50 protein-coding genes (1 of these 50 only partly in view) are annotated in these 55994 nt (G+C 72.9%); 17 read left to right on the top strand and 33 right to left on the bottom strand.

Features of this window, described 5'->3' with window-relative positions:
- The 13 genes from fxsT (ACIO3P_RS33465) to ACIO3P_RS33405 form a co-directional block, all read right to left on the bottom strand.
- Positions 1–2563, bottom strand: partial view of an FxSxx-COOH system tetratricopeptide repeat protein gene (gene fxsT / locus ACIO3P_RS33465; protein WP_401851200.1) — the 5' portion only. The gene continues 956 nt to the left of window position 1, outside the view; 2563 of the gene's 3519 nt are visible here — the first part of the coding sequence; the start codon lies at positions 2561–2563; its stop codon lies off the left edge, out of view.
- Positions 2560–3855, bottom strand: coding sequence for a CHAT domain-containing protein (locus ACIO3P_RS33460; protein WP_401851203.1), 1296 nt, complete (start codon positions 3853–3855; stop codon positions 2560–2562). The genes fxsT (ACIO3P_RS33465) and ACIO3P_RS33460 overlap by 4 nt, the downstream gene beginning before the upstream one ends.
- Positions 3845–5893, bottom strand: coding sequence for a hypothetical protein (locus ACIO3P_RS33455; RefSeq protein WP_401851205.1), 2049 nt, complete (start codon positions 5891–5893; stop codon positions 3845–3847). Before ACIO3P_RS33455 ends, ACIO3P_RS33460 begins: the two co-directional genes overlap by 11 nt.
- A gap of 7 nt (positions 5894–5900) precedes the next feature.
- Positions 5901–6938, bottom strand: a complete 1038-nt coding sequence (locus ACIO3P_RS33450; protein WP_329829369.1) for an AAA family ATPase — start codon at positions 6936–6938, stop codon at positions 5901–5903.
- On the bottom strand, positions 6935–7369 hold the full coding sequence (locus tag ACIO3P_RS33445) for a CU044_2847 family protein (protein ID WP_401851208.1): 435 nt from the start codon (positions 7367–7369) through the stop codon (positions 6935–6937). The genes ACIO3P_RS33450 and ACIO3P_RS33445 overlap by 4 nt, the downstream gene beginning before the upstream one ends.
- 146 nt (positions 7370–7515) lie before the next feature.
- Positions 7516–10554 carry an FxSxx-COOH system tetratricopeptide repeat protein gene (gene fxsT / locus ACIO3P_RS33440; protein WP_401791407.1) on the bottom strand — a complete coding sequence of 1013 codons (3039 nt, stop codon included), beginning with the start codon at positions 10552–10554 and terminating at the stop codon, positions 7516–7518.
- 78 nt (positions 10555–10632) lie between these two features.
- Complete coding sequence (locus ACIO3P_RS33435; protein ID WP_401851211.1) at positions 10633–12045, bottom strand: aKG-HExxH-type peptide beta-hydroxylase; 1413 nt, start codon at positions 12043–12045, stop codon at positions 10633–10635.
- Positions 12042–13313, bottom strand: a complete 1272-nt coding sequence (locus ACIO3P_RS33430; protein WP_401851748.1) for an FxsB family cyclophane-forming radical SAM/SPASM peptide maturase — start codon at positions 13311–13313, stop codon at positions 12042–12044. The genes ACIO3P_RS33435 and ACIO3P_RS33430 overlap by 4 nt, the downstream gene beginning before the upstream one ends.
- 45 nt (positions 13314–13358) lie before the next feature.
- Positions 13359–13703, bottom strand: a complete 345-nt coding sequence (fxsA, locus tag ACIO3P_RS33425) for an FxSxx-COOH cyclophane-containing RiPP peptide (RefSeq protein ID WP_401851213.1) — start codon at positions 13701–13703, stop codon at positions 13359–13361.
- A gap of 35 nt (positions 13704–13738) precedes the next feature.
- Positions 13739–17221, bottom strand: a complete 3483-nt coding sequence (locus tag ACIO3P_RS33420; protein WP_401851216.1) for an SAV_2336 N-terminal domain-related protein — start codon at positions 17219–17221, stop codon at positions 13739–13741.
- A gap of 7 nt (positions 17222–17228) precedes the next feature.
- Entirely contained in the window at positions 17229–18284 is a 1056-nt protein-coding gene (locus tag ACIO3P_RS33415; protein ID WP_329829364.1) for a MoxR family ATPase, read from the bottom strand.
- Positions 18285–18411: 127 nt separating this feature from the next.
- The gene (locus ACIO3P_RS33410; RefSeq protein WP_401851219.1) at positions 18412–20529 is read right to left on the bottom strand and encodes a trypsin-like peptidase domain-containing protein; all 2118 of its coding nucleotides are present in this window, start codon (positions 20527–20529) and stop codon (positions 18412–18414) included.
- Complete coding sequence (locus tag ACIO3P_RS33405) at positions 20526–21059, bottom strand: CU044_2847 family protein (RefSeq protein ID WP_329829362.1); 534 nt, start codon at positions 21057–21059, stop codon at positions 20526–20528. Before ACIO3P_RS33405 ends, ACIO3P_RS33410 begins: the two co-directional genes overlap by 4 nt.
- A 164-nt stretch (positions 21060–21223) precedes the next feature.
- On the opposite strand from ACIO3P_RS33405, the gene ACIO3P_RS33400 reads away from it, so the two are divergent.
- Positions 21224–21406 (top strand): DUF6104 family protein, encoded by a 183-nt coding sequence (locus tag ACIO3P_RS33400; protein ID WP_003961784.1) that lies wholly within the window; start codon positions 21224–21226, stop codon positions 21404–21406.
- Between the two features lie 31 nt (positions 21407–21437).
- Here the strand turns inward: ACIO3P_RS33400 and ACIO3P_RS33395 are convergent, their stop codons facing one another.
- Positions 21438–22247 carry a hypothetical protein gene (locus ACIO3P_RS33395; protein ID WP_329829361.1) on the bottom strand — a complete coding sequence of 270 codons (810 nt, stop codon included), beginning with the start codon at positions 22245–22247 and terminating at the stop codon, positions 21438–21440.
- Positions 22248–22396: 149 nt separating this feature from the next.
- On the opposite strand from ACIO3P_RS33395, the gene ACIO3P_RS33390 reads away from it, so the two are divergent.
- On the top strand, positions 22397–23308 hold the full coding sequence (locus ACIO3P_RS33390) for a DUF4097 family beta strand repeat-containing protein (protein ID WP_329829360.1): 912 nt from the start codon (positions 22397–22399) through the stop codon (positions 23306–23308).
- A gap of 1 nt (position 23309) precedes the next feature.
- On the top strand, positions 23310–24296 hold the full coding sequence (locus tag ACIO3P_RS33385) for a helix-turn-helix transcriptional regulator (RefSeq protein ID WP_401851222.1): 987 nt from the start codon (positions 23310–23312) through the stop codon (positions 24294–24296).
- Positions 24297–24348: 52 nt separating this feature from the next.
- Here ACIO3P_RS33385 and ACIO3P_RS33380 read toward each other — a convergent pair whose 3' ends face one another.
- From ACIO3P_RS33380 to ACIO3P_RS33355, 6 genes are all read right to left on the bottom strand, one after another.
- Entirely contained in the window at positions 24349–24942 is a 594-nt protein-coding gene (locus ACIO3P_RS33380; protein WP_401851224.1) for a Clp protease N-terminal domain-containing protein, read from the bottom strand.
- Positions 24942–25151: a helix-turn-helix domain-containing protein gene (locus tag ACIO3P_RS33375; protein WP_329829357.1), complete on the bottom strand. Its 210-nt coding sequence runs from the start codon at positions 25149–25151 to the stop codon at positions 24942–24944. Before ACIO3P_RS33375 ends, ACIO3P_RS33380 begins: the two co-directional genes overlap by 1 nt.
- Before the next feature lie 105 nt (positions 25152–25256).
- A complete protein-coding gene (locus ACIO3P_RS33370; RefSeq protein ID WP_329829356.1) occupies positions 25257–26210 on the bottom strand; it encodes a zinc-binding dehydrogenase in 954 nt (317 codons plus the stop codon).
- A 104-nt stretch (positions 26211–26314) separates the two neighbouring features.
- Positions 26315–27901, bottom strand: a complete 1587-nt coding sequence (locus ACIO3P_RS33365; protein ID WP_329829355.1) for an alkaline phosphatase D family protein — start codon at positions 27899–27901, stop codon at positions 26315–26317.
- Positions 27898–28476: a phosphoesterase gene (locus tag ACIO3P_RS33360; RefSeq protein WP_329829354.1), complete on the bottom strand. Its 579-nt coding sequence runs from the start codon at positions 28474–28476 to the stop codon at positions 27898–27900. The genes ACIO3P_RS33365 and ACIO3P_RS33360 overlap by 4 nt, the downstream gene beginning before the upstream one ends.
- A gap of 204 nt (positions 28477–28680) precedes the next feature.
- Positions 28681–29898, bottom strand: a complete 1218-nt coding sequence (locus ACIO3P_RS33355) for an NADP-dependent malic enzyme (RefSeq protein ID WP_401851750.1) — start codon at positions 29896–29898, stop codon at positions 28681–28683.
- Positions 29899–30374: 476 nt separating this feature from the next.
- On the opposite strand from ACIO3P_RS33355, the gene ACIO3P_RS33350 reads away from it, so the two are divergent.
- The 3 genes from ACIO3P_RS33350 to ACIO3P_RS33340 are packed head-to-tail and all read left to right on the top strand — an operon-like array spanning position 30375 to position 33088.
- Positions 30375–31331, top strand: coding sequence for an ABC transporter substrate-binding protein (locus tag ACIO3P_RS33350; protein WP_329829353.1), 957 nt, complete (start codon positions 30375–30377; stop codon positions 31329–31331).
- A gap of 36 nt (positions 31332–31367) precedes the next feature.
- Complete coding sequence (locus ACIO3P_RS33345) at positions 31368–32330, top strand: amino acid ABC transporter permease (protein ID WP_329829352.1); 963 nt, start codon at positions 31368–31370, stop codon at positions 32328–32330.
- Between the two features lie 5 nt (positions 32331–32335).
- Positions 32336–33088 (top strand): amino acid ABC transporter ATP-binding protein, encoded by a 753-nt coding sequence (locus ACIO3P_RS33340; protein ID WP_329829696.1) that lies wholly within the window; start codon positions 32336–32338, stop codon positions 33086–33088.
- Between the two features lie 259 nt (positions 33089–33347).
- On the opposite strand, the gene ACIO3P_RS33335 is transcribed toward ACIO3P_RS33340, so the two are convergent.
- Positions 33348–34130: a class I SAM-dependent methyltransferase gene (locus ACIO3P_RS33335; protein WP_401851229.1), complete on the bottom strand. Its 783-nt coding sequence runs from the start codon at positions 34128–34130 to the stop codon at positions 33348–33350.
- A 97-nt stretch (positions 34131–34227) separates the two neighbouring features.
- Between ACIO3P_RS33335 and ACIO3P_RS33330 the strand changes: the two genes are divergently transcribed.
- Positions 34228–34857, top strand: a complete 630-nt coding sequence (locus ACIO3P_RS33330) for a CGNR zinc finger domain-containing protein (RefSeq protein ID WP_329829350.1) — start codon at positions 34228–34230, stop codon at positions 34855–34857.
- Here ACIO3P_RS33330 and sodX read toward each other — a convergent pair.
- Positions 34761–35213 (bottom strand): nickel-type superoxide dismutase maturation protease, encoded by a 453-nt coding sequence (gene sodX, locus ACIO3P_RS33325; protein ID WP_329829349.1) that lies wholly within the window; start codon positions 35211–35213, stop codon positions 34761–34763. The two genes, ACIO3P_RS33330 and sodX, sit on opposite strands and share 97 nt — an antisense overlap.
- Positions 35214–35362: 149 nt before the next feature.
- Between sodX and sodN the strand changes: the two genes are divergently transcribed.
- Positions 35363–35758, top strand: a complete 396-nt coding sequence (gene sodN, locus ACIO3P_RS33320; protein WP_329829348.1) for a superoxide dismutase, Ni — start codon at positions 35363–35365, stop codon at positions 35756–35758.
- A gap of 182 nt (positions 35759–35940) precedes the next feature.
- Here the strand turns inward: sodN and ACIO3P_RS33315 are convergent, their stop codons facing one another.
- Entirely contained in the window at positions 35941–37131 is a 1191-nt protein-coding gene (locus tag ACIO3P_RS33315) for an MFS transporter (RefSeq protein ID WP_401851232.1), read from the bottom strand.
- 79 nt (positions 37132–37210) lie between these two features.
- Between ACIO3P_RS33315 and ACIO3P_RS33310 the strand changes: the two genes are divergently transcribed.
- Positions 37211–37600 carry a MerR family transcriptional regulator gene (locus tag ACIO3P_RS33310; RefSeq protein WP_329829341.1) on the top strand — a complete coding sequence of 130 codons (390 nt, stop codon included), beginning with the start codon at positions 37211–37213 and terminating at the stop codon, positions 37598–37600.
- Positions 37601–37715: 115 nt separating this feature from the next.
- On the opposite strand, the gene ACIO3P_RS33305 is transcribed toward ACIO3P_RS33310, so the two are convergent.
- Together ACIO3P_RS33305 and ACIO3P_RS33300 are read right to left on the bottom strand one after the other, a co-directional pair.
- Positions 37716–38114, bottom strand: coding sequence for a RidA family protein (locus ACIO3P_RS33305; RefSeq protein WP_329829340.1), 399 nt, complete (start codon positions 38112–38114; stop codon positions 37716–37718).
- 134 nt (positions 38115–38248) lie between these two features.
- A complete protein-coding gene (locus ACIO3P_RS33300) occupies positions 38249–39247 on the bottom strand; it encodes a LysR substrate-binding domain-containing protein (protein ID WP_329829339.1) in 999 nt (332 codons plus the stop codon).
- A 284-nt stretch (positions 39248–39531) separates the two neighbouring features.
- Here ACIO3P_RS33300 and snpA point away from each other — a divergent pair, with 284 nt between their 5' ends.
- The gene (snpA, locus tag ACIO3P_RS33295; protein WP_401851235.1) at positions 39532–40194 is read left to right on the top strand and encodes a snapalysin; all 663 of its coding nucleotides are present in this window, start codon (positions 39532–39534) and stop codon (positions 40192–40194) included.
- 159 nt (positions 40195–40353) lie between these two features.
- On the opposite strand, the gene ACIO3P_RS33290 is transcribed toward snpA, so the two are convergent.
- The 4 genes from ACIO3P_RS33290 to ACIO3P_RS33275 form a co-directional block, all read right to left on the bottom strand.
- Positions 40354–40803 (bottom strand): DUF6304 family protein, encoded by a 450-nt coding sequence (locus ACIO3P_RS33290; protein WP_401851236.1) that lies wholly within the window; start codon positions 40801–40803, stop codon positions 40354–40356.
- Between the two features lie 235 nt (positions 40804–41038).
- Complete coding sequence (locus tag ACIO3P_RS33285; protein ID WP_329829695.1) at positions 41039–41590, bottom strand: GNAT family N-acetyltransferase; 552 nt, start codon at positions 41588–41590, stop codon at positions 41039–41041.
- Positions 41591–41807: 217 nt separating this feature from the next.
- The gene (locus tag ACIO3P_RS33280; protein ID WP_401851753.1) at positions 41808–42857 is read right to left on the bottom strand and encodes a family 2 encapsulin nanocompartment cargo protein polyprenyl transferase; all 1050 of its coding nucleotides are present in this window, start codon (positions 42855–42857) and stop codon (positions 41808–41810) included.
- A 167-nt stretch (positions 42858–43024) separates the two neighbouring features.
- Positions 43025–44437, bottom strand: a complete 1413-nt coding sequence (locus ACIO3P_RS33275; protein WP_329829336.1) for a family 2B encapsulin nanocompartment shell protein — start codon at positions 44435–44437, stop codon at positions 43025–43027.
- Between the two features lie 199 nt (positions 44438–44636).
- Here ACIO3P_RS33275 and ACIO3P_RS33270 point away from each other — a divergent pair, with 199 nt between their 5' ends.
- Positions 44637–45569 (top strand): 1-aminocyclopropane-1-carboxylate deaminase/D-cysteine desulfhydrase, encoded by a 933-nt coding sequence (locus tag ACIO3P_RS33270; protein ID WP_401851239.1) that lies wholly within the window; start codon positions 44637–44639, stop codon positions 45567–45569.
- A 73-nt stretch (positions 45570–45642) separates the two neighbouring features.
- Here the strand turns inward: ACIO3P_RS33270 and ACIO3P_RS33265 are convergent, their stop codons facing one another.
- Positions 45643–47244, bottom strand: a complete 1602-nt coding sequence (locus ACIO3P_RS33265) for a Na+/H+ antiporter (protein WP_329829334.1) — start codon at positions 47242–47244, stop codon at positions 45643–45645.
- 168 nt (positions 47245–47412) lie between these two features.
- Here ACIO3P_RS33265 and ACIO3P_RS33260 point away from each other — a divergent pair, with 168 nt between their 5' ends.
- The 3 genes from ACIO3P_RS33260 (at position 47413) to ACIO3P_RS33250 (ending at position 49398) form a co-directional block, all read left to right on the top strand.
- Positions 47413–47673 (top strand): UBP-type zinc finger domain-containing protein, encoded by a 261-nt coding sequence (locus ACIO3P_RS33260; RefSeq protein ID WP_329829333.1) that lies wholly within the window; start codon positions 47413–47415, stop codon positions 47671–47673.
- 241 nt (positions 47674–47914) lie between these two features.
- Entirely contained in the window at positions 47915–48328 is a 414-nt protein-coding gene (locus ACIO3P_RS33255; RefSeq protein WP_329829332.1) for an anti-sigma regulatory factor, read from the top strand.
- Positions 48325–49398, top strand: a complete 1074-nt coding sequence (locus ACIO3P_RS33250; protein ID WP_401791450.1) for a SigB/SigF/SigG family RNA polymerase sigma factor — start codon at positions 48325–48327, stop codon at positions 49396–49398. The genes ACIO3P_RS33255 and ACIO3P_RS33250 overlap by 4 nt, the downstream gene beginning before the upstream one ends.
- 124 nt (positions 49399–49522) lie before the next feature.
- Here ACIO3P_RS33250 and ACIO3P_RS33245 read toward each other — a convergent pair whose 3' ends face one another.
- Positions 49523–49954, bottom strand: a complete 432-nt coding sequence (locus ACIO3P_RS33245) for a hypothetical protein (protein ID WP_329829331.1) — start codon at positions 49952–49954, stop codon at positions 49523–49525.
- Between the two features lie 167 nt (positions 49955–50121).
- Here ACIO3P_RS33245 and ACIO3P_RS33240 point away from each other — a divergent pair, with 167 nt between their 5' ends.
- Positions 50122–51090: a diacylglycerol kinase family protein gene (locus ACIO3P_RS33240; RefSeq protein ID WP_329829330.1), complete on the top strand. Its 969-nt coding sequence runs from the start codon at positions 50122–50124 to the stop codon at positions 51088–51090.
- A 316-nt stretch (positions 51091–51406) separates the two neighbouring features.
- Complete coding sequence (locus ACIO3P_RS33235) at positions 51407–51664, top strand: WhiB family transcriptional regulator (protein WP_004937597.1); 258 nt, start codon at positions 51407–51409, stop codon at positions 51662–51664.
- A gap of 176 nt (positions 51665–51840) precedes the next feature.
- Here ACIO3P_RS33235 and ACIO3P_RS33230 read toward each other — a convergent pair whose 3' ends face one another.
- Positions 51841–53346, bottom strand: coding sequence for a histidine kinase N-terminal domain-containing protein (locus tag ACIO3P_RS33230; protein ID WP_329829692.1), 1506 nt, complete (start codon positions 53344–53346; stop codon positions 51841–51843).
- 359 nt (positions 53347–53705) lie between these two features.
- Entirely contained in the window at positions 53706–54779 is a 1074-nt protein-coding gene (locus ACIO3P_RS33225; RefSeq protein WP_401851242.1) for an SIS domain-containing protein, read from the bottom strand.
- Between the two features lie 204 nt (positions 54780–54983).
- Between ACIO3P_RS33225 and nagB the strand changes: the two genes are divergently transcribed.
- Positions 54984–55766: a glucosamine-6-phosphate deaminase gene (gene nagB, locus ACIO3P_RS33220; protein ID WP_401851244.1), complete on the top strand. Its 783-nt coding sequence runs from the start codon at positions 54984–54986 to the stop codon at positions 55764–55766.
- The last annotated feature ends 228 nt before the right edge of the window (positions 55767–55994 follow it).

The following is a 55994-nucleotide window of genomic DNA, read 5'->3' as shown; positions in this document are numbered from 1 at the left end:
CCAGGAGTTCCTGGTAGGAGGCGAGGATCCAGCGGGAGATCACCCGTGCCTCCTCGTACCGGCCGAGGCCGCGCAGGTCGGCGGCGAGCCCGCCGGAGGCCCGCAGGTGCTCCAGGTCCTGGGCGCCGCGCGCCTCTCGCAGGTGGTCGACGGCCGCGCGGTCGATGGCTTCCGTACCGGCGTAGTCGCCGACCGCGCGCAGCAGGTTGGCGTAGTGGTGGCTGAGGTCCCAGATCCTGGGGTGGGCCTCGCCGAGCAGTTCCCGCCAGGCGTCCAGGGTGCGCCGGCCGAGGTCGATGCCCTCGCCGTACTCGCCCGAGAGGTAGAGGTAGCGCAGGCAGTCCAGGACGAGGGTGTGCATCGCGGGGTCGGTGCTCCTGAGCACGTCGGCCCACTTGAGGTGCGGGGTGATCTCCGCGTACCGGGGCCAGTGGGCGGTCCGCGCCGGGTTTCCGGGGTTCGCCGTGGTGAGGGTACGGCGCGCGACGTCGATCAGTTCCGTGTGCTCAGGACCTGACATGCCGAGGTGGACGACCTGGTGGACCATCCGGTGCAGGGAGAGGATGTCGTCCGCCCTGCCGTACGGTCCGGGACCGGCGGTGCGGACGACCGCGTACTGCCGGAGCCTGTCGATCACCCGGTCCCAGCGGGCGGGGTCCGAGACGAGGGCGGCGATCGGGTACGGCAGGCCCTCCGGTGACAGGTTCCGCACCAGGTGTACGGGGACGGCGCCGGGCGCGAAGAAGGTGCAGAGGCGGAGCAGGTCGACCGCTTCGGGGACGGTCTCGCGGAGATTGTTGAGGAGAATCGCCCAGCCGGTCCGGAAGGTGAGCGGGAAGTCCGCGGAGAGTTTGACGACGTCCTGGTCGACACCGTGTCTGAGCAGCTCGATGTACTCCTCGACGGACAGGTCGGAGTCGTTGAGCCAGCCGGCCGTCTGGTCGAGCAGCAGCGGCAGGTCCTCCAGCGCCTCCGCGAGCCGGCCCGCCTCCTCGGGGGACAGCCGGGGCGCGCGGCGGCGGACGAACGCCACCGATTCGGTGCGGTCGTAGACGGGGACCTCCAGCAGGGTGCTGTCGCGCTCGCCCCACTGGGAGTTGCGTGCCGTGATGAGCACATGGCCCGGGCCGGTGGGCACGAGGTCCCCGATCCGGTCGGGTTCGTCGGCGCCGTCCAGGATGACCAGCCAGCGGCCGTACGGCTCCCCGCGGCGCAGCGCGTCCCGTGCCGCGCGCAGCCGCTCGCCGTACTCCACACCGGTGGACAGGCCGAGCGCCGGGGCGAGTTCGGCGAGTCCCTGGCGGCAGGGGACCCGGTCACCGGCGGAGACCCACCACACCACGTCGTACTCCGCCCCGAAGCGGTACGCGTACTCGGCGGCGAGCTGCGTCTTGCCGACGCCCGACATGCCGTACAGCGCGACGGCCCCGGTCGGCTGGTGGAGCGCGTGGTACACGGCGTCGAGCAGCGTGTCCCGGCCGGTGAAGCGGGTGTTGCGGCGGGGCACACCGCCCCATACGGCGGGGCTCTCGCCCGGGTAGCGGGCGCCGGTGAGCGGGACGGCGTGCGCGGGGGCCGGGTCCGGCGCGTCCAGGGTCTCCGGCGCGTCCGGGGTCTCCGGGGCGAAGAGGCCGAGCAGCCGGCGCGTGGCCTCCGGCGCGTCCAGTGCCGTAAGGGGGACCGGGGCGAGGAGCTCCGCCGCCCGGGGCAGCGCTCCGATGTGGTCGGGCAGGGTGACGGAGACGGCGCGGAGGCGGCCGGGGTGGCGGGCGAGCAGGTCGCTGAGCACGGCGTTCCACTCCGCGCCGTCGCGCGGGCTGCGGCGGAAGAACGCGGGGCTCAGGACGAGCAGGACGGGGCCCCGGTCCGGGGCGAGATCCCGTAGGCAGCGGTCGAGCGGGGTCTCGTCCGGCGGCTCCCAGGGGTACGGGGCCGCGCGCACCCCGTGCCGCTCCAGCGTGTCCGCGATCCAGGCGGCCCACAGGCGGTCGCGGTCCGCCCGGATGACCGGTACGGGGCGGTCGGCGGCCGGGTGCGGAGGAGGGGTCGGCGCTCCGCGACGCGTGGCGCGGGGCGGGCCGCCGCCGAGGTGCCCCTGGCCGCCGTACTCGCCGGCGCCGTACGCCGGGTCACCGCGCACGTACCCCACGACGGGCGCCCCGGTCTCCGCGCCGGTGCCCGGTTCCCTGATCCGGCAGGGCAGTTCGGCCTTGCGTACGGGCATCCCCCACTGGTTGCTGATGGTCAGCCACAGCCCGGCGGGCCCGGTCAGGGCGCCCGCCGTGACGACGAAGCGCGCGGGCCCGTACGTACCGCCGAAGCGGTGCAGGACGACGCTCGGGTCGTCCAGCACCTCGCAGACGAAGTGCGGGGCGCCGTCGAGCCCGACGGTGAAGGTCAACTCCTCCTCCTGGCAGGGCCAGGCGCGCTCCGGGTCGTCGGTGCCGTCGGGGGCGAGGGGGCCCCGGAGGTCGACCGTGACGAGATAGGTGCGGCCCGCCTCGGCCTCGCGCGGGCGGCTGACGACGGGCTCGATCAGCAGGGGCTGTTCGTCGCCGTTCATGGCGCACCCCTCTCCGCCTCGTCCGTGGGCCGGTGCGTGAGGAGCAGCGTGGTGTGGGGGTGTCCGTAGTACTGGAACATGAAGCTGTGGAGCAGCCGCAGCACCCGCTTCTGGCCCTCGCGGTCGACCTCCCCGTCATCATGACGGGCCCGGGGGATGTCCGACAGGGGGCCGAAGTCGTCCACCGCGCGGGCCCGGAAGGCGCGCAGCGCCTGGCTGACGGGCTGTCGCGGCCTCGCCATCACCTCCTGGACGAGCCGGCTGACGAGGGCGCGGGCCGCCAGGTCGCCGACCTCGCCCGCGGTGACGATGATGCCCGCCGCGCCCTTGCGGAGGAACAGTTCGGCGAAGCCGCGCAGCGCCTCCTCCCCGCCGCCGTCGTTCTCCACGAAGCGCGCCGAGTGGCAGGCGTTGAGGCAGACCAGCGCCTGGTCCCTGCCGAGCACGGCCATGGCGCGCTCGTCCAGCTCCGCCCAGGTCACCTCGGCGAGCGAGAGCGCGCTGATCCGCTCGTCGTAGGTGCCGTGACAGGCCATGTAGACGAGTCCGGTGCGCTCGGCGGTCTGCCGGTCCAGCGCGTCGAGGAAGCCGCTCATCTTCAGGTGGGGCTGGTGGGAGTAGGGGCGGAAGGCGGTGATGTCGTGGTGCATGCCGCGGTGGTAGTAGCCGAGCACCCGGCCCTCGCAGTCGCCGGGGGCGTGCGGCAGATCGCGGTGGACCTCGTGGAGGGTCGTCCAGCGGGACATCACCACCAGCGCGCCCAGCAGCCCGCCCGCCAGCCCCCGGTCCGGCTCGGCGGGCAGCCACAGGGTCTCCCAGGGCAGCTCGTAGCCGGTGTCGTCCCAGATCAGTACGTGCAGATCGGCGCCGTGCTCGGCGCGCGCCCGGTTGATCCAGTCGGCGAGCCCGCGCTGGTTGCCCGACCAGCGGCGGATGGCCCGCAGGATCTCGGACGGCGCCTCCCCGGCCCGCGCGTTGCCGAGGCCGACGGCGGCGGGGCGGAGCTGGGTGGGCCCCGTGGTGTACGGGAGCGGGGCGACGCCCTCGCAGCGGGCGCTGAACCCGAACGCCTCCCGGCCGCTCGTGTGCCGTCCCCGTACGACTCTGACCACGGCCATCCCGGCCGGCAGCCGCGCTTCCGGGTCGACGGGGGCGGCGCCGAGTCCTTCGGGTTCGCCGGGTTGCGCGTGCGCGGGGACGGGCGTGGTCCGGGGGCGCGCGCCGGGCCGGGTGGTGCGTATCCCGGTGGCGCCGGAGAGCCAGCGGGCGAGCCGGTGCGGTTCACCACCCACCGTCGGTCACCGCCTCCGCCGCATGCCCGTCGGCCTCTGGCCCGTCGGCCGGAGGCCCGTCGGCCGGGCGCGCCTCGATGACGGTGCCGCCGAGGGCGTCCGCGAGGAGGAAGGGCAGATCGGCGTAGGGCCGGCCGCCCGGGTCGACGACCACGCAGTGCAGCCGCGTACGGTCCATGGCGCTGATCCGGGCGGCGACGCCGAGCGCGTCGTCAACTCCCCTGCGGGCGACGGGTTCCGGGCCGTGGCGGTCGCGGCGGCTCGCGTCGAGCGGCACATTGCCCCGCCCGTCGGTGACCACGACGAGCCAGGCTTCCACCAGCCCGGCCCGGTGGTGCTGGAAGGCCCGGCGCAGCGCCTGACCCGCCTGTTCCAGGCCGTGGGCCAGGGGGGTGGCACGGCCGGGCGGCCGGGCGAGCGCGGCGGTGATCCGGGGGTCGAGGACGCTGCGGGCGGTGAACGACTCGGCGCGCAGCTCGCTCGCCGCGCCCGCGCCGCCCACCTCGACCACCTGGGCGGACGCCCGGTGGATGTAGGCCCATTGGAGGAACGGTTCGAGCACGGTGCGCCAGTTCAGATCGGCCCGGCAGGTGTGGTCGAGGACGAGGGTGAGCAGCCGTTCCGGCTCGGGGGCGCGTACGTAGCCGCGCAGATCGGCGGGGGCGACGGACAGCCGCTCGGAACGGCCGCGTACCGCCTGGTACTTGGCCGCCTCCATCGCCGTACGGACGAAGGCGAGGTCCCGCAGGTCGTGCGAGCGCCGTACGCCGATGACCGGGCCGCGCGCGGCGCCGGGACCCGCGGTGCGCCGCCAGGGGGTGCGCAGGGAGGCGAACTCGGGCAGGGGCGCGGCCTCGTCCTCCGGGTACGGGGTACGGGGCGCCGCCGCGCCCGGGGCGGCGGCCGGGCCGATCCGTTCGGCGGGCTCGGGCGCGAGCACCGGCCGGTCCGGCGGCGCGGGGCGGGGCGCGTCGGGGCCGCTCTCGCCGCGGTGCGGGGCGCGGCGGTCACCGGGGTCCTGCGGGGGCGGCGGGGCGGGCCCGGGTCCGGTGGGCCCGGCGGGTTCGGGCGCGGGGGACGGCGGCGCCGAGGCCAGCCCGATCAGCCGCGCGGCCTCGTCGGCGCGGGCGGCGGTGACCTCGGTGGCACCGTCGAGCCGGGTGAGGGCGCGGGCGATCCGGGCGAGCGCGAGGGCGCGGCGGTGGCCGGTGTCGGGGCCGAGGAGTTCGAGGACGCGCGGGGCGAGCGCCTCGGAGAGGGTGAGGGGCGGGTGCCCGGCCGCGGCCGACTCCAGCGCCGCCCGCCAGGCGTCCGGGAGCGGGCCATCCGGAAGCGGGCCGGCGGAGAGCTGGCCGACGGGAAACGGCCCGGCGGCGGGGAGCGTACGGAGTCCGGCGACGGAGAGCCGGACCGGGAAGCGGTCGAGGACGTGCGGCGAGACCCGCTCGGTGTCCTCGGCGCGGCAGACGGCCAGCCAGCGGGCGCGCGGGCGCCACCGGTGACGCAGCCCGGAGTGCTCGACGGTGGCCACGTCGGCGCCGAGCAACTGCACCACGGCCCGCATCCCGGTCACCCCCAGCCGGGCGAGATCGGGCACGACGGCGAGCGAGGGGCCGGGGGCCGGTTCGGTGAGCGGGCCGGGGGCGAGGGAGAAGGCGATGCCGTCGGGGCCGCGCCGCAGCCGGGGCCGTATCCACAGGTCCTCGTCGCGGGTGGCGGCGCCGAGGACCGTACGGACGGTGCGGGCGGCGGGCGCGGCCGGGGGCGTCCCGGCGTCCGCCGGGGGCGGGCCCGCGGCGGCCAGGTCGAGGAGGTGGGCGAACAGCTCCGTGACGGGGGCGACGAGTTCGGGCGGCAGGTCGAAGAGGAGCACGCCGGGCAGCCCGGGTTCGACGGCGGCGCAGACGAGCGCGGTCAGCAGCCGGCGCTCCAAACCGGCCGGGTCCAGGCCGGCCAGGTCCACGCCGGCCAGGTCCAGGCCGGCCGGGTGCAGGGCAGCCGGGTCCGGAGGGAGTGGGGAGGGTTCGGGTGCGGTCATGGCCGGGTCAGCCGAAGAGGTCGTCGACACGGGCGTCGTCGTCGGGCCCCCACTCGAAACTGCCGGCGTGCGTCGATTCGGGCCGCCGGTGGCGCAGCGCGAACGGCAGGACCCGCCGGACGTGCCGGGGCTCGGTCCGTACCGCGCCCTCCAGCGCGGCGAGGGCGCGGGCGGCCTGCGCGGTGACGAGTTCGCCCCGGTGCCCCACGGCGGAGAGCCGCCCCGCGCACTCGGCGCAGAGCCTGCCGACCGCGTCGGGCACCTCGACGCCGGGCAGCGCGCCCCTGGCCGCCAGCAGGGTGGTGCGCAGCGCGGCGCTCTCCCGGTCGGCCTCGGCCAGCCAGGGGGAACCGCTCCTGGCGAGCTCCTCCTCGAAGGTCAGCACCGTCATGATCATCCGGTGGCGGGCCTCGGTGTCCAGTTCGGCGGCGGTCACCATCAGGCCGAAGCGGTCGAGGAGTTGGGGGCGCAGCCCGCCCTCCTCTGGGTTCATCGTGCCGACGAGCCCGAAGGAGAGGTGCCGGGCCGCGGCGATGCCCTCGCGCTGGACGGAGAGCACACCGGTGGAGACCACGTCCAGGATGATGTTGACCAGGTGGTCGTCGAGCAGGTTGACCTCGTCGACGTACAACAGCCCTTTGTCGTGGGCCTCTTCGAGCAGCCCCGACTGTTCCCTGGCCTCGCCGCGCATCAGCGCGTCGAGTTCCCAGCCGCCGAGGACCCGGTCGTCGGTCGCGTTGATCGGCAGGGTGACGGGCAGTTCCCCGCGCGCCATCAGCGCGAAGGCGCGGACGACGGTGGACTTGGCGGTGCCGCGCTGGCCGGTGACGAGGACACCGCCGATGCTCGGCGCGACGAAGTTCAGCTCCAGCGCCAGCTTGAGGTCGTCCTGACCGACGACACGGCTGTACGGGAGGATCGGGATCGGCGGTACGGGCTCCCCCGAAGACACGGGGCCGGACGCGGGGCCGGACGCGGGGCCGGGCTCGGCTTCGGCTGTGGGGTCGGGCGCCGGGTCGGGTGCGGGTGCGGGTGTCACGGTCACCGGGCGGCCCCCGCCGCGACGCCCTGTGCGTCATCCGGTGCGTCGTCCGGATCGCCGGTGTCCCCCGGCTGCCAGCGGAAGGTGACCTGGAGGTGCGCCTCGGCGCCCGCCTTGACCACGGCGGGCAGGCCCGCGCCCGCGTCCAGGGTGATCGAGACCTGTAACTCGATCTCGTCGGGCCGTAACCCCTCCCCCAGGTCGCCCAGTCTCCGCATGGCCTGCGAGGCGCAGCGCCGGGCCAGGTCCAGCCCGTCGCCGTAGCTGTCCGCTGCGACCCGCAGGACGCGCCGCGCGGCGCCGTCCCGGGTCTCCTCGCCCTCGTAGACGGAGTCGAACTCGCCTGCCGAGCCCGCCGGTTGCCCGGCCGGACCCACCACGACGGGAATCGGCCCGTCCTCCCCCGGTGCCACCGGTCCCACGATGACCGTCATTGCCCCGTTCCCCCCTTCACCACCAGGACGGCGCGCTCATGCGTCCGTCCGCCGGCGGTGTCTGACAGTGTCTCCGCACTTTCCCCGGTACGGCCCGGCTCAATCGCGGGGCCGTACCCGGGGACGGGTGCAGGCGGGGCGTGGGCTCAGGTCAGCGACGGCTCGAAGTCCCAGTAGGGGCGGTTACGGGAGCGGGCCGCGACCGTGTGGACATGCTGGGCGCCCAGGGTGGTCACCAGGTCGTCCAGCGCCTCCTGTTCGGCCTTCTCGGCGCGCTGGGTGTCCCGCAGCCCGCGCAGATCGGCGGCGTGCGCGATCCGGGCCGAGAGGGTCAACGGGTGGGTGCGGCCGAGGGTTTCGGTGGCGCGGGCGATGGTGTCGCTGCTGAGCTGCGCCGCGCCCTGCGCGTCGCCGGTGATGTTGCGCAGCGCGGAGGCGTTGATGGCGCACCCCAGGGTCCAGGGGTGGGCCTCGCCGACGGCCCGGCCCATGTCCGCGAGCGCGTTCTCGGTGACGTCGAGCGCCTGGTCGCGTTCGCCGACGTTGCGCAGGATCAGCGCGTGGTTGGAGCGGGTGCCCGAGACGTACGGGTGGCCCTCGCCCAGCATCGTCACATAGCCGTCGACGACCCCTTCGCTTATGTCCCTGGCGCGGTCGATGTCGCCGTGTTCGCGGGCGAAGCAGCTCTGGCCCGCCGCGGCCATCATGGTCAGCGGGTTGGTCTCGCCGAGGACGCGTTCGCAGCTCTCCAGGACCTGGGTGAACAGCGCCCCGGCCCGGCCCCGTTCGCCCGAGCGGTACAGGCACAGGGCGAGGTTGAAGTCGGCGCGCAGCGTCTGCGGGTTGTCCCGGCCGAGGACGGTCCGCTGGATGCGGGCGCTCTGCGCCTGGAGCGATTCGGCCTCGCCGTAGCGGCCGAGGAGCCGCAGGTCCGTCGCGTAGTTGATCTCCGAGGAGAGGGTCCAGTTGTGGCGGGGACGGAGCAGCAGCCTGCGGGCGTCCAGGGTGCGCCGGTTGAGCTCCAGGGACTCCTCGTACCGGCCGAGCAGCCGGAGCGAGACGGCCAGGTTGTTCTGGGCGTTGAGGGTGCGGGAGTCCTGTTCGCCGAGGAGTTCGCGGAAGGAGGTGAGGAGGCCGCGGGAGATCTCGTACGCCTCCTCGTACCGGCCGAGGCCGCGCAGGTCGGCGGCGAGTCCGCCGGCCGCCCGCAGATGCTCCAGGTCCTGTTCGCCGCGCTCCTCGCGGAGGTGTTCCACCGCGGCGCGCTCGATGGCCTCCGTACCGGCGTAGTCGCCGACGGAGCGCATCAGGTTGGAGTAGTGGTAGCTGAGGTCCCAGATCCTCGGGTGGGTCTCGCCGAGGAGCCGCTGCCAGGACTCCAGGGCGCGCCTGCCGAGGTTGATGCCCGCCCGGTACTCGCCCGAAAGGTACATGTAGCGCAGGCAGTTGAGGACGAGGGTGTGCATCGCGGGGTCGGTGCTCTTGAGTACGTCGGCCCACTTCAGGTGCGGGGTGATCTCCGCGTACCGGGGCCACAGACGGGTGTCGGTGGGCCGCCCGGGGTCCGCCTCGATGAGCGCGCGGCGGACCACCTCGATGAACTCCTCGTGGTCCTGCGAGGGCATGTCCTGGTGGACGATCTGGTGGACCATGCGGTGCATGTAGAGGGAGTCGCCCGCCGCGCCCGCGAGGCCGGCGTCGCTCACCGAGTCGTGGACCTCGCGCTCGCCGACCCCGGCGGCGCGGACGACCGCGTACTGCCGCAGCTTGTTGATGGCGCGCGCCCACCGCACCGGGTCGTCGACCAGCCCGCGCAGCTTCTCGGGGAGGGTGTCGGGGGGCAGGTCGCGCACCAGTCGTACGGGGATGGCGCCGGGCGCGAAGAAGGTGCAGAGGCGGAGCAGGTCGACCGATTCGGGGACGGTCTCGCGGAGTTTGTTGAGGAGTATCGACCAGCCGGTCTGGAAGGCGAGCGGGAAGTCGCTGGAGACCCTCACGACGTCCTGGTCGACACCGTCCCTGAGGAGGTCGATGTACTCCTCGACGGACATGTCGGAGTCGTTGAGCCAGCCGGCCGTCTGGTCGAGCAGCAGCGGCAGGTCCTCCAGCGCCTCGGCGAGCCGGACCGCCTCGTCGTAGGTGAGGCGCGGGGCGCGGCGGCGGACGAACGCCACCGACTCCGTACGGTCGTAGACGGGGACTTCCAGCAGGGTGCTGTTGTGCTCGCCCCACTCCGGGTTGCGTGCCGTGATGAGCACATGGCCGGGGCCGGTGGGGACGAGGTCCCAGATCTGGTCGGGTTCGTCGGCGCCGTCCAGGATGAGCAGCCAGCGGCTGTACGGGTCGCCGCGGCGCAGCGCGTCCCGGGCCGCGCGCAGCCGCTCGCCGTACTCCACACCGGTGGACAGGCCGAGCGCCGGGGCGAGTTCGGCGAGCCGCTGGCGGCAGGTGACGCGCTTGTCGGCGGAGACCCACCACACCACGTCGTACTCCGCGCCGAAGCGGTGCGCGTACTCGGCGGCGAGCTGGGTCTTGCCGACGCCCGACATGCCGTTCAGCGTGACGACCCCGGCGCCGCTGGCGGCCTCCTGGAGCGCGTGGTGGGCGGCGTTGAGCAGGGCCTCGCGGCCGGTGAAGCGGGTGTTGCGGCGGGGCACCCCGTCCCAGATGTCGGGCGACTCGCCGGGGTAGCGGGGGCCGCGCCGGGAGCCTTCGGGGTCGGTGTCGCGGTCGCGCGGAGTGTCGGTGGGCAGGCCGAGCCGGGTCAGCAGCCGCCGCTCGGCCTCGCGTTCGCCGACGGTGTTCAGGCCGACGGCGGCGAAGACGGTGGAGGCGCTGGGCAGCGACTCCGCGTCGTTGGTGACGGAGACACCGACGAACCGCTCGCGCTCGGCGGCGACGACCTCGCGCAGCGCGCCGTTCCACTCGTCGTGGCCGCGCGGGCCGAGCTGGAAGTACCACTCGCTGACGACCACGAGCACCGGTCCCGGGGCGAGCAGCAGGTCCCGCAGGCACTCCGTCAGGGTCATCTCGTCCGGCGGGTCCCACCGCTGGTAGGAGACGGCCAGTCCGCGCCGTTCGAGGCGGTCTCCGATCCAGGCCGCCCAGGGGCGGTTGTACCCGGCGAAACTGATCGTGACAGACCGGGGCCCGGTTGCTCCAACTGACCTACGCGCTCCGGGCATTCGACCGTCTCCCTGCATCGTCATACGCCCTTTTAACATACCCCGGACCGGCTCGGATCCATCCTGGCGCGCGCCGCTTCACGTTGCGTTCCTTTGGCGCCAGATCATCCGTGCCGTACGGACGTAGGAGGCGGCCCGCGCGCGGTGTCCCGGTGGGGGCGGGCTGTCGGCCAGCCGGTGGTACATCGAGATCATCTCGTTGACGAGGACGCGGCCCTCCCGGGTGAGCGCCCCCGAACCGGCCAGTACGGGCAGGACCGCGCCGACCTGTTCGCTGGTGCGCGCGTGTTCGGCCCACGCCTGGTCACGGACGGCGAGCCGGTCGGCGCCGAGGGCGAGGCGCTGCCAGTAGTCGGCGAGCGCGATGTGCGAGTACGCGCCCTGGAGCAGCCCGTCGAAGGGGCGGGGGTCGGAGCGCCAGGGTGCGAAGTGCCGGGGCGCGCCGTCCTCGTGGTGCAGCGGGGTGAGGGCGGCGAGCGCGGCGAGCTTGGTGTGCTGGAGTTCGTGCACCAGGGTCGAGGCGAAGAAGGCGGGGGTGGCGGGGCGGCTGGTGAGGACCGCGCCGAACGCCTCGCGCCGGGTGCCGCTGCACTGCGCGGAGCCGTCACCGGCGGGGGCGGAGCCGGGCGGCGGCGCGAGCGGCACGAGGCAGCGCAGCAGGGTGGCGGTCTCCTCGGCGCGGTGCGCGCCGCCGATCCGCAGCAGGGGTTCCACCTCGGCCCAGGACCGCGCCCACGCCGTACGGTGGCGCGCGTCGAGCCGGGTGACGGCGGACAGCCCGGAGCGTGCCACTCCGGTGTCCGCGGTGCGGTACGGGTCGATGTCGTCCAGCGGTACGGGCGCGGCACCGGGCCGTACGGGAGGCAGCGCGAGGACGGGCAGCCAGCGCGGGTCCCCGCTCCCGGTCCCGCCGTGGGCGCCGTGGGCGCCGTGGGCGTCCGTCCGTACGGTGACGGGCGCGGCGCCCTCCTGCCGGAGCGTCAACTCGCTGTTTTTTAGGGTCACTTCCACCGGTACGGGTTCGTCACGGCCGGTGCTCAGGGCGCCCAGTGTGGGCAGCACGAGCAGACCGCCGTGGGCGGTGAGCCTGCTACGGAAGGGCAGATGGGCGCGGATCGCCGCGGCGGCGGCCAGGGCGCTGAAGTGGGCCAGATCGGCGGCGAGTTCGGGGGTGGGCGCCGGTCCCGCCGCGATCAGGCCGTGCAGACAGCGCTGCGCCCAGGGGCCGGCCAGCGGGTAGAGCAGCACGGTGCGCACCGCCGTACGGTCGGTCCGCTCGGCGGCCTCCAGCAGCGCCCAGTCGTCACGCAGCCGGGCCAGCGCGGCGGGCGGGCAGAGCGAGGCGGGGGCGTCGGCCGCCGCGTCGAGCAGGGCCCGCAGCAGGACGAGACGGCGGGTGTGCTGGTCGCGGACGAGCAGCCCCAGCGCCTCGGCGCCGCCTTCGGTGCGGCCGAGTTCGCGCAGGGCCCCATCGGGGACGGCGGCGCTCACCGGAGCACCCCGGGCGCGGAAGCGGGCGCGGACACCGGGGAGGACACGGGAACGGCCGACGCGGCGGCCTCGCTGAGCCGGGCGGCGACATGGCGGATCAGCTTGTCCAGGTCGGCGCAGTAGACGGAGCGCTGGGTGAAGCCGTGTCCCGCGCGGTAGCGGTGGGCGTAGTGGCCACCGCCGCAGACCGTGAGCAGCGGGCAGGCCCGGCACGCGGCGGCCAGGGCGGCGGCGCCCGCCTGCCGGGCGACGATGCCGGGGTGACGCAGGGCGTCGTCGAAGGAGTGGTTCCGTATGTCGAGCCCGGTGGCGGCGGCCGTGTCGTAGGCGGACTTGAGGGAGTCGACCTGTTCGATCGCCCCGTCCGTCTCCACGACGACGGCGTTGACCGGGTCGAGTCCCAGCGATTCGGTGGCGCCCGGCAGCCCCAGCAGCAGCGCCAGGCACTCCTCGAAGAGCCGCACCCGGGTCTCCCGCCGGCCGGCCCGCCACCAGCGGTCGAAGACGGCGGTCAGCCAGTCGCCGTACGGGGTGGGGCGGCCGGGATCCCCGGGCGCCGGGTCACCGCCCCCGGGTCCGGCGGCGGGCAGTCCGGGCGGCGGGGCGCTCCAGTTGCCGTGCGGCAGCAGCAGATCGAGCGCGGGCGGGCCCAGCTCCAGCAGCGATTCGTACAGCTCGACGGGGTCGGTGCGCGGGTCGACGACGGTCAGGACGCCCGCGTACGCCTCCGGGCGGTGCGCGGCGAGCAGCCGGGCGCCGCGCGCCGCGGCGGCGAAGGAGGGGCGCCCCGCGTGGTCGGTGCGCAGGGCGTTGTGCGCGGGCAGCCCCCCGTCGAGGCTGACGCCGATCCGTACGGAGTGCCGGGCGAGGGTGGTGATCGCGCGCTCGGTGAGCAGGGTGCCGTTGGTCTGGACGGTGGCGTGGACCGTACGGGAGGGGCCGGCCCGGTCGCGTACGGCGCCGGCGAAGGCCCCGAGCCGGGCGGCGCCCACGAGCAGCGGCTCCCCGCCGTGCAGCACGAGGGCCACCTCGGGCAGCGCGTGGGCGCGGGCGTGTTCCGCGATCCGGTCAGCGGCGCGGTCCAGGGTCCCGGGGGACGCGGCGGCGGGGCGGGTGCGCCAGGTGCGGTCGGGCCCCGCGTAGAGGTAGCAGTAGCGGCAGGCGAGGTTGCAGCGGCCGTGGACCTTCACGATGAACTGCGCGAAGGGCACGGGCCCGGAGCCCTCTGCGGAGCGTGCGCCCCGCGCGGGCTCGGCGCCGCGCGGCATCACCCGTCGAGACACTCCGCACCCCCCATGCTCAGAACGCCCGTCTCAGAACGCGTTGTTGAACCCCCAGAGCATTTCACGCGGCTGCTCGGCCCTGCCCCGCAGATCCGCCATCACCTCGCTGAGCACCGGGTGGTCGAGGGTGCGCAGGGCCGCCAGGTCGAGGCCCAGCAGATCCGGCAGTTCACCGGCCGCCGTACCCGCCGTACCCGCCGTACCGGCCATGCCCGCGGCGCCCGCCCCGTCCGGCGCCGCGTCGGATCCGGCGCCGTGCGCCTCGCCCGCGTACCCGCCGCCTTCATACCCCGCGCCCTCGTACCCCGCGCCTTCATACCCCGCGTCCGCGTACCCCCCGTCCGCGAACTCGCCGCTGTGCGCCCCGTCGATCATCACGCCTCCCCGTCAGGTCATAGGGCGCGCACCGCTCAGCGTTCCAGCTCGGCCAGCCGGTCCGCGGTCGAACGGGCCGTCTCGCCGCCGCCGTCCGGCAGCTTGCGCCACTCCGTGCGGGCCGACCGGTACGCCTCACGCGCTGCCCGGGGCCGACCCGCCTCCTCATAGGTCTTACCCCGCCAGTGGCCGGCCGCAGCACGCAACGCGACGGCTTCCAGCCGCAGTCGCGGATTCTCCATCTCCTCCTCGGCGGTCCTGGCCGCGTCCGCCGCGTCCCGGAACGCCTCGGCCGCGTCGTCCAGCCGGGCCGGGCGGTGCAGCGTGCGGTAGGCGTCGAAGTGGGAACGGCCCAGCTCCAGCCAGCAGCGCGCGGCCGTCAGCGGGTCGCGGGCCTCCTGCGCTGCGAGCCCGAAGAGGTGTTCCGCCTCGCGCAGATCCACCCGGTCGTCGTTGATCCGGTGGCGCAGCATCAGCGCCTGGCCCAGCATCAGCAGCCGCTCCGCCTGGCGCGCGGTGCCGGTCGCCGTCTCCGTACGGCAGTCGCGCAGCACCCGTACCGCCGCGCCGGTGTACGGCGCCCCGTCCGGCAGCCCCGCGCGCCGCAGCAGGGTGGCGCCCCACTCGGCGAGCAGGTCCGCGTGGGCCCGGGAGTCCCGTGCGGTGGAGCGGGCGGCGCGGGCGAAGAAGTCCGCGGCGTCATCGAGTTCGTCGGCGTCCTTCGGCTCCGCGGAACGTTCGTAGCGCGCCACCCTGACCCGTCCCGCGCGGATCCTCAGCGAGGCGAGCAGCCGCTCGTCCCGTACGGTCGCCAGCGACTGGTCGACCAGGGTCGCGGCCTCCTCCAGTCCCTCGCCGGAGCGGAGCAGCGCGTCCACCAGGTCGAGCAGGATCCGGGCCTGGGTGCCGACGGTGTGGCCGCCCGGCGTGAGCGCCTTGCGCAGCGAGCGGGCCGCCTGGGCCGCGTACACCTGGGCCTGTTCGGGGTCGGCGGTCGCGCCGGAGAGCCGCAGCAGGGTCCTGCCGTGGGCCAGCGGGAGCCCCGTCGGCCGGTTCTCCTGGTCGGGCCAGACGTCCGCGAACGCCTCCAGCATGCCGATCGCCCCCTGGAGCAGCGCGCTGTCACCGCCGAGCCGCCACTGCGCCTCCAGGGCGCGCACCCGGTCCAGCGTGAGCCGCAGCGCCTCGCCCGGTTCGAGTCCGGGCGCCGCGCAGGCGACGGTGTACTCGCGGTCGGCGCGGCGCAGCAGCTCCAGGGCGCCGGGCCGGTCGCCGCGCCGCCGCCGGTCGTCGGCGGCGGCGTGCAACACCTTGGCCAGGACGGCCCGTTCGCGCACCGCCCGGGGGTGCGCTGCGGCCCGTTCGGCGGCGCGCTCCGCCTCGCCGAGCAGTTCGCCACCGCCCTGGACCTCCCAGAGCCGCAGCAGACAGCGGGCGAACTCGCCCCACAGCTCGGGGTCGGAGCCGCCGGGCACCTCGCGTTCGGTGGCGCCGCGCAGGAGCTGTACGGCGTCGATCAGGTACTGGACCATGCTGTCCGACTCGAACTGCGCGGTCAGTTCGCGGGCGCTCTCGACGGCCGCGTTGACCGGCTGCGCAGCGGCGTCAGGACCGGCGCCGTTGAGGCCGTACGCCGCGAACTGCTCGGGCAGCGGCATGAACTGCTCCAGCACGCGGGCGGCGACCTCCGCGAACGGGTGCGGGACGCGCGGCTCACCGCCGCCCTCGCCGAAGGCGCCGCCGAACTCCCCGCCGAACTCGGGGTCCTCGTCCGGGTCGCCGCCCGGGTGGCGCGGGCCGTGGCGTTCGTTGCCGAGCTGCGCGAGGGCCAGCGCGGGGAAGTTGGGGCCGCCGCGGCCGAAGCGCTGCTCTATGTACTCGGAGCAGTGCTTCAGTACGAGGACGGCCTCGTCCCGGCCCAGCGGGCCGAGCAGCGCCTCCTGGACGCCGGGGGCGAACTCGTACCAGGGCCCGTCGTCCGCGCCGTCGCCCTTGCTGCGCGAGAGGAGCCCGCTGAGCAGCACCTCCGCGAGTTCGGAGGGGCCCGAGTCGGGCAGCATCGTGCGCTGGACGAGCTGCATCACCGGCAGGCAGAGCGGGGCCGCCGCGAGATAGACGGCGAGCTGTCCGGCGACCGGGGAGGCGGCCGAGCGGAAGCGGCTGACGAGCTGGAGCGAGGACATCCGGTCGCCGGGGCGCGGCGCCGGCGCCGGCGGCTGGTCGGCGCGCACCCAGCCGACCGCGCCGGAGATCCGGCCGGCTCCGGTGCCGGAGAGCAGCCGCGCCCAGGCGCCGAGGGCGCCCGCGACGGGCGGCAGTACGGGGACGGCGAGGGCGCCGGGCCGGGCGGCGGGCGCCGTGGCCGCGTCGCCGCCGACCTTCAGCACGGCGGCGCCGGCCGGTCCCTCGCCCCGGGAGAGGACCCCGTAGGTGACGGGCAGCCTGGTGCGGTTCCACATGCGCTGGGGCAGCGGCTGGAGGACGGCGGTGGGCGCCTGGCGGCCGAGCTGGTGCAGCAGCCGGTGGGCGCGCCCGTTGTGCCAGAGGGGGCCGGCGCAGTCGCTGACGACGACGGTGACGCGGCGCCCGGTCGGGTCGCTGAGCCGGTCGGCGGAGCTGAGCGGCGCTGCGGCCGGGTCGGGGCTTCTGCTGACGGCGGGCGCGCCGTCGGGCCCCTGGTGCAGATAGCGGGTCTGTACATCGCGGAAGGCGCCCAACTGGCCGAAGATCTGCTGGAGTTCGGCGAAGAGCCGTTCCCAGACACGCATCGACGACGAGGCGTCCATCACGAGCTGCAGAATCGCGTCCCCGCGCGAGACCCCACGGAACACCGGAATGATCAGCCCGCCGGCGCGGGCACTCAGCTCTACGGTCGCCACCTCGTCAAGGGTACGGCGCAGCGGAGGCGCGGCGGGCCGGTACCGCTGAAGCGGACGGAGGGCGCGCTGGAGTTCGAGGGGCGCGGGGAGCGCGGGGGCGGCCGGTACGCCCAGGGTGAGCGCGGCGGCGGCGCCTGACGACCACGGCCCGGAGGAGCGCGCTCCTCCGTGGCGCGGTACGTCGTGACGCGCCCCGTCGTGACGCGGTACGGGGTAGAGGGCGATGCGGGGGTCCTCCGGCGGGAGGCCGGGCGGGCGTTCGGGCGCGTCGTCGCCGGCCTGGGCCGTTCCCTCCGCGCCTTCGGGTCCTGGCCGGGCGGGGAGGTCCGCGCCCGGCTCCTGTCCCGGCACCCCGGCGCGGGAGCCCTCGCCGGGGTCGGCGCCGGGCGGCTCGGCGCGGTCGCGGCGGGTCTGCTGGGCGAGCCAGAGGGCGTCGCAGAGCTGCTCGGCGTCGGGGTCGAGACCGGCGCCGCGCAGCCGCGCGACCAGCGCGGTGAGCGAGGTGAGTGAGGTGAGCCGGGCACCGTCGTACGGGGACGCCTCCCGGGCGCCGGGCTCCCCCGCCTGCGCGGCAGGGTCGTACCCGTCTCCCGGTCCCGGCTCGTTCGCCGGGCCGTGCCGCACGGTGACGTCGGGCATCAGCGCATCACCTCGGCCGGTCGAGTCGCTGGATGAGCAGGTCGGCGAGGCGGTCACGGCCCGCGGGCGCGGCCGTGTCGGTGAGGTAGATCGCGTTCAGGAGCTGGTCGGTGGCGATCAGTTCGCTGCGTGAGCGCTCCAGGAAGTGCGCGATGAGGTCGTCGCCCGCGCGCGCCGCCTCGTCACCGAGGTGGGCCCGTACGAAGGTGGCGAGACGCTGGTGGTCGGGCCGGCCCAGCTCCAGATGGATGCAGCGGCGCATCAGGGGCGCCGGGAAGTCGCGCTCCCCGTTGCTGGTCAGGACGACGAAGGGAAAGGCGCGGCACTGCACCCGGCCGCCCTTGATCCGTACCTTTCTGCCGTCGTCGGTGAGGACCTCGGCCTCCCCGTCGGGCAGCCGGTCGGCGATCCGCTCCAGCTCCGGGATGCCGAACTCGCCCTCCTCCAGCACGTTGAGGAGGTCGTTGGGCAGGTCGATGTCGCTCTTGTCCAGCTCGTCGATGAGCAGGACGCGCGGCTGCTCGGAGGGGAGCAGCGCCGTGCCGAGCGGGCCGAGCCTGATGTAGCTGCCGATGTCCGCCGACGGGTCCTGACCCGGTGTCACCCCGCTCCCGGCGGCGGCGCTGTGCGCGGCGAGCTGGACGTCCTGGAGGCGGGCGATCGCGTCGTAGTGGTACAGCCCGTCCAGCAGCGTGGACCGGCTGACGATGGGCCAGCGCAGCACCCGGCCGAGCCCCAGTTCGTGGGCGACGGAGTGGGCCAGGGTGGACTTGCCCGCGCCGGGGCTGCCGGTGACGAGGAGCGGACGGCGCAGATAGAGCGCCGCGTTGATCATCTCCAGCTCCTCGGCGCCGGGGCGGTGCAGCTCCGCCTCGTGCCGGTACCCGCCGAGCCGCCGGTCGGCGGAGCCGTCGCCGCCGCCGCTGCCGTCACCACCGGAACCGCCGTCGCCACCGGAACCGCCCGCGAAGTCCCGCCAGGGCGGCGGCGGGGGCAGTTGGGCGATGCCGTCGTGCGGTTCGCCGGCCCCTCGGTAGATGAGCCACTCGCTGGGTTCACTCATGGTGATGTCCTCGTCCTCACTCGTCCGCCGGGGGCGGCAGCCGCCGAAGGTGCTTCACCGTAGCGATCCGGGCCGTACCCCGTAAGGGTCTTCCAGGAGCCGGGCCCCGGGCGGTGTGCCACGTCGGTCATGGCGCCTCCAGCAACTGGCCGGACCCGGGCAGCGGATGGTGCGGATCGTCGTAGAACAGCGCCACGCCGTCCGACCAGAACATCTCCGCACGGCCCGCGTGCACGCCCTGCCGCAGCTCCATCAGCATCCGCGGAAGCTGTTCCGCGCCGTCCGCCTCGGCCACGGTGTGCGCGGCCCGCCGGTGGAACTCCGCGCAGACCGCCTCGGGCCGGCTCTCGCCCCGCCGCAGCAGCGCGACATGGAAGCCGCCGCGCACGACCCTGCCCAGACCGGCCGCGGTCTCGCCGTCCGGCCGGGCCGCGTAACGGCAGAGCACGGGCACCGTCTCGTAGGCCAGGGAGCGCAGCCGCTCCTCCTGGGGTACGGGTACCCGTAATCCGTCCTCGCAGTCGATGACCTCGGCCCGTATCGCGGCGTCCGCCGTACGGCTCCAGCGCGACCGGTACTCCCTGGCCTCCTCCTCGGAGAGCGGCGGCTCCCGGTCCGAGCAGCGCACCACCACCGGGCGCAGCGCGCCGAGCGGCGGCTCGTCCGGCGCCAGCCGCCACCCCTCGACCTCCAGTCCGAGCTGCTGCCGTACGACGGCGACCTGGAGGACGGCCGGGCTGTCCGGCTCGTCGCACCGGCGGAACGCCTCCGCCAGCGATCCGGTCAGCCGGGCGGGCAGCGCGTTGCCGGGCGTGCCGCGGCTGTCCTCGGCGACCGGCAGCACCTCCCCGCTGTGCCGGGCGACCCCGACGCGCCAGTCGTAGCTGTCGCGCTCCCAGCCGCGCGGCTCCAGCTCCAGCAGGACGAAGGAGCGCTCGCCCGCACGGGGCCGCTCCCCGTACGCCGGGGCCGCGCGCCGCTGGGCGCGGTCCGTACGGTGCCGGGCCGCGGACCACAGCAGCGCGATCTCGTTGCGGAAGTCGCGGGAGAGCCGGTCGTCGGCGATGAACTTCACCCAGTCCCAGAGCGCCTCCTCGGCCGCCGCGGTCGCCCCCGTGACATACGGGCGCTCGGCGGCGATGGCGCTCATGCAGTAGCGCAGGACGAGTTCGAGCGCGGCGCCGCCGCCGCGCGTCTCGTACAGCACGCCCAGCCCGTCCCGCCAGCTCCGCGGCGCCGGATAGCGCTCCACGCGGTGCACGCCCGGCAGCCGGACCAGCAGATCGAGCAGGCTGTGCGTGGAGACCGGCGGCGGCAGCTCGGCGAGCTTGCCGAGCAGCAGGATCCGCTGCTGCGGGCTGAGCGCGCGGTCGGCGCCCGCGCCCAGCGAGGTCTGTACCTCCGCCCACGTCCAGCCGGTGTCCGCGCGGGTCAACTGCCGGTCCGCGTGGTAGCGGTCGTGGGCGTGGAAGACCGCCTGGTAGTCGTCGTCGGCCTCGGCCTCGGCCATCGCGGCGGGCACGGGCAGCGAGCGCAGCCGCTCGACGCCGATGGACGTCCCGCCCATGCCGCCGACGAGCTGGGACTTCAGTACACCGACCACCTCGCCGCGCGCCAGGTCGACCGCGGGCCCGCCGGAGACGCCGGGCGGGAGTACGTCCCCGCCGAGCCGTACCTGCTCGTCCTCCGGGTCCGACCAGCCGCCGACCGTCCCCTGGACCGCCAACTGCCCGCTGAGCCGCTTGATCCGGCCGCCCACCTCCGTCCAGCCGGAGTAGAGCACCGCGCCGCCGCCGAAGAACGCGGCGGGGCGCTCCGTGACGTACACACAGGCGTGCTCGACGGGGCGGCGGAGCCGGACGAGCGCGAGATCGGGGGCGGGCCAGCCGCCACCGCGCGGTCCCGCCGGCCCGGGCTCGCCGGGGTGTCCGGGGGCCGGCTCGGGCAGCGCGGCGACCACCGTGCCGGCCACGGAGGTCTCGCCGCTGCGGGGACCGGTTTCGAAGATCACTGTCACGTCCCGCCCCTCCCCCCGCAACGCCACGTGCGCGCATGTGAGAACCCAGCTCGGGGCGATGAAGAAGCCGCTCCCCAGGAAGCTTCCGCCCGACCCCTCAGGGACATACCCGCGCTCCGGGCCATGGATGCGCACGGTCGCCGCCATGACGAGGTCGCGCAGCGCACTGCGGGTGGCCGCGTCCTCGGCCGGCCCGCCCGGCTCGACCCGCCCGAGCCCGTCGATCATGTGCCGCTCCCGGCCGGAGGCGTGGATCCGTCGGGGTGCGCCGGTGCGCCGGGGGACGCGCCCCCGGGTGGCGGCGCGTGCGGCGGCGCGGCGGGCGGGGCCGCCGGCGGCATCGGCGGCGGTGGTACGGGGGGCCGCTGGGCCTGTGGCGGCACCAGCGGTGGTGCGGACAGGTCGGCGGGCGGTCCACCGCCGGTCCAGGTGAGCGTGACCTTGATCCCTCCCTTGGCCTCGCCGTCGGCGAGCAGCCCGACGACCTTCCCCGATTTCGCGGTGAGCTCGATCCCGAACTCGATGCTGACCTCGTCGGGCCTGACCGCGCGCAGCGGCCCGACGAGCGAACGCGCGACGCTGGTCACGACGCCTTGCAGACTCTCGACCCGGGCCTGTACCTGGTCGGCGAATCCGGTGTCCGAGTACGTCAGCCCCCCGGAAGGGCGGCTCAGCTCCTCGGCACCGGAGATCCGGGCCCATACGGGTGTGCCGTCCGGCATCTCGATGCGCGCGACACTGGCCTCTCCGTCACCCATGGCAACCCCATTTCCCCCAATTCCCCGCAGATTAGCGGCAGTACGCCGCCGATGCGAGGCACACGGATGAGGACGGCGGTTCCCACCCGAACGGTTCTGCGCCCCCTTCGCCGCCGATGACCGGCCAGGACCGGCCAGGACGACCAGGCATTAGGCTGATGGCCATGTACTTCACGGACCGCGGGATCGAGGAACTGGAGAAGCGGCGCGGCGAGGAGGAGGTCACTTTCGAGTGGCTGGCCGAGCAGTTGCGCACGTTCGTCGACCTCAACCCCGACTTCGAGGTGCCGGTCGAGCGGCTGGCGACCTGGCTGGCCCGGCTGGACGACGAGGACGAGGACGAGTAGAGGACGGGTGGCCGACTAGCGGGCGTCCGGATCACTCCTCGCCGGTACGGAGCCGGTCGTACGCCAGTCCCAGCACGCCCTGCGCGATCAGCAGCGCGCCCGCGAAGGCCCAGCCCGCGCTGCGGCGGCGTACCGCCCACACCGCCAGCGGGGCGCCCGCCGCGAGCTGCGCGGCGCCGAGCAGCCGGGCCCGCGGCCCGTGCAGCCAGGGGCCGAGCGGCCCCTCCTCGACCTCGTCCAGCTCGGCCCGTACCGCGTCGCGCCAGCCCGCCCACTCGATCTGTTCGGCGCCCGGCTGGATACGGGCCACCTCGCGGAGCCGGTCGGCCGGTTCGCCCGGGGTGAGTCCCGCCGGGAGGGTGAGGCCGGTGCGGGTGAGGAACGCGGCGAGCGCGAGCAGCCGGGCCCGGGAGTCGGCGTCCGGGTCACCGAGGGTGAGCGGCTCCAGCGCCTGGAGGTCCAGTACGGGGTCGAGGCCGAGCCGGGCCGCGAAGGTCCGCATCGCCTCGTCCTCACCGGCCGCGGTGCCGTCCGCCAGCCAGGTGTAGCCGACCGTACGGCGGAAGCCTGCGGCCAGGACGTACCCCGCCCGGTCCGGGTCCCACCACAGCGCGAGCACCGGCCAGTTGGTGCCTACGGCGAGCGCGGTGGCCCACCCGGCGACCACGCGGTCGACCGGCTCCGTACCGTCCAGCCACGGCTTTCCCTCCGGGACCAGCAGGCTCCAGCCCCGGCCGGCCGGGGCCAGCAGCAGCTTCTCGCGGAGCAGATGGGCGGCGGGCCGTACCGCCGCCGGTTCGGCCCGGCAGAGCAGCAGCGCACCTGTGGATGTCGCGTTCATGGCCCTTACGCTAGGGCACTTTGTCCCGGTACGGGCGTCCGGACGGGCCCGTACCGCCGTCCGGCCTTGACTTCCCGTAACCGCGATATATCGTGTTCCTCAAGAGACGCGATATGTTGCGTCAAGCCGTGCCTCGGGAGGTCAGCACCATGGCGGAGTCGACATGGCGAGTCGCCGAGTCCGAGCAGCTCACCTTCGACGACCGGGTGACCACGCTGGACGTGCGCCTCGTCAACGGCAGGGTGAACGTGGTCGGCACGGACGAGGCCCTGCCCCGCCGGCGGGGCGGCACCACGCTGGAGATCTCGGGCGTCGAGGGCCCGCCGCTGATCGTGACCCTGGACGGCTCGACCCTGACGGTCGCCTACGAGGACCTGACCTGGAAGAGCCTCCTGGACTGGCTCGACCCCAAGGGCAGGCGGCGCAGCGCGGTCGTCACGCTCGCCGTCCCCACCGGGACCGCGGTGGCGGTGGGCGCCGTCGGCGCCGAGACCGTGATCACCGGGATCCGGGGACGTACGGCGGTCCGCGGGGTCAGCGGGGACACCACGCTCGTCGGGCTGTCGGGCGAGGTGCACGCCGAGACGGTCTCCGGCGACCTGGAGGCCCAGGCGGTCACCGGCAGCCTGCACTACCACTCCGTGTCGGGCAGCCTGACGGTCGTCGAGGGCTCCGGGTCGCGGGTACGGGCGGACTCGGTCAGCGGCGACATGGTCATCGACCTCGCTCCCGACCCGGCGGGCGAGCCCACGGACATCAGCCTCAACACCGTCTCCGGCGAGGTCGCCATCCGGCTGCCGCACCCCACGGACGCGCAGGTCGAGGCGAACACGGCCAGCGGTTCGGTGACCAACGCGTTCGACGATCTGCGGGTCAGCGGCCGGTGGGGCGCCCACAAGATCACCGGCACCCTCGGTGCGGGCGCGGGGACGGTCAGGGCGAACACGGTCTCGGGCGCGATCACGCTGCTCGGAAAACCCCCGTCGGAGGACGCCCCCCACGACGGACCGCACGGCCCCGCCCCGGCCGGCGCGGCGCCCTCCCTGACGAAGGAGTTCTGACATGCCCCCGGTCTTCGCCCACGGCCGACTCCGCCTCTACCTGCTCAAGCTGCTGGACGAGGCGCCGCGCCACGGGTACGAGGTGATCCGGCTGCTGGAGGAGCGCTTCCAGGGCCTGTACGCGCCCTCCGCCGGCACGGTCTACCCCCGGCTGGCCAAACTGGAGGCCGAGGGCCTGGTCACGCACGCCACCGAGGGCGGCCGCAAGGTGTACTCGATCACCGAGGCGGGCCGCGCCGAGCTGGCCGGGCGCGGCGGCGAACTGGCCGATCTGGAGCTGGAGATCCGCGAGTCGGTCTCCGAACTGGCCGCGGAGATCCGTGAGGACGTACGGGGAGCGGCGGGCCGGCTCCGTAACGAGATGCGCGCGGCGGCCTCCCACACCCGCGCCTCCGCCGATTCCGCCGATTCCGCCGGATCCACCGGCTCCGCCGGTTCCGCTCCCCTGGGGGACACGGAGTCCTGGAGCGCGGCGAAGGAGGAGCTGAAGCGCGCGAAGCAGGAGTGGAAGGAGCAGGCCCGCCGCGCGAAGGACGAGTCCCGCCGGGCCCGCGAGGACGCCCAGCAGGCCCGCCGCCAGGCCAAGGAGGCCCAGGAGAACGCGCGTCAGGAGATGCAGCGCATCGCCAAGCAGGTCCAGGACCAGGTGCAGCACCACTTCGTACGGGGCGACTGGCCGACGGGCCTGCGGGAGGGCCTGTCCGAGCTGGCCGGCCAGCTCGGCGGCCTGACCGGGTCCGCGTGGCCCCCGTACACCACGAAGCCGGACGCGGCCGAGGCGCCGGACGCCCCGGAGTGGGCGAAGGACACCCCGGAGTCCGGCGACCCGGCCCGGGACCTGGACCGGCTGCTGGACCGCTTCCGCGACGAGATCCGCGACGCGGCCCGGGACCACGGCGTCACGTCCCCCCAACTCGACGAGGCCCGCCGCCACTTGTCGACGGCGGCGGCCCACATCGGCGCGCTGCTGCGCACCCCCGGGGAGTGACGGTCCCGGCGGGGACCGGCGTCGCCGTCACGCGCATGGAGCGGGCGTCACCTCACCCCGCCTCCGCCGGGCCCCCGCTCCCCTCCCCCTCCCCCTCCCCCTCACCGAACATCGCCCGCTCCAGCGCCGCGTAGGTCGCCCCGTGGTCCGCCAGGACCTCCGACACCACCCCCGGGCGCGCCGTCAGCGCCAGCAGGAGATGCTCGTCGCCGATGACACGGTCGCCACGGCCCTGGGCGATGCGCAGCGAGCGCTCCAGGGCCGCCTTGGCGCCGGGGGCGAACGGGCGGTGCTTCGGCCACCAGGTCCGCCCGGGCTTCACGGCGACGCGCAGCGCGCCCTCGCCGTGGGTCTCCTCGACGCGGGCGACGATCTCGTCCACGTCGATCCCGAGCCCCGCGAGCGCCTCCGTCTCCGCCTTCGACAGGCCGGCCCTGCGCCGGGCGTCCCGCAGGGCGTCCTCCACCGACGCGCGGCGGCCGGCCAGGCCCAGCACGGCGAAGGCGAAGGACGCCCGGGTGCCCTGCCGTTCGAAGAGCGCCAGCAGGAGGTGCTCCTCGGTGACGGTGGCCGCGCCGGTGCGGCCGGCGTGGCCGACCGCGTCCGTGACGACATCGCGCGCGCCCTCGGTGAACCGTTCGAACATCACTGCCTCCCGTGCTTCTTGTGCGCGGCCTGCCGGGTGACGCCCAGCTCGTCCGCGATCTCCTGCCACGACCAGCCCTGATTCCGGGCGCTGCGCACCTGTACGGATTCGAGCCGTTCCAGCAGCCGCCGCAGCGCGGCGACCGCCCTCAGCCCGACCCGGGGGTCGCGGTCGCCCGCCCGCTCGGCGAGATCCGTCGCTTCGGTCATACCTGTCAACCTACGTTGACACGACCCATGCGTCAACCCTGGTTGACATGGAGGGCGTGGAGGGCGCGGAGGGCGCGGAAGGCGTGGAGAGTACGGACGGAGACTTCAGACCGTCAGGACCACCTTCCCGAACAGGCCGCCCGCCGCCATCCGCTCGAAGCCCTCGCGCGCCCGGTCCAGCGGCAGCACCTCGTCGATCACCGGCCGCACCCCCGTGAGCGCGCAGAACGAGAGCAGGTCCTCCAGCTCGTCCCGCGACCCCATCGTCGAACCCACGACCCTCAGCTCCAGGAAGAAGATCCGGGTCAGCTCGGCGTGGTCGGGGCGGTCGCCGCTGGTCGCGCCCGAGATCACCAGGGTGCCGCCGCGCCGCAGGCACTTGACGGAGTGCGACCAGGTGGCCGCGCCGACCGTCTCGATGACGGCGTCCACGCGGTGCGGCAGCCGCGCGCCCGGCTCGTACGCCGCCACCGCGCCCAGCTCCACCGCACGCGCCCGCTTCGCCGCGTCACGGCTCGTCGCGTACACCCGGAGCCCCGCCGCGCCGCCCAGGACGATCGCCGCCGTGGCGACCCCGCCGCCCGCGCCCTGGACCAGGACCGAATCCCCGGGCCGCACACCGGCGTTGGTGAAGAGCATGCGGTACGCGGTCAGCCAGGCCGTCGGCAGACAGGCGGCCTCCTCGAAGGACAGCTCGGCGGGCTTGGGCAGGACGTTGGAGACCGGTACGGTGACGCGCTCGGCGAACGTGCCCTGGTAGTGCTCGGTGAGGATCGAGCGCGGCTCGGTGCCGTGGTCGCCCCCGCCGATGACGGAGTGGACGACGACCTCGTTGCCGTCCTCGTCGAGTCCGGCGGCGTCACAGCCGAGGATCATCGGCAGCTTGTCCTGGGAGAGGCCCACCCCCCGCAGCGACCACAGGTCGTGGTGGTTGAGGGAGGCGGCCTTCACCGTGACGGTGGTCCAGCCGGGGCGTGACTCGGGGGCCGGGCGCTCGCCCAGCTCCAGGCCGTCGAGGGGGTGGGCGAAGTCCGTGTGGGCTGCGTAGGCGGCAAACATGGCCCCGACGATAGGGCGGCGGGGCGCCGGACGGGACCGTACGGGCCGGTGACACGTACGACACGCGCCCCGGCCCGCCCCCGTCCACCCGGCTCCGGAGGGTCTCAGTCCCTGCGGTACTGCGCGGGCGAGTTCCTCGTCGCCGGGTCCTCGTACGCGCCCACCGTGCCCCGGTCGACATGGAAGGTGGTCAGGGTGGAGACGGGCGACACCGGGTCCCGGCGGTCCTCGATCACCCGCATGTGGGTGGAGAAGCGCTCCGGTGTCACCTCGTACACGTCGTACCCGTACCGGTTCCCCTCGAAGTACTGGAGGTGCGGGTTGGCGCGGCCCATGAGCGGGCCGTTGGCCGCGTTCCACCCCGCGTCGTACGCGCTGGAGGTCACCGAGTGCGCCGTGAACTCCGTGCCGATGACGGGTGATTCGGGGTTGTCGTAGTCCGGCCGGATGTCGTCCACGAAGGCCGAGTGCCAGTCCCCGGTGAGGACGACCAGGTCCTCCAGACCGCTCGTACGGACATGCTCCAGGACCTCCTTCCGCTCGGCGAGGAAGCCGTCCCACTGGTCGGTGAACATGTACCGGCCGCCGGGCGAGCCGCGCAGTTGGCTGAGCATGATCGAGTTGCCCCAGACGTGCCAGGAGTCCGGGGCCCGGTCGACGGTCCGCTTGAGCCACGCCTTCTGCTCCGCGCCGAGGATCGTGCCGTCGGCGAGGTTCTGCGCGGAGCGGTACTGGCGCAGGTCCAGCACCGCCAGCTCCAGCAGATCGCCCCAGCGGCGCACCCGGTGGATCTCCGGGTCGGGCAGCGCGGTCGAGGCGCCGTCGCCGTCACCCGCGTCGCGGTGCGGCAGGTGCTCGTACCACGCCTGGTAAGCGGCGGCCCGGCGCTGGAGGAACGGCGCGCCGCCGCCCGTACCGCTGTAGTCGTTGGCCACCTCGTGGTCATCCCAGGTCAGGAACCAGGGGTGGGCGGCGTGGGCGGCGCGCAGCGAGGGGTCGCCCTTGTAGAGCGCGTGGCGCTTGCGGTAGTCGGCGAGCGTCTGGATCATCGGGCCGTTGTTGTCACGTACGACGTCGCCGCCCTCGGGCCCGTACTCGTAGATGTAGTCGCCGAGGTGGAGGACGAAGTCCAGCCGCTCACGGGCGATCCCGCGCAGCGCCGCGTAGTAACCCTGCGGGTAGTTCTGGCAGTTGGCGGTGGCGAAGCGTACGGAGCCGACGCGTCCGGCGGGCGCGGTCCTGGTCCTGCCGGTGCGGCTGGTCCGGCCCAGCGCGCTGAACGCGTACCAGTACGTACGGCCGGGGCGCAGCCCGGTCACCGGTACGTGCACGCTGTGCGCGAGCGTCGCGGACGCCGGGACCGTGCCCCGGGCGACGACCCGGCGCAGCGCGCGGTCCTCGGCCACGACCCACCGCACCTCGGCGACCTCGGGCAGCGGCTGCTCGCCGGGCTCGGCGAAGGGCTCGGGGGCGAGCCGGGTCCACAGCACGACGCTCGTCGGCCGCGGGTCGCCGGAGGCGACGCCGAGGGTGAACGGCGCGGTGTCGTACGTCGAGCCGAGCGCGGCGGCGGCCTCGCGGGCCTGCGCGGGCGAGAGTCCGGCGCTCAGCGGCCAGACGGTGCCGAGCGCTCCGGCGGCTCCGGCGGCCTTGAGCAGGTCGCGCCGGTTCAGTCCCGTGGTGGCGTTCACGGCCGCACCCCTTCGGCGTGGAGGGTCAGGGAGATGGCGTCGGCGTAACCGTCGTTGGAGGTTCCGGAACCCGCCCTGGTGAACACCAGCAGCACCCGCGCCGACCGCGCGCCGGGCGGTACGGCGGCCCCGGCGGTCCGCTCCACGAGCGCCGTACGGCCGCCGCGTTCGGCGGCGGTGACCGGGCCGAGCACGGAGAGCGCGACCGGGGTGCCCCGGCCGTCGCGGAACTCCACGGAGAGCCTGGCGCCGTCCTCCTGCGCCGCGTACCCGCCGAGCCAGGCGGACACCGCGTACCGCACCCGCCCCGCGTCCACGGCGGCGCGGCCGGTGGCGCCCCGCGCGGGCAGCGGTACGTCCTGGACGAGCGCGGTGCGCGGGCTGTTCCCGCCGGAGAAGAACCGGCTGCCGCGGCGGGCGGGGCCGGGGTCGCCGGGGGCCGGGTAGCCGTTCCCGTAGGCGTACGCGACGAGGGCGGGCGTCCCCTGGCGCACGGACCAGCCGTCGACCGATGCCACCGGTTCGGCGTTCCCTCCCGGCCCGCTCTCGGCGTCCCCGTTCACAAGCAGGTTCACAAGCGCCTCCTGATGCCGTGGTCAACGCCAGGCATCCCAGCAGCCGCACATGAACCGGTAAAGGCCGCCTGCCGAACTTTCGCGCGCACGCGAGCGCCGGACGGTCCGACCGTGGTCGGCCCGTCCGGCGCTCATGCCTCTCCGGGAATCACCGGACGCGTATACGAGGACGCGTATACGAAGGCGCGTATACGAAGGCGGGCGTCAGCGGCGCGCGACGCCCTCCGCACGGGCCGCCGCGGCCACCGCCGCCGTCACCGCAGGGGCCACCCGCTCGTCGAACGGCGAGGGGATGACGTAGTCGGCGGCCAGCTCGTCGCCGACGACGTCCGCCAGCGCGTCCGCCGCCGCGATCTTCATGGCCTCGGTGATCCGGGAGGCCCGCACCTGGAGCGCGCCCGCGAAGATCCCGGGGAAGGCGAGCACGTTGTTGATCTGGTTCGGGTAGTCGCTGCGGCCCGTCGCCACGACCGCCGCGTACCGGTGCGCGATGTCCGGGTGCACCTCGGGGTTCGGGTTGGCCATCGCGAAGACGAACGCGCCGGGCGCCATCGAGGCGATCGCCGGCTCGGGGACCGTACCGCCGGAGACGCCGATGAAGACGTCGGCACCGGCGAGCGCGGCCTCCAGCGAGCCGGAGAGGCCCGCGCGGTTGGTCAGGGCCGCCAGCTCGCGCTTGACGTCCGTCAGGTCGTCGCGGTCGGCGCTGACGATGCCCTTGCGGTCGGCCACGGCGACGTCGCCGACGCCCGCCTCCAGCAGGAACTTGGCGATGGCGACGCCCGCCGCGCCCGCGCCGGAGATGACGGCGCGCAGCTCGCCGAGGGTGCGCCCGGTCAGTTTCGCCGCGTTCCGCAGGGCGGCGAGGGTGACGACGGCGGTGCCGTGCTGGTCGTCGTGGAAGACGGGGATGTCCAGCCGTTCCTGGAGCCGGCGCTCGATCTCGAAGCAGCGCGGCGCCGAGATGTCCTCCAGGTTGACCCCGCCGAAGGAGGGCGCGAGCCGGACGACGGTCTCGACGATCTCGTCCGTGTCGGTGGTGGCGAGCGCCAGCGGCACCGCGTCCACCCCGCCGAACTGCTTGAACAGGATCGCCTTGCCCTCCATCACGGGGAGGGATGCCTCCGGTCCGATGTCGCCGAGCCCGAGCACCGCCGTACCGTCCGTGACGACGGCGACGACCTGCGACTTCCAGGTGTAGTCGTGCACCAGCTCGGGCCGCTCGGCGATCGCGCTGCAGACCTTCGCCACACCGGGTGTGTACGCGAGGGACAGGTCGTCCCGGTCCCGCACCGGCACGGTGGCCTGGATGGCCATCTTGCCGCCGCGGTGCAGCGCGAAGGCCGGATCGAAGGGCTCCTCGGAGGAACCTTCCGCCCCGTCCACGCTGCCGTCGCGATGATTGACGATCTCCGCTGCCATGTAGGTGACCCCTTGTGTCTTCATCGGTTGAGGGTGTCCACTCCCCGGATGAGGAGGAGTGGGTGGGCACCGCATCCGTACCTGCACCGACGTGCGTTTGTACGGAGCGGGCGCGTCGCACACGCGCGCCGCGGCGGTGTCCGCGCGCGGTCCCCCACGGTGAGATGACTCATAGCCGCTTATGCCAGGCAATGCCGCATAATGCCGACACTTCCGGAAAGCAGATGAATCACGCCCGGTAAGGGATACGGACCGGAGATTCTACGGCCGCAAGAAGGTGTCTCGACAGAAGGTCCGGCTGTGATGGGCTGCCTCGTCGATGTCGCGGGGATCTCCCGTTACCCGATTTTGACATGCCCGGCGCTCTTGGGGGGACCGTCCGAATGGCAAGATGCCACTCATCACACTAGGTCGCGACACTCGAAGACGCGTGCTCGGCCATTGGCAGCTCCCTCATCCGCCGGAGGACCCTGATCATGACCGCAAGCACCACCTGTCGTACGACCACCGCGAAGTCCCGGATGGCCGCGGTTGGCGCGATCGCGGTCGCGGGCACCCTGCTGCTCACCGCCTGCGGTGACCAGACGAAGAGCGGCGCCGACTCGGGCGGGGCCTCCTCGTCCGCCGCCAAGGCCCCCCTCTTCGACAAGCTGCCGAAGGAGATCCAGAGCAAGGGGGTCGTCAAGGTCGGCTCCGACATCGCGTACGCGCCGGTGGAATTCAAGGACAAGAACGGCGCGATCGCCGGTATCGACCCGGACATCGCCGCCGCGCTCGGCAAGCAGCTCGGCGTGACGTTCGAATTCGAGAACGCCACCTTCGACACCCTGGTCACCGGCCTGCGCGCCAAGCGGTACGACATCGCCATGTCCGCGATGACCGACACCAAGGACCGGCAGGAAGGTGTCGAGGACGGCAAGAAGGTCGGCGAGGGCGTCGACTTCGTCGACTACTTCACCGCGGGCGTCTCGATCTACACGCCGAAGGGCAAGGACCAGGGGATCAAGACCTGGACCGACCTCTGCGGAAAGAAGATCGTCGTGCAGCGCGGCTCGGTCTCCGAGGACCTCGCCAAGAAGCAGGCGGGGGAGTGCCCGGCCGGCAAGAAGCTGACCATCGAGTCGTTCGACAACGACCAGCAGGCCCAGACCCGGCTGCGCGGCGGCGGCGCCGACGCCGGTTCCTCCGACTCCCCGATCGCCGCGTACGCCGTGAAGACCTCGGGCGGCGGCAACGACTTCCAGTTGGTCGGCGAGCCGGTCGAGGCCGCGCCGTACGGCATCGCGGTCTCCAAGGACAACAAGCAGCTCTCCGGCGCCATCCAGACGGCCATGAACGCGATCATCAAGAACGGTGAGTACGCGAAGGTCCTCGCGAAGTGGGGCGCGGACTCCGGCGCCGTCACCGAGGCCACGCTCAACGGCGGCTCGTGACCGTGAGGGAGGCTGGGCGCTGAGAGGCATACATCTGTGACTATCGACATCGACAAGGCGGACCCCGCCGGCCCCACGGGTCCGCCGACCGCCGGTCCCGCGGCCATCAAGGCCATCCCGGTCCGGCACTACGGGCGGTACGTGGCCGGCACGGTCGCCGTCGCCCTGCTCGCGACGCTCGTCTACGCCTTCTCGCAGGGCAAGGTGAACTGGGCGGCGATCCCCGACTTCTTCTTCGACGGCCGGATCATCTCCGGTGTCTGGCACACCCTGCTGCTCACCGTCCTCGCCATGCTGATGGGCGTGGTGCTGGGCGTGATCCTCTCGGTGATGCGCCTGTCGAAGAACCCGGTGACGTCCTCCGTCGCGTGGTTCTACATCTGGTTCTTCCGCGGGACGCCGGTCTACGTACAACTGCTGGTCTGGTTCAACCTCGGCCTGGTCTTCCAGTACATCAACCTCGGCCCGATCTACAAGGACTACTGGTCGTCGTTCATGACGCCGTTCCTGACGGCGCTGCTGGGGCTCGGCCTGAACGAGGCCGCGTACATGGCGGAGATCTGCCGGGCCGGTCTGCTCTCCGTCGACGAGGGCCAGAGCGAGGCGTCGCACGCGCTCGGCATGAGCCAGGGCAAGACGCTGCGGCGGGTCGTGATCCCGCAGGCGATGCGGGTCATCGTGCCGCCGACGGGCAACGAGGTCATCAACATGCTGAAGACCACCTCACTGGTCTCGGCGGTGCAGTATCCGGACTTGCTGAGAGCGGCGCTGGACATCGGGCAGACCTCGGGCGCGGCGGCGGAGATGCTGTTCCTCGCCGCGGCCTGGTACCTGATCCTGACCACGGTCTTCAGCATCGGCCAGTTCTATCTGGAGCGGTACTACGCGCGCGGCTCCAGCCGCTCGCTGCCGCTCACGCCCTGGCAGAAGGTCGTCAGGACCCTGTCCGCCGTGTCCCCCTCCTCAACGTTCCGTCGATCCCCTAAGGCGGTCTCATGAACGCCATGGTGCAGGCCCAGGCCGTACACAAGTCCTTCGGCGCCGCGCACATCCTCAAGGGCATCGACCTGGAGGTGGCGCCGCGCGAGGTGTTCTGTCTGATCGGCCCTTCGGGCTCGGGGAAGTCGACCTTCCTGCGGTGCATCAACCACCTGGAGAAGATCAACGCCGGGCGGCTGTACGTCGACGGCGAGCTGGTCGGCTACCGCCAGAAGGGCGACAAGCTGTACGAGCTGAAGGACAGCGAGGTCTCCAGGAAGCGCCGGGACATCGGCATGGTCTTCCAGCGCTTCAACCTCTTCCCGCACATGACGGCGATCGAGAACGTCATGGAGGCGCCCGTCCAGGTACGGGGCGAGGCGAAGGCCGTCGCCCGCGCCCGCGCGGAACGGCTGCTGGACCGGGTCGGTCTGGCCGACAAGGCGGCCAACTACCCGTCGCAGCTCTCCGGGGGCCAGCAGCAGCGGGTGGCGATCGCCCGCGCGCTGGCGATGGAGCCGAAGCTGATGCTCTTCGACGAGCCCACGTCGGCGCTCGACCCGGAGCTGGTCGGTGACGTCCTGGACGTGATGCGCGACCTCGCTGCGGACGGCATGACGATGATCGTGGTGACGCACGAGATGGGCTTCGCCCGCGAGGTGGGCGACGCGCTGGTCTTCATGGACGACGGCGTGGTGGTCGAGGCGGGCCATCCGCGCGACGTACTGACCCACCCGCAGCACGAGCGGACGAAGTCGTTCCTGTCGAAGGTCCTCTGAGGTCTTCCGAAGCCCTCGGAGGACCTTGAGTCCTCCGAGGCTCCGGGGCCCTCCGGAAGGTCCTCCGAGGCCCCCCGCGGCCTCCGAGATCCTCTGAGGTCCTCCGAGACCCTCCGATACGGAGAGGGTGCGCCGGGTCTTCCCCGGCGCACCCCCGCACCCCCTGTCGAAGCCTCTTCCCTCTTCCCTCTTCTCCCTCTTCCCTCTTCCACCTGTTCACTTCACCACCGACATCGACCAGGACGGCCGGCGATTCCCGCTATTTCAGCGCGAGGACGAGCGAGTCGGACGGCGAGGACCAGACGGCACGGGCCTCTCCGAAGCCGGCCTCGCGCAGGGTGCGCGTGTGCCACTCCACCGACGGGGTGTCCCCGTCCGCGTGCTCGCCGAAGATCCGGAAGCGCTCGGCGGTCGGCTCCGCGAGGACGGGGTCCTGGCCCGCCAGCTCCCACCACCGCGGCCAGTCGACCGCGCCCGCGGCCTTGGCCCGCTCCATGACGAGGTGCCGGTGGGCGCGCTCGGCCTCGTTGATCCGGGGTGTGGACGCGTCCGGCATATGGTCGGCGTTCATGAAGACGCCGCCCTCCCTGACGACCCCCGCGAGCTGCCCGTACAGCCCGGCCAGCGGCTCCGGGTCGAGCCAGTGCAGGGCGGTGGCGGTCAGGACGGCGTCGTACGTGCGGTACGGCAGCAGCCCCGTCCAGGCAGGGTCCTTGAGGTCGGCGGTGACGAAGGTGACCCGGGTGTCCCCGGCGAAGGTGCCGCGGGCGATGGTGAGCAGGGCGGGATCGAGATCGACCCCGGTACTGACGGCTCCGGGGAACCGATTCAGCAGTCTGTCCGTGATACTTCCCGTACCGCAGGCGAGGTCCAGCACCCGCGGTTCGGGGCCCACCGTGGCCTCGACCATGTCCAGCATCACCCGGAAGCGCTCCTCCCGGTCCGGGAGGTACCACTCCTGCTGGCGGTCCCAGCTCTCCTGCCAGGCCCGCCAGTCGGTCGCGGCGGCCCTTCCACTCCCCCTGGTCCCCGTCTCCGTCATGACACCCTCCCCACACCTCGGTAATACCCTGGAACCGTAAAGGGCTATTACTCCCCTCGCCCGCTCAGACCCTAGACCGCTTCCGTAAGGACTACAAGTGGAACTGGCCTCTTACTCGGACAATGCCGTACGCCTGGTGAACACCGAGGAACCGGCCCGCGGCACGGACACCCTCACCTCGGTCGAGGCCGTGCGTGCCCTCTTCGGACCCAACTCGCAGGCGGCCCGCCGCGCGACCGACGCCGACGTGACGCGCTTCCGTTCCGTACGGACACGGCTGCGGGCCGTCTTCACCGCCGCCGATTCGGGCGAGGCCACCCAGGCGGTGGACCTGCTCAACTCCCTGCTGCTGGAGTTCCCGGTCAGCCCGCAGATCTCCGGGCACGACCTCCTCGACGACGAGGGCCATCCCCGCTGGCACCTGCACCTCGCGGAGCACCCGTCGAACGCGACGGCCGGGTACGCGGCGACCGCGGCCATGGGCCTCGCCTTCCACCTCACGGAGTACGGCGTCGACCGGCTCGGCCTCTGCCAGGCGGCGCCGTGCCGCAACGCGTACCTCGACACCTCCACCAACCGCTCACGCCGCTACTGCTCCGACCGCTGCGCGACCCGCGCCAACGTCGCCGCCTACCGGGCCCGCAAACGCCTGGAGAACGAGCGCTCCGCGAGCACCGGACGCACCCCGCGGACCAGCCAGGAGACCACCGCGCGCGCCGAGCGCTGATCGCCCAGCGGCCGGTACCGCGCCCTGACCCGCCCCAGCAGCAGCTCCTCGGGCACCGCCCCGAACACCCGGCTGTCCCCCTCGGCGCCCGGATTGTCCCCGAGCACCCACCATCCGCCGTCGCGCCGCTCGGCCAGCCGCTTCACGATGAGCAGATCCTGCTGCAGCGGATGCCTCAGCACGGCCACGTCCCCGGCCCTGACCGGGGCGCCGTAGTGGACCAGAAGCTGATCGCCGTGTCTGAGCGTCGGATACATGGACGGCCCGGTCACCTCCGCGATCCCCCACGGCACCCGCGGCTCCCGCCCCGGCACCGGCTCGGGCCCCAGCCCCGGCACCTGCCCCAGTTCCGTCATACGGCACCTCCCGGTCCCACCGTACGTTCCGCCGCCGGTCCCCCACCGAACCGGACTTTTGTCCTAAGCCCTAGGGGGCACTCGCGAAATACCTCTTCTCACGGAGTAATGTCCCACCTGAGAAGACGATCACGAGGAAGGACCGCACCATGCTTTCCCGCCTGTTTGCCCCCAAGGTGAAGGTCAGCGCCCACTGCGACCTCCCCTGCGGCGTGTACGACCCCGCCCAGGCCCGCATCGAGGCCGAGTCCGTCAAGGCCGTCCAGGAAAAGATGGCCGGCAACGACGACCCCCACTTCCAGGCGCGCGCCACGGTCATCAAGGAGCAGCGCGCCGAGCTCGCCAAGCACCACGTCTCGGTGCTGTGGAGCGACTACTTCAAGCCCCCGCACTTCGAGAAGTACCCGGAGCTGCACCAGCTCGTCAACGACACCCTCAAGGCCCTCTCCACCGCCAAGGGTTCGACCGACCCGGCGACGGGCCAGAAGGCCCTGGACTACATCGCCCAGGTGGACAAGATCTTCTGGGAGACCAAGAAGGCCTGACGTTTGCCCAGGCTGTCCGACCTGCTGTCTCGCGGGTCGCACCGCCTACCTGTCCGCACCCGGTCCGCAGGCCGCCAGAACGGCGTCCATGACGGAGCGGGTGCGGTCTTCTTTGCCAGGCCACAGGTGCGCGTGGACCTTCTCTGAAGGTGAGCAGGATCTTGCGGTGAGTGGAGGGGGAATCAGGCGGCGATCGTGGCTTCGGGTTCGGCGTCCTTCGCCGACGTCCGTGTCCGGGGCAGGACGAGATAGGTGAGGGCCAGTCCGATGAGGCTCAGTACCGCGCCCGCCAGGCCGGTCCATCGCAGAGCGCCGGCGGCGACGAGCGCGCCGCCGATGACCGAGCCGGCTGCGGCCCCGAGGTTGAAGGCGCCCACGTTGACGGAGACCGCCAGGTTGGGGGCGGCGCCCGCGTGGTGCAGGATCAGTCCCTGCAGCGGGGCGATGGTCGCGGTGGCGAGCAGGCCGAGTACCAGGACCGCGGCCACGGCGGTGGGCTGCCACACCACGGTGAACGGGACGAGCAGGAGCGTCCCCGCCAACCCGCCGAAGACCCCGCGTACGGTGGCGCTCATCGACTTGTCGGTCAGCTTTCCGGCGGTGAGGTTGCCGAGGAAACTCCCCGCGCCGTAGGCGAGCAGCAGACCGGAGACCGCCGCGGCGGAGAAGCCGGAGACGCGGGTCAGCAGCGGGGCGATGTAGGTGAACACCGTGGCGACCCCGGAGAAGCCCACCGCGGTGGTGGCGATGGCGAGCATGACCGGCCGACGTGCCACTACACGTATCTCGTCACGCAATCGCGTGGACGGTGCCTCCTGCCGGGGCAGTACGGCGGCCAGGAGCACGGTGCCCACCAGGGACAGAACGGTCAGCACGGCGAACGGAGCCCGCCATCCGGCGCCCTGCCCGAGGAGTGCCCCCAGAGGCACTCCGAGGAGCGTGGCCACGGTGAAGCCGCTGGCCACCGTGGCGATGGCCGAACCCGTCCTCTCGGCCGGTACCACCCGGGTCGCCGTCACCAGCGCCAGGGCCAGGAACGCGGCGTGGCTGAGCGAGGACACCACGCGGCCCACCAGAAGCAGGCTGAACGACGGCGCCACGGCGCTGATCGCGCTGCCCGCCGCGAACAGCAGCATCAGGCCGATGGCGAGCCCCTTGCGTGGCAGACGCGCGGTCAGCAGCGCTATGACGGGCCCGCCGACCACCACTCCGAGCGCGTATGCGGTCACCGCCTGTCCGGCGGTTCCGACGGGGACGTCCAGATCAGCTCCGACCTGGGGCAGCAGCCCGGCGATCAGGTACTCCGAGGTACCCACGACGAAGACGTTCGCGCACAACGCAGCGAGCGTCGCGAAACCCTTGTTCACGGTCATGCCGCCGACGCTAAAGTCTCACATCGGTATGAGAGTCAAGGCGAGCGGGCCGTGCCCGGCCGGCCGTGAGGAGGTCGTTGTGCGCATCGGTGAGCTGTCCCGGCGGACCGGCGTGGCCGTGCACCTGCTGCGCTACTACGGGGAGCAGGGCCTGCTCCACCCGCAGCGGCGCCCCAGCGGTTACCGGGAATACGTCGAAGAGGACGTTGCCGTCGTCCGCCGCATCCGCAGCCTGCTGGCCGCCGGCCTGAGCACCTCGACGATCACCACGGTCCTGCCGTGTCTGCGGGACACCGGCGACCGCCTCGTCCCCACCTGCTCGGACCTGCTCACCGACCTCCACCAGGAGCGCGACCGCATCGCTCAGGTCATCAGCGACCTCCAGGCTTCCATGGACGCGCTCAATGACGTCATCGCCGCGGCCCCGGCCGACGTCACGCGCCGGGCACTGGCCTCACCCGGCGTATGAACGAATCGGCTCGCACGAACGGTCCTTTGCCCGAGCAGGATCAAACCGAGCCGGACGGAAATCAGCAGTCGGTACCCGAGATATCGGAGATATCCGAGGTGCCCGGGTTACCCGATCAGGGGATCTCCGCCACCGCCGTGATCTCCACGAGCTGGCCCGTGTAGCCCAGGCACGCCACCCCGACGAGTGTCGACGCGTGCGGGCCCAGGGTCAGGCCGCCCGCGCGGACCACCTCCCAGACGCGGCTGAGGTCCGCCGGGTCCTGGGTCGCCCCGTACACCGTGGTGGAGACGACGTCGGCGAGGCCGCAGCCGATGGCCGCCAGCGCGCTCTCCAGGTTGGCGAGGACCTGTTCCGTCTGGGCGACGAAGTCGTCCGGGCCGACCAGTTTGCCGTCGCTGTCGAGCGGGACCGCGCCGGCCAGGAAGGCCAGTCGGCGGTCCGTTTCGACGATCGCCGCGTGGGCGTAGTCCGGCGGCGGGAAGAGGCCGGGCACGGTCATGCGGTGGGCCATCTCAAATCTCTCCTCAAGTCGCCCCTGGGGTGTCCACCTGGGGATACGGCTGAACACCCCGGCCTGCTCAGTGTGATCGACCCTATTCGTACCGTCGAACGGTTTCCTCCGCCCCCCGGACGGGGGTACGGGGGTCAGGCCGCCGGGGCGTGGAGCAGGGGGCTCTTGTGGCGGGTGAGCCAGCGCCGGTAGTCCACCGCCCGTAGCGCCGCCTCCCGGTACGCCGCCTCCAGGTCCGCGAACACCGCGGCTTCGAGGGCGCGCCCGCCGAGGGCGCCGGCGTCGCCGAGCGCGCCGTCCGCGTGCGGGAACCGCGAGAAGAGCAGCAGCCGGACCGCCAGCGGGTCGTCCCGCAGCGGCCGGATCACCATGTCGTCGCGGGGGCCCGAGGTGGGCTGGCAGGGCGCGACCGCCTCGCCGACCGCGATCAGTGAGGCGGCGGTGAGGTAATCGCCCTGGAGGACCCGGGGGTTGAGACCGGCGGCGCCCAGTACCCGGCGCAGCCCGTCCCATTCGCCGTCCACCGTCGGGTCGACCATCCAGCGGTCCCCGGCGAGGTCGGCCAGTTCCACGATCTGGCGGGCCGCCGCCGGATGGTCCCGGGCCATGGAGACGAACTGCGGTTCCCGCTCGACCAGGACGCGCCGGGCGAGCCCGTCGGGGACGGCCAGCGGGCAGCCCTCCACCTCGTGCACGAAGGCCACGTCGAGGTGGCCCGCCGCGAGCATCCGCAGCAGCGCGCTGGGCGAGACGTCCATGTGGAGCGAGATGTCCGTGCCGGGCAGCCGGTGCCGGAGCCTGCGCAGCCAGCCCGCGAGGGCGCGGCTCGCGGTGGAGCCGACGCGCAGCCGGGGCCCGGCGCTGCGGTCGGCCGCCGCGCGCGCCTCGGCGACCAGGGTGGCCATCGCGGAGACGAGCGGCCTGGCCCGGCTCAGCACGGAGTGGCCCAGCGGGGTCGGCCGGCAGCCGGTGCGTTCGCGGGAGAACAGCTCGGCCCCCAACGCGTTCTCTATGCGCCGCAGTTGCGTCGTGAGGGACGGCTGGCTCATCCCCAACTGGCGGGCCGCTTTGTGCAGGCTGCCGGTGTCGGCGATGGCGCACAAGGCGCGCAGGTGTCTCACCTCCAGCTCCATGCCCAGAGAGTAGAGCGGAGGTCTGAGCCGCACCAGATGGTCAAATCGCAGTAATTCGAGTCTGATTCGAAGAAATACCGCCAGGATTCTACGCGGGGTGATGCGTCGGCGGGGAGGCACCAGGAGGCGGGGCGGGAGGTGGGGTGGGAGACCTGGCGGGAGACGCGTCGGGTGATGCGCTGGTGTTATCGGCGGCTGACATCATCCGCGCCGGGGCGAACTCATCGAGACTCTGCGGTACCCGAATCCGTTCACCGGACGAGCAGGAAGCAGGAGCCCCCCACATGCGACACCCCAAGTCCGCACTTTCGGCAGCCCTCTCCATCGGTATCGCCTTCGCGACCGCCTTCGCCTTCGCCCCCACCGCGTCGGCCTCCGCCACCGGCACCGAGGCCGCGCCGACCGCCTCGTACGCCGCGTACGAGGGCTCGAAGGAGGAGGCCGCGAACAACAAGGCGTTCTTCGACGCCGTCGTGAAGTCGGTCGCCGAGAAGCGCGCCGCGAACCCCGGCATCCAGGCCGTCACCGTCGTCTACAACGCCTCGGCGGCGCCGCGCTTCGCGAGCCAGATAGCCGCGAGCACCTCGATCTGGAACAGCGCCGTCTCCAACGTGAAGCTCCAGGCGGGCACCAGCGGTGTCGACTTCACCTACCGCGAGGGCAATGACTCGCGTGGCTCGTACGCGAGCACCAACGGCCACGGGTCCGGCTACATCTTCCTGGACTACGCGCAGAACCAGCAGTACAACTCCACCCGGGTCACCGCCCACGAGACCGGGCACGTCCTCGGTCTCCCCGACCACTACACGGGCCCGTGCAGCGAGCTGATGTCGGGCGGCGGCCCCGGCACGTCCTGCCAGAACGCCCAGCCGAACGCGGCGGAGCGCTCCCGGGTCAACACCCTCTGGGCGAACGGCCTCGCGGCCGCGCTGGCCAAGCTCTCCTGACCTCTCCCCCGCACCGCACGCGAAGGGGCGTCCCCGTATCCACCCCCCACGGGACGCCCCTTCCGTGTGCCCGCCTGTCCTGTGTCCTCCCGGACCGGGGCCTCTTCCGGACCGGGGCCTCCCGCCCCAGGGCATCCCCCGGCCCCGGAACTCAGCGGGTCAGGACGCCCCCACCAGCGGCCGGTCCGACAGCTCCGTGTTCGTCGGGAGCTGGCGCCTGATCCGGCCGAGCGCCTCCTCGAAGCCGCCCCCGGCGATCCCCGACGCGTACGCCGCCCCGCCGCAGTGCAGGGTCAGGCTCAGCTCCGCACGGCCGACCGGCCCCTCCTCGCCCCGCTCGCCGAGCGCGAGCAGACAGCTCAGCGTGGCCTGTTCGACCGTGCCGTCCGAACTGACGGGCAGTGGGATGTCCCACTCCATGACACAGGAGGACAGCACCCCGCCCGCCTCGGCTCCCACCGCTTCCAGTACGGCGAAATCCACCCCTTCGTACTCAACTCCCCTGATCTGCGTGCGCACTTGCTGCCCACCCGCGGTAAGGGTGATCGCTTCCGCCCCCTGGCGGTCCCGGTACCAACCCGCCCATGAATCCGTCGACTCCGCTGTCATGGCGCGGACTGTAGCGGTAGCAGATCTTCCGCCGCAGCACGGGTCTCCGCTTCCTTGCGTAGTTCCTGACGAGTACTCCGTTTTCGCAGGCGCGCACAGGCTCCGGGGTGATCACGGCGATGGCGGAATCCTTCCCGCGCATCGGCAGCTCCGAGCCGGTGACCAGCGGATACGCCGTGAGGGGCGACTCGCGGAACTTTCCGGCCACATCTTCGGCGTACGGTCGGCCGGCGGCTCAGCGGGCGCGCGGCTCGCGCCACATGGGCCACATGTGCGGTCCGTCCGGCAGGTCGACGGTGGTGCCCGTGAAGTCGAACCCGAGCCGCTCGTAGAGCCGCTTGCTCCGCGCGCTGCTCGCCTCCAGATACGCGGGCACGCCGTCCCGGTCGCACCGCTCCAGCACCGATTCGATCAACTTGCGGCCCAGTCCCCGGCCTTGGTGGTCCGGGGACACGGCTATCATCAGCAGATATTCGTGCGCGCGGTCGTGCGGGTGGACGGCGCCCGTCAGCCGGCCGACCAGCTCGGTCCGCTCGTTGTCCGGGTCGGTGACCGCCCGCATCCGCGCCGGGGTCTCGTCCTCCTCCTCGGGCAGTCCCGCCTCCTCCTGGAGCCAGAGGGCCATCGCCGTCCCGTCCTCCAGGAGGTCCACCCGGCCCTCGGCCAGGGCGACATCGGCGAACACACCGAAGAAGAGGCCGCTCAGCTTCTGCCGGTCGTCCGCCTCGGGGAACACCCACCGGGTGACCGGGTCGGCCTCGAACGCCTCCTCCAGCAGCCGGATCAGTGTCGGCCGGTCCGCCTCGGTCGCCCGTCTGATCCCGGGGGCTCTCCCTCTGGCCTCGTCGTCCGCACCGCCCGCGCCCTCCACCGTGCTCACGCTGCCCGCGTTGTCCACGCTCACGTTCCGGCCCTCCAGATCCGACGTCAACTTGCCGCCCTGATCTTAGAGTTGGGCCATATGCGCTACGTAAGGGACCGGAGGCTTTCCGCGATGACGAAGGTCAGCGGGTGCGGCGGGTGACGAACTCCGCGAGCGAGAGCAGGTCGCCCGCCGCCGCGAGGTCGGGCACCGCCCGGGAGAGCTGCTGGACGGCACGGGACATCCGCTCGGCCGCTTCCTGCTGCGCCCAGTCCCGGCCGCCGGCCCGTTCCACGGCGTCGGCGGCGCGCCGTACCCCCTCGGCGTCCAGCGGGCTCCGGTACAGCTCGGCCAGCTCCTCGGCGGCCGGGGTGCCGGAGGCCAGCGCCGCGACGACCGGCAGCGACTTCTTGTGGGCGGCCAGATCGGCGCCGGCCGGCTTGCCCGTACGGTCAGGGTCGCCCCAGATGCCGATCAGGTCGTCGATGAGCTGGAAGGCGAGCCCCGCCTCCCGGCCGAAGGCGTCCACGGCCTCGGCCTCCTCGGGGCCCGCGCCCGCGTAGAGCGCGCCCAGCGCGCACGAAGCACCCAGCAGGGCACCGGTCTTGGCGGTCGCCATGGCGACACACTCGTCGAGCGAGACCTCGTGCGGATCGCGGGACTCGAAGGCGCAGTCCGCCTGCTGGCCCGCGCACAGCTCGATCACACAGGACGTGAGCCACACCGAGGCGGCGGCCGACGCCGGGTGCGGATCCTCCGCGAGGAGCCGCAGCGCGAGGGCGAGCATGGCGTCGCCCGTGACAATGGCGTCCGGCGCCCCGAAGACCGTCCAGGCGGTGGCGCGGTGGCGCCGTACCGGGTCCTCGTCGATCACGTCGTCGTGGAGGAGCGTGAAGTTGTGGGCCAGCTCGACGGCGACGGCCGCCCGTACGGCCGGGCGCGGGTCCCCGCCGAGCGAGCGGGCGGCGGCGAGGACGAGCGCGGGCCTGATCGCCTTGCCCGTCCGCCCCGAACCCCCCTGCACCGGGATCCCGTCGGCGCCCGCCCAGCCGAAGTGGTACAGCGCGACCCCGCGCATGGCGGCGGGCAACGACTCGACGGCGGAGCGCAGTTCGGGATCGACCGCGGTGCGGGTGCGCTCCAGGAGGGCCACGGCCTCATGGCCCTCGGTGGCGGCACCGCTGCTGGTCATGGTCACGGGTCAACTTCCTCTTGACGGCTTCACGGCACTGCGCCATCGCGTGCGGCCACGGCGCTCACTTCGGTCACGTCCACGCGGCTGTACGGGGTACGGGCCCGGGCGGGGCGACGGTCGGCCCGCCCGGGCCCGTACCTCACGTCAGCACGTCGTACGTCACCTCAGTGCCAGCGGCCGACTTCCACGTTCTCCAGCACACCGAGCGCGTCCGGCACCAGGACGGCCGCCGAGTAGTACGCCGTGACCAGGTACGAGATGATCGCCTGCTCGTCGATGCCCATGAAGCGGACCGACATGCTCGGCTCGATCTCGTCCGGGATGCCGCTCTGCTGAAGGCCGACGACCCCCTGCTCGGTCTCGCCCGTACGCATGCAGATGATCGAGGTCGTCCTGGCATCCGAGACGGGGATCTTGTTGCACGGGAAGATCGGCACCCCGCGCCAGGCGGGCACATGGGTGCCCGCGACCTCCACACTGTCCGGATAGAGCCCGCGCTTGTTGCACTCACGGCCGAAGGCCGCGATGGCCCGCGGGTGCGCGAGGAACAGCTTCGAGCCACGGCGGCGCGACAGCAGCTCGTCCATGTCGTCCGGGCTCGGCCCGCCGTCGTGCGGCTGGAGCCGCTGGCCGTAGTCGCAGTTGTGGAGCAGACCGAACTCGCGGTTGTTGATCAGCTCGTGCTCCTGGCGCTCCCTGAGCGCCTCGACCGTGAGCCGCAACTGCTGCTCGGTCTGGTTCATCGGCTGGTTGTAGAGGTCGGCGACCCGGCTGTGGACCTTCAGCACGGTCTGCGCGACGCTCAGCTCGTACTCGCGCGGCGCCCCCTCGTAGTCCACGAACGTGTGCGGGAGGACCGCTTCGCCGACATGGCCGGCGGACAGCTCGATGGCGGCCTCGCCGTACTTGTTGGTCCGCTGTTCCGGTACGGAGTTCAGCGCCGCCAGATGGAGGCGCAGGGAGCTCTCGCGCTCCGCGAGGTTCCGTACCTCCCGCCGGGTCAGCACCAGCACCGTGCACGCCGTCGCCGCGCGTGCCGTGCAGGACCAGGTGGCCTCCCCGTCCACCAGGGCCTGGTCGCCGAAGTACGCGCCGTCGGCGAGCACTTCGAGCACCGTCTCGTCCCCGTAGGGACCCGTGCCCGTCTTCTCCACGCGGCCGTGCGCCAGCAGAAAGACCTCGTCCGCCACGTCACCGGAGGCCGCCAGTACCTGTCCGGCGTCGAACTGCCGCTGCTCGCAGCGGCGCGCCAGCTCGGCCAGCACCGCCTCGTCGCCGTACCCCCGCAGCGCGGGCAGCTCGCCCAGCTCGGCGGGGATGACCGCGACGCGGTCGCCCGTCTGGACGAACGTCACCCGCCCGTCGCCGACCGCGTAGCTGAGCCGGCGGTTCACCCGGTAGGTGCCGCCCTGCACCTGGACCCACGGCAGCATCCGCAGCAGCCACCGCGAGGTGATCTCCTGCATCTGCGGTGCCGACTTGGTGGTGGTCGCCAGGTTCCGGGCGGCATCCGTCCCCAGACTCTGCTGGGGCGGCGGCTCCACCGCGCGGACCTCGTCACCAACCGAAACCGACATGAAGGCTTCCTCTCAAACTTTCGATCATGTACGACCTGCGAGAAGAATGGTTCCATCACGTGGCGTGCGGGCGCCATTACACAAACGAGTGGGACTGAACAGCGCGATACGGGGCACAACACGCGGAAGTTCATCCCGACGGCGCACGCCGGGGGGCCGCACGGCTCCCCGGAAACGGCCCCCGTCCGACAATGGGAACGTGACCCCGCCCGGACCCCCCGACCTCGCCGCCCTGCGCCCGCTGCTCCCCTCGCCGCTCCACCCCGCCGAGGACGAGCGCTTCACCCGCCGGGGCGTGCGGCTGCTCCTCAAGCGCGACGACCTGATCCACCCCGAGCTGCCGGGCAACAAATGGCGGAAGCTGGCGCCCAATCTGCGGGCCGCCGCCGCCTCGGACCGGCGCACGCTGGTGACCTTCGGCGGCGCGTACTCCAACCACCTCCGCGCGACCGCTGCCGCCGGGCGTCTCCTCGGGTTCGCCACCGTCGGTGCCGTACGGGGCGAGGAGCTGGCGGACCGGCCCCTCAACCCGTCGCTCGCCCGGTGCGCCGCCGACGGGATGCGGCTGCTCTTCGTCGCACGCGCCGAGTACCGCCGCAAGGCGGAGCCCGCCGTCGTCGCCGCGCTGCTGGCGCGGGCGGGGCTGGACCCCGGCCGCGTGTACGTCGTACCGGAGGGCGGCAGCAACGCGCTCGCCGCGCGCGGCTGCGCCGAGCTGGGCCGGGAGCTGCGCGGCGCGGCCGATACCGTCGCGGTCGCCTGCGGCACCGGCGGCACGCTCGCGGGGCTCGCCGCCGGGCTGGGCGCGGGGCAGACGGCGCTCGGCTTCCCGGTGCTCAGGGGCGGCTTCCTGGACGGGGAGATACGGGGGCTCCAGCGCGCCGCGTTCACGGGGCCGGCCGGCGACTGGCGACTCGACGACCGCTTCCACTTCGGCGGCTTCGCCCGCACCCCTCCCGAGCTGGACGCCTTCGCACGGGACTTCGAGGACCGGCACGGGTTCGCCGTGGAACATCTCTATGTCGCCAAAATGCTGTACGGGATCACGACGCTGGCGGCGGAGGGCGCCTTCCCGCCCGGCACGGCGGTCGCGGCCGTCATCACCGGCGGCCCCGAACCTTCCGCGCCGTAGCGCCGTAGCCCCGTGGGGCCCGTCCGCCCCCGTAGACCCGTGGGGCACGTCCGCGCCGCTCAGTCCGCCCCGCTCAGTCCGAGCCGTCCTCCCGGTACGCCGCCGCCTCCTCCAGGTCCAGCCGGCGCAGCAGCGTCCGCAGCATCTCGTCGTCGATCCGCCGCCGGTCGCGCAGCTCGACGAAGACGGTGCGCTCCGCCTCGATCATCTCCGTGGAGAGCCGCCGGTAGGTGTCGTCCGCCGACTCCCCGGTGATCTCGTTGACGGCGCCGAGCCGCTCCCACACGGCGTTGCGGCGGCGCTCCAGCACCGTACGGAGCCGGTCGGCGAGCGGCGGCGGCAGCGCGTTGCGTTCGTCGGCCAGGAGCTCGTCCAGCCGCCGTTCCGCCGCCGCCGACGCCTCGCTCTGCGCCTGTGCCTCCGCGAGCGTCTCGGTCTGCCGGTCGCGGCCCTGGATCTTCAGCAGCCGGATGAGCGGCGGCAGCGTGAGCCCCTGCACGACGAGCGTGCCGATGACCGTCGTGAACGCCAGGAACAGCACGAGGTTGCGCCCGGGGAACGGTGTGCCGTCGTGGACGGTCAGCGGGATCGAGAAGGCGATGGCCAGCGACACCACCCCGCGCATCCCCGCCCAGCCGACGATCAGCGGCGCGGTCCAGGTCGTGTCGGGCTCGCGTTCCCTGATGCGCGGGAAGAGCGCGCGCGGCAGGAAGGTCGCCGGGTAGACCCACACGAACCGGACGACGACCACGGCCACGAAGACCCACAGGGCGTAGAACACGGCCTCGCCGACCCCGTACTCCCCGAGCCCGCCGAGGACGAAGGGCAACTGGAGCCCGATGAGCGCGAAGACCGCCGACTCCAGCACGAAGGCGACCATCTTCCACACCGCGGCCTCCTGGAGCCGCGTCGCGAAGTCCACCTGCCAGGAGCGGTGACCGAGATAGAGCGCCACCACCACGACGGCCAGCACACCGGAAGCGCCGACCTGTTCGGCCGCCGCGTAGGCCACGAAGGGGATGAGCAGCGAGAGTGTGTTCTGGAGCAGCGCCTCCTTGAGGTGGGTGCGCAGCCAGTGCAGTGGGACCATCAGGACGAGTCCGACACCGACACCGCCGAGCGAGGCGAGCGCGAACTCCCCCACGCCGCCCGCCCAGCTCGCGCCGGCGCCGACCGCCGCGGCCAGCGCCACCTTGAAGGCGGTGATGGCGGTCGCGTCGTTGAGCAGCGACTCACCCTGAAGGATGGTGGTGATCCGGCTCGGGAGCCCCAGTTTGCGGGCGATGGCGGTGGCCGCCACGGCGTCGGGCGGCGCGACGACCGCGCCCAGCACCAGCGCCGTGGTCGGGGGCAGGTCGGGGATGAGGAGGTGCGTGAGCCAGCCCACCGCGAGGGTCGCGAAGAGGACGTACCCGACCGAGAGCAGTGCCACGGGCCGGATGTTGGCCCGCAGGTCGAGGTACGAGCTGTCCACGGCAGCGGTGTAGAGCAGGGGCGGCAGGATCAGCGGGAGCACGATGTGCGGGTCGAGTGTGTAGTCCGGCACCCCAGGCACGTACGCGGCGCCCAGTCCGGCCGCCACCAGCAGCAGGGGCGCGGCGACCGGTGTCCTGCGGGCGGCCCCGGCGATCGCCGCGCTGGCCGCCACCAGTGCGATCAGCGGCAGTACATCCATCCCGGTTCCGTCTTTCCGTCGTGTCCGTACGTCCGTGTGTACGTCCGTGTGTGTACGTCCGCGTGTGTGTACGTCCGTGTGCGTGCGGTGTGCGCGCGTTCGTCGGGGCGCGCCTTCGTCCGTGTGCGCGTTCGCCCTTGTGTGCGCGGAGGTCGTAATCTCGCCATCATGAGCCAGTGCAGCCACATCGCGGAACTTCCCCGCCCCGAGCCCGCCCCGAGGGGTGACACCTGCGCCGAGTGTCTGGCCGCCGGCAGCCATCCCGTACAACTGCGGCTCTGTCTGGAGTGCGGGAACGTCGGGTGCTGTGATTCGTCGCCGTACCAGCACGCGACACTCCATTTCCAGCAGACGGGCCACGCCGTGATGCGAAGTTTCGAGCCGGGGGAGAGCTGGCGCTGGTGCTTCGTGGACGGTTCGATCGTCTGACGACTGGGTACGTCAACCCTCCGCCGGTTGTTCTGAATTGGATGCCGCAGACCCCTAGCCACTTTCCGTGGTCATATGCTTACCATGAGTGACGGTATCGGATAGGGGTCCCGGCGACACGGCACCATGGATCGCGATAGCGTCGCCACCCAGACCGGCTACGTAATGACACGTACCAGCAAGGCTCCGCGACATGTCCTGTCCGGAGCCCTGAAGAGCTTGTGCCACCTTGGAGGTGAGGGTGTCCCAGATCGCAGGCGAGCCCGGGACCCAGGACTTCGTGGAAGTCCGGCTGCCCGCTGCGGGTGCCTACCTGTCCGTGCTGCGTACGGCCACGGCCGGCCTCGCGGCGCGCTTGGACTTCACCCTCGACGAGATCGAGGACCTCCGCATCGCGGTGGACGAAGCCTGCGCGATCCTGCTCCAGCAGGCCGTACCGGGCTCCGTTCTCAGTTGTGTCTTCCGCCTTGTCGAGGACTCGCTCGAAGTGACCGTCTCGGCCCCCACCACCGACGGACGCGCCCCCGAGCGCGACACGTTCGCGTGGACGGTGCTCTCCGCACTGGCCGGCAAGGTCGAGTCGACGGTCGCCGAGGACCGTACGGTCACCATCAGCCTCTACAAACAGCGCGGCGCGGGACCCGGGCCGGCGTGAGGAACGGGGACGGTCCGGTGCGTGACGAGGGGCGCATCCCACCAGAGCCGCGGGGAGGGCACGAGGCTCCGGCGGAGCCGGTGCTCGCCCCCGCGGGGATCCCCGAGCAGCAGGCCCGTCCCCATCCGGAGGACGGACGTGAGGGCCAGACGGCCGCGGCGGAACAGGCGCGGACAGAGCGGGCGCAGGCAGAGCGGGCGGCCTTGATGAGCGAGCAGCACAGCGAGCAGGAGAGCGCGCCGCGGGTCGAACCGCGGAGCGAGCGGCCGAGTGAGCCGCGCGGCGAGTCGCGCGGTGAGCGGCAGCACCACGACCCACATGACCGCAGCGGCGCGCGGGCGATGTTCATCGAGCTGCGCGAACTGCCGGACGGCTCGCCCCAGAAGGCGGCCCTGCGCAATCAACTCGTCCGGATGCACCTGCCCCTGGTCGAGCATCTCGCGCGGCGGTTCCGCAACCGCGGCGAGCCGCTGGACGACCTCACACAGGTCGCGACCATCGGGCTGATCAAGTCGGTGGACCGCTTCGACCCGGAGCGCGGGGTCGAGTTCTCGACGTACGCGACACCGACGGTCGTCGGGGAGATCAAGCGGCACTTCCGGGACAAGGGCTGGGCGGTACGGGTGCCGCGCCGCCTCCAGGAACTGCGGCTGGCCCTGACGACCGCGACGGCCGAGCTGTCGCAGCAGCACGGCAGATCGCCGACGGTGCACGAGCTGGCGGAGCGGCTCGGGATCTCGGAGGAGGAGGTCCTGGAGGGCCTGGAGTCCGCCAACGCGTACTCCACGCTGTCGCTGGACGTCCCGGACACGGACGACGAGTCCCCGGCGGTGGCGGACACGCTGGGCGCCGAGGACGAGGCGCTGGAGGGCGTCGAGTACCGGGAGTCGCTCAAGCCGCTGCTGGAGGATCTGCCGCCCCGGGAGAAGCGGATTCTGCTGCTCCGGTTCTTCGGCAACATGACGCAGTCGCAGATCGCCCAGGAGGTCGGCATCTCGCAGATGCATGTCTCGCGGCTGCTGGCCCGCACGCTGGCGCAGTTGCGCGAGCGGCTGCTCGTCGAGGAGTGATCGAGGAGTAGCGGTACGGACAGGTCCCGCAGGTCCCGCAAGTCCCGCAGCCGTACGGACGCGGGACCTGACAGGACCTGAGCTGATCCGCCCGTCCACACATCCCTGCGCGTCCCTACCGCCGCTACGCGTCTCCGGCCGGGCTTCCGATCCCCAGGGCCTCGGTGGTCGTCGGGTTGACGAGCAGGACGAGCCCCGTCACGGCCACGGCCGCCAGCGCGATCCCGGCCGGGATGCCGGAGCCGACCGAGGTCAGCAGCGTGTAGGCGACCGGCAGCGCGAGGACGTGCGTGATCAGCGCGGGCCCCCTGCTCCAGCTACGGCGCAGCAGCAGCCCCCGGGCGGCGAGCAGCGGGATCACTCCGAGTGCGATCAGGGTCACCCCGCCCATCTCGGCCTGCTGCGGGGAGTCCGGGCGTCCCAGTACCCCCATCACCAGCAGATATCCGCCGCCGGCGATCAGCGCCAGGGCTTCCAGAGCGCTGACGACCGCGGCGGCGGTCAGCCGGGCGGGGCGCGGGATCGGCTCGGGGTCGGGCTGCGTCGCTGTACTCACCCTTGCAGGGTATCGGCCCCCGGCTCCGGGACCGGAGCCCCGCCCCGCCCCGCACGGGTTCCGCTCGGGGTTCCGCTCGGCGGTCCGCTCGGGGTCCTGCTCGGGGAAGACCCGTCCCGTAATGCCCGAGGACGCCCCGTCGTCCCTCGGCCGGTAATCTGCTGGGCATGCGCGCACTCCTCGTGGTCAATCCGGCAGCAACCACCACCAGTGCCCGCACGCGTGACGTACTGATCCACGCGCTGGCCAGCGAGATGAAGCTGGAGGCGGTGACGACGGAGTACCGCGGGCACGCCCGCGACCTGGGCCGGCGGGCCGCCGACTCCGAGGACATCGAGCTGGTCGTGGCCCTGGGCGGGGACGGCACGGTCAACGAGGTCGTGAACGGTCTGCTGCACAACGGCCCGGACCCCGAGCGGCTGCCGCGGCTCGCGGTCGTTCCCGGCGGCTCGACCAATGTCTTCGCCCGCGCGCTCGGGCTGCCCAACGACGCGGTGGAGGCGACCGGCGCGATTCTTCAGGCGCTGGACGAGAAGAGCGAACGTACGGTCGGTCTGGGACTGGCGGCCGGGACGCCGGGCTCGGAGGACGAGGCCGCGCCGTCCCGCTGGTTCACCTTCAACGCGGGGTTCGGATTCGACGCGGGGGTCGTCGGCCGGGTCGAACAGCACCGGGAACGCGGAAAGCGTTCGACGCACGCGCTCTATGTGCGACAGGTGATACGCCAGTTCCTTGAGGAACCTCACCGCCGCCATGGAATGATCACTTTGGAACGGCCCGGTGAGGATCCGGTCGAAGATCTCGTCCTGTCGATAATCTGCAACACCGCTCCCTACACTTACCTGGGGAATCGGCCGCTGTACTCGTCCCCCACGGCGTCCTTCGACTCGGCGCTCGATGTCCTCGGGCTGACCCGGATGTCGGCCTCTGCGGCGGCCGTATATGGGACGCAACTGCTCACTTCGACCCCGGACAAGGGCCCCCACGGGCGCCATGCGGTGTCCCTGCACGACCTGACCGACTTCACCTTGCATTCCAAGGCGCCCCTGCCTTTCCAGATGGACGGCGACCATCTCGGAGTGCGTACGAGCGTGACGTTCACAGGCGTTCGCCGTGCACTGCGTGTGATTGTGTGAGTGGAAGGGGCCAAACTCCTTTCACTCGAACGTTTAGGCTGGCATCCACCCCATGGAAGTACGGCTGTGACCTAGTCGACACCGAGGAATCAAAAAAAACTTTCCAGAAGGGGTTGTATCCGCCGCCGAGGTTTGCGAATCTCTACATGGCGATCGGGACGGCCCGCAACACCGGCCTCCCTGAGAGCCAGAACCCCTCCTCGATGCAAGGACCCCGTCAGTTCCGCTGGCGGTCGACCCTTCCCTTGTCGAGGGATTCGTGAAAGCGTTCACATTCACAAGCAACCTGCACGTAATACCAAGAGAGGTAGCAGCCATGGACTGGCGTCACAACGCCGTTTGCCGCGAGGAAGACCCCGAGCTGTTCTTCCCCATCGGCAACACCGGTCCTGCGCTGCTGCAGATCGAGGAAGCCAAGGCCGTCTGCCGTCGCTGCCCCGTCATGGAGCAGTGCCTGCAGTGGGCGCTTGAGTCCGGCCAGGACTCCGGCGTCTGGGGTGGACTCAGCGAGGACGAGCGCCGCGCGATGAAGCGTCGCGCCGCTCGTAACCGGGCGCGTAACGCGACCGCCTGAACCACCCTTGTAACAGCCTCAGCCGGCGGAGCGTACAGCGTGTACGCATAGCCCCGCCCCCGAAACGCAGCGCGCAGTACCCCCCGATGCGCATCGCACAGTGAGCTTCGAACCGAGCCCCGGACCGTAGAACGGTCCGGGGCTCGATGCTGTCGCAGGGGTACGCGCCGACGCGGCTACTTCTGCGGCTCCACCGGAATGTCCAGCAGGACGCGTGTGCCACGGACCGGCGCGGGCACCATGTCGAACGTGCCGCCCAACTCGCCCTCCACCAGCGTCCGTACGATCTGGAGCCCGAGATTCCCGGCCCGCTGCGGATCGAACCCCTCGGGCAGCCCGCGCCCGTCGTCCTGGACGGTGATCATCAGCCGGGTGTCCGAGGTGCCGGAGGTGCCCGTACGCCGCTGCTTCGTGGCCGGCGACTCCCCGCTGCGGACCGCGGAGACGTCCACCCGGCCCTCCTCCCCCGGCTCGAAGGCGTGCTCCAGCGCGTTCTGGAGGATTTCGGTGAGCACCATGGAGAGCGGGGTGGCCACCTCGGCGTCCAGGATGCCGAACCGTCCCGTACGCCGGCAGAGGATCTTGCCGGGCGAGATCTCGGCCACCATCGCCAGAACGCGGTCGGCGATCTCGTCGAACTCGACGCGCTCGTCCAGGTTCTGAGACAGCGTCTCATGGACGATCGCGATGGAACCGACGCGCCGCACGGCCTCGTTGAGCGCTTCCCTGCCCCGTACGGAGTCCATCCGCCGGGCCTGGAGGCGCAGCAGCGCGGCGACCGTCTGGAGGTTGTTCTTCACCCGGTGGTGGATCTCCCGGATGGTGGCGTCCTTGGTGATCAACTCGCGCTCGCGGCGACGGAGTTCCGTCACGTCGCGCAGGAGCACCAGGGAGCCGATCCGGATGCCCTTGGGCTTGAGCGGGATGGTGCGGAGCTGGATGACCCCGCCGTTGCCCTCGACCTCGGTCTCCCGGGGCGCGTATCCGCTGGCCAGTTTGACCATGGCCTCGTCCACCGGGCCACGGGCGGGCGCGAGATGGTCGGTGGCCTGGCCGAGGTGCTGTCCCACCAGGTCGGACGCGAGTCCCAGCCGGTGATACGCGGAGAGCGCGTTGGGGCTGGCGTACTGGACGATCCCGTCGGCGTCGAGCCGGATCAGCCCGTCCCCGACGCGCGGTGAGGCGTCCATGTCGACCTGCTGGCCGGGGAAGGGGAAGGACCCGGCGGCGATCATCTGCGCCAGGTCGGAGGCGGACTGGAGGTAGCTCAGCTCCAGCCGGCTCGGGGTGCGGACGGTGAGGAGGTTGGTGTTGCGGGCGATGACCCCGAGGACGCGGCCCTCACGCCGTACGGGGATGGACTCGACCCGTACGGGAACCTCCTCACGCCACTCGGGGTCGCCCTCGCGGACGATCCGCCCCTCGTCCAGCGCGGCGTCCAGCAGGGGCCGGCGCCCCCGGGGCACGAGGTGGCCGACCATGTCGTCCTGGTAGGAGGTGGGCCCGGTGTTGGGCCGCATCTGGGCCACGGAGACGTAGCGGGTGCCGTCCCGGGTGGGGACCCAGAGGACGAGGTCGGCGAAGGAGAGGTCGGAGAGCAGTTGCCACTCCGAGACCAGCAGATGCAGCCACTCCAGGTCGGATTCACCGAGGGCTGTGTGCTGGCGGACGAGATCGTTCATGGAGGGCACACGTGCGAGCGTACCCGTGGCACAGAAACCTCAGAAACCTCGGACGGCCCGCGGTCTGTACCGGAGGGTAGGGGCGGATTAGGCTCACCGTACGCACCGCGGGCATGGACACCCCCGAATGGTCTAGTCCACAATGGGTGCAACAGACTTCCGTCCTCCCCGCACAGGAGGGCGGAACGAGGTGCCGGCGCTCTCTGCCCTGACTGCGGCGGAACCTCTCCCCACGGCCGCCGGGACCGCACACCTGTCGGCCGTAGCAACTCCGGGCTGCGGTGCCGTACGGGTTGAGGGTCCCGTCGCGGCGCCGCGGCCCGCGGGTGTGCCCCGGGCCGGTCGCGCCCGCCCGCCCCTCAGCTCGACTCGGGGGTCTTGGCCATCGTCCGGGGGGCGTCCGGGTCGTAACCGCGGGCGAGGGCGATCTCGTAGGCCAGAAGGTGGAGCGGCAGGATCTCCAGGATCGGCTGAAGCTCCTCCCCCACCCCCTCCACCGGCAGGACGAAACCCGCCGAGGCCCGCCCCGTCTCCGCCGCCGGGCCCACCACGCACAGGTCGGCGCCCCGGCCGCGCAGCCGGTCCAGGACCGGGCGCAGCACCTCGCCGCCCTTGCCCTCGGGGACGACCGCGATCACCGGCGAGCGGTTGTCGATCATCGCGAGCGGGCCGTGCAGCAGGTCGGCGCCGGAGTACGCGAGCGCGGGGAGATAGCTGGTCTCCATGAGCTTCAGCGCCGCCTCCCTGGCCGTGGGATAGCCGTACCCCCGTGAGATCGCCACCATCCGCCCGGCGAAGCGGTAGCGGGTGGCGAGCGTCCGCACCTCCGCGCCCCGGGCGAGGACCCCGTCCGCGAGATCCGGCACGACGGACGCGGCCTCGGTGCCGTCGTCGCCGCCGAGCCCCTCGGTGAAGAGGTAGAGCGCGAGCAGGGAGGCGGTGTACGACTTGGTGGCGGGCAGCGCCAGTTCCGCGCCGGCCAGGACGTCGATATGGAACTCGGCGACGGCGGCGAGCGCCGAGTCGGGGTTGTTCGTCACGGCGAGCGTGATGGCGCCCGCCTCCCGCGCGGCCCAGGTCGCGGCCACCAGGTCCGGCGAGCCGCCCCACTGGCTGACGCTGATGAAGAGCACACCGGTCAGATCGGGGCGCGCGCCGTACGCCGTCATGGTGGACATGGAGGTGAGCCCGCAGGGCAGCCCGCGCCGGATCTCCAGCAGGTACTTCGCGTACAGCGCCGCATGGTCGGACGTGCCGCGCGCCGTGAGCAGGACGAAGCGCGGCTTCCGTGCCGCGATGGCGTCCGCCACCTCACGGATCCGGGGCGCCCCGTCGTCGAGGACCCGCCGCAGCACCGCGGGCTGTTCCAGCACCTCGGTGAACATGATCCGGCCCGGGTGCTCGCTCGGCCCGGCGGGAAACGCGGCAGACATGCTGGGTGCCCTCCAAGTCGCTCACGCCCCCGCCCACCCAGTCGAACACGCCCGGTGGAGCCCCCGCCACCGGGCTCGGCGGCTCCGCTCTCCTTTCCCTTCCCCGATCGAGGAATCGATCAGGGCCCCTCTGCTAGAAGGGCCCCTCTGCTAGAATTGGTCTATACCACAAGAGACTCACCCATCAGATCGGCAGGGCCCAGCGTGGAAGTGGTCATCGTCCAGGACGCCGCCGCGGGCGGCGCACTCATCGCCGACAGCATCGCCGCACTGCTGCGCCGCAAGCCCGACGCCCTGCTCGGCGTGGCCACCGGCTCCACCCCCCTGCCGATCTACCAGGCCCTGGCGGCCCAGGTCAGGGCGGGCATCGTGGACGCCTCGGGCGCCCGGATAGCCCAGCTCGACGAGTACGTGGGGCTTCCGCCGGGCCACCCCGAGTCGTACCGCTCCGTGGTCCTGCGCGAGGTCGTCGAACCGCTCGGCCTGGACCCGAGCGCCTTCCTCGGCCCCGACGGCAGCGCCGAGGACATCCAGGCCGCGTGCGAGGCGTACGACCGGGCACTCACCGAGGCGGGCGGGGTCGACCTCCAGCTCCTCGGCATCGGCACGGACGGCCACATCGGCTTCAACGAACCCTGCTCGTCCCTCGCCTCCCGCACCCGGATCAAGACCCTGACCCGCCGGACCCGCGAGGACAACGCCCGCTTCTTCACCAGCCCGGACGAGGTCCCGCACCACGTGATCACCCAGGGCATCGGCACCATCCTGGAAGCCCGCCACCTGGTCCTCCTCGCCACGGGCGAGGGCAAGGCGGACGCGGTGGCCCAGGCGGTCGAGGGCCCGGTCGCCGCCCTCGTCCCCGCGTCCGCGCTCCAACTCCACCCGCACGCGACAGTGGTCGTGGACGAGGCGGCGGCCTCCCGCCTGAAGCTGGCCGATTACTTCCGCGCGACGTTCGCGTCCAAGCCGGACTGGCAGGGCATCTGACAGGGGCGCGCCTACGGGAAGTGGGGGGGGGGGGGGGGGGGGGGGGGGGGGGCGCGCCCCCCCCCCCCGCGCCCCCCCCCCCCCCCCCCCCCCCCCCCCCCCCCCCCCGCCCCCCCCCCCCCCCCCCCCCCCCCCCCGCCGGGGGGGGGCCCCGCCCGGCGGGGGGGGGCCGGCCCCCCCCCCGGGGGCCGGCCCCCCCCCCCCCGGCCCCCCACCCGATGACCGTTG

Source organism: Streptomyces sp. NPDC087310 (assembly GCF_044744405.1).
Classification (GTDB): domain Bacteria; phylum Actinomycetota; class Actinomycetes; order Streptomycetales; family Streptomycetaceae; genus Streptomyces.
The sequence above is the reverse complement of the archived record's forward strand: the minus strand, read 5'-3'. Positions and strand labels throughout refer to the sequence as shown.

Bases quoted from the DNA above. Each gene is read 5' to 3' on its own strand.
- ACIO3P_RS33455 (WP_401851205.1), bottom strand. From the start codon at position 5,893: ATGACCGCACCCGAACCCTCCCCACTCCCTCCGGACCCGGCTGCCCTG.
- ACIO3P_RS33445 (WP_401851208.1), bottom strand. From the start codon at position 7,369: ATGACGGTCATCGTGGGACCGGTGGCACCGGGGGAGGACGGGCCGATT.
- fxsT (WP_401791407.1), bottom strand. From the start codon at position 10,554: ATGCCCGGAGCGCGTAGGTCAGTTGGAGCAACCGGGCCCCGGTCTGTC.
- ACIO3P_RS33430 (WP_401851748.1), bottom strand. From the start codon at position 13,313: ATGCCGCGCGGCGCCGAGCCCGCGCGGGGCGCACGCTCCGCAGAGGGC.
- fxsA (WP_401851213.1), bottom strand. From the start codon at position 13,703: ATGATCGACGGGGCGCACAGCGGCGAGTTCGCGGACGGGGGGTACGCG.
- ACIO3P_RS33420 (WP_401851216.1), bottom strand. From the start codon at position 17,221: ATGCCCGACGTCACCGTGCGGCACGGCCCGGCGAACGAGCCGGGACCG.
- ACIO3P_RS33415 (WP_329829364.1), bottom strand. From the start codon at position 18,284: ATGAGTGAACCCAGCGAGTGGCTCATCTACCGAGGGGCCGGCGAACCG.
- ACIO3P_RS33410 (WP_401851219.1), bottom strand. From the start codon at position 20,529: ATGATCGACGGGCTCGGGCGGGTCGAGCCGGGCGGGCCGGCCGAGGAC.
- ACIO3P_RS33405 (WP_329829362.1), bottom strand. From the start codon at position 21,059: ATGGGTGACGGAGAGGCCAGTGTCGCGCGCATCGAGATGCCGGACGGC.
- ACIO3P_RS33400 (WP_003961784.1), top strand. From the start codon at position 21,224: ATGTACTTCACGGACCGCGGGATCGAGGAACTGGAGAAGCGGCGCGGC.
- ACIO3P_RS33395 (WP_329829361.1), bottom strand. From the start codon at position 22,247: ATGAACGCGACATCCACAGGTGCGCTGCTGCTCTGCCGGGCCGAACCG.
- ACIO3P_RS33390 (WP_329829360.1), top strand. From the start codon at position 22,397: ATGGCGGAGTCGACATGGCGAGTCGCCGAGTCCGAGCAGCTCACCTTC.
- ACIO3P_RS33385 (WP_401851222.1), top strand. From the start codon at position 23,310: ATGCCCCCGGTCTTCGCCCACGGCCGACTCCGCCTCTACCTGCTCAAG.
- ACIO3P_RS33380 (WP_401851224.1), bottom strand. From the start codon at position 24,942: ATGTTCGAACGGTTCACCGAGGGCGCGCGCGATGTCGTCACGGACGCG.
- ACIO3P_RS33375 (WP_329829357.1), bottom strand. From the start codon at position 25,151: ATGACCGAAGCGACGGATCTCGCCGAGCGGGCGGGCGACCGCGACCCC.
- ACIO3P_RS33370 (WP_329829356.1), bottom strand. From the start codon at position 26,210: ATGTTTGCCGCCTACGCAGCCCACACGGACTTCGCCCACCCCCTCGAC.
- ACIO3P_RS33355 (WP_401851750.1), bottom strand. From the start codon at position 29,898: ATGGCAGCGGAGATCGTCAATCATCGCGACGGCAGCGTGGACGGGGCG.
- ACIO3P_RS33350 (WP_329829353.1), top strand. From the start codon at position 30,375: ATGACCGCAAGCACCACCTGTCGTACGACCACCGCGAAGTCCCGGATG.
- ACIO3P_RS33340 (WP_329829696.1), top strand. From the start codon at position 32,336: ATGGTGCAGGCCCAGGCCGTACACAAGTCCTTCGGCGCCGCGCACATC.
- ACIO3P_RS33335 (WP_401851229.1), bottom strand. From the start codon at position 34,130: ATGACGGAGACGGGGACCAGGGGGAGTGGAAGGGCCGCCGCGACCGAC.
- sodX (WP_329829349.1), bottom strand. From the start codon at position 35,213: ATGACGGAACTGGGGCAGGTGCCGGGGCTGGGGCCCGAGCCGGTGCCG.
- sodN (WP_329829348.1), top strand. From the start codon at position 35,363: ATGCTTTCCCGCCTGTTTGCCCCCAAGGTGAAGGTCAGCGCCCACTGC.
- ACIO3P_RS33315 (WP_401851232.1), bottom strand. From the start codon at position 37,131: ATGACCGTGAACAAGGGTTTCGCGACGCTCGCTGCGTTGTGCGCGAAC.
- ACIO3P_RS33305 (WP_329829340.1), bottom strand. From the start codon at position 38,114: ATGGCCCACCGCATGACCGTGCCCGGCCTCTTCCCGCCGCCGGACTAC.
- ACIO3P_RS33300 (WP_329829339.1), bottom strand. From the start codon at position 39,247: ATGGAGCTGGAGGTGAGACACCTGCGCGCCTTGTGCGCCATCGCCGAC.
- snpA (WP_401851235.1), top strand. From the start codon at position 39,532: ATGCGACACCCCAAGTCCGCACTTTCGGCAGCCCTCTCCATCGGTATC.
- ACIO3P_RS33290 (WP_401851236.1), bottom strand. From the start codon at position 40,803: ATGACAGCGGAGTCGACGGATTCATGGGCGGGTTGGTACCGGGACCGC.
- ACIO3P_RS33280 (WP_401851753.1), bottom strand. From the start codon at position 42,857: ATGACCAGCAGCGGTGCCGCCACCGAGGGCCATGAGGCCGTGGCCCTC.
- ACIO3P_RS33275 (WP_329829336.1), bottom strand. From the start codon at position 44,437: ATGTCGGTTTCGGTTGGTGACGAGGTCCGCGCGGTGGAGCCGCCGCCC.
- ACIO3P_RS33265 (WP_329829334.1), bottom strand. From the start codon at position 47,244: ATGGATGTACTGCCGCTGATCGCACTGGTGGCGGCCAGCGCGGCGATC.
- ACIO3P_RS33260 (WP_329829333.1), top strand. From the start codon at position 47,413: ATGAGCCAGTGCAGCCACATCGCGGAACTTCCCCGCCCCGAGCCCGCC.
- ACIO3P_RS33240 (WP_329829330.1), top strand. From the start codon at position 50,122: ATGCGCGCACTCCTCGTGGTCAATCCGGCAGCAACCACCACCAGTGCC.
- ACIO3P_RS33235 (WP_004937597.1), top strand. From the start codon at position 51,407: ATGGACTGGCGTCACAACGCCGTTTGCCGCGAGGAAGACCCCGAGCTG.
- ACIO3P_RS33230 (WP_329829692.1), bottom strand. From the start codon at position 53,346: ATGAACGATCTCGTCCGCCAGCACACAGCCCTCGGTGAATCCGACCTG.
- ACIO3P_RS33225 (WP_401851242.1), bottom strand. From the start codon at position 54,779: ATGTCTGCCGCGTTTCCCGCCGGGCCGAGCGAGCACCCGGGCCGGATC.